The 52,244-nt window shown below is 67.3% G+C and carries 50 protein-coding genes and 1 pseudogene; 32 read left to right on the plus strand and 19 right to left on the minus strand.

Translation table 11 applies throughout. The features are described from left to right. Positions 1-64 precede the first annotated feature (64 nt). Positions 65-4,129 (plus strand): phosphoribosylformylglycinamidine synthase, encoded by a 4,065-nt coding sequence (purL, locus tag ABY44_RS10220; protein ID WP_060174322.1) that lies wholly within the window; start codon positions 65-67, stop codon positions 4,127-4,129. Positions 4,130-4,134: 5 nt separating this feature from the next. Continuing rightward, complete coding sequence (locus tag ABY44_RS10225; RefSeq protein ID WP_060174348.1) at positions 4,135-4,680, plus strand: GNAT family N-acetyltransferase; 546 nt, start codon at positions 4,135-4,137, stop codon at positions 4,678-4,680. Between the two features lie 175 nt (positions 4,681-4,855). Here ABY44_RS10225 and ABY44_RS10230 read toward each other — a convergent pair whose 3' ends face one another. The 5 genes from ABY44_RS10230 to ABY44_RS10250 all read right to left on the minus strand — a co-directional run bounded on the left by ABY44_RS10230 (position 4,856) and on the right by ABY44_RS10250 (position 8,665). Further along, on the minus strand, positions 4,856-5,638 hold the full coding sequence (locus ABY44_RS10230) for a peptidylprolyl isomerase (protein ID WP_027787166.1): 783 nt from the start codon (positions 5,636-5,638) through the stop codon (positions 4,856-4,858). Positions 5,639-5,656: 18 nt separating this feature from the next. Further along, positions 5,657-5,965, minus strand: coding sequence for a BolA family protein (locus tag ABY44_RS10235; RefSeq protein ID WP_027787167.1), 309 nt, complete (start codon positions 5,963-5,965; stop codon positions 5,657-5,659). 1 nt (position 5,966) lies between these two features. Continuing rightward, entirely contained in the window at positions 5,967-6,497 is a 531-nt protein-coding gene (locus tag ABY44_RS10240; protein ID WP_011352350.1) for a septation protein A, read from the minus strand. Positions 6,498-6,620: 123 nt separating this feature from the next. After that, the gene (gene msrB, locus ABY44_RS10245; protein ID WP_021163396.1) at positions 6,621-7,052 is read right to left on the minus strand and encodes a peptide-methionine (R)-S-oxide reductase MsrB; all 432 of its coding nucleotides are present in this window, start codon (positions 7,050-7,052) and stop codon (positions 6,621-6,623) included. A gap of 44 nt (positions 7,053-7,096) precedes the next feature. Next, complete coding sequence (locus ABY44_RS10250; RefSeq protein ID WP_060174321.1) at positions 7,097-8,665, minus strand: protein adenylyltransferase SelO; 1,569 nt, start codon at positions 8,663-8,665, stop codon at positions 7,097-7,099. Positions 8,666-8,816: 151 nt separating this feature from the next. On the opposite strand from ABY44_RS10250, the gene ABY44_RS10255 reads away from it, so the two are divergent. The 5 genes from ABY44_RS10255 to ABY44_RS10275 all read left to right on the plus strand — a co-directional run bounded on the left by ABY44_RS10255 (position 8,817) and on the right by ABY44_RS10275 (position 16,309). Beyond that, positions 8,817-10,460: a 3-(methylthio)propionyl-CoA ligase gene (locus ABY44_RS10255; protein ID WP_060174320.1), complete on the plus strand. Its 1,644-nt coding sequence runs from the start codon at positions 8,817-8,819 to the stop codon at positions 10,458-10,460. A gap of 201 nt (positions 10,461-10,661) precedes the next feature. Continuing rightward, positions 10,662-12,746: a 3-hydroxyacyl-CoA dehydrogenase NAD-binding domain-containing protein gene (locus ABY44_RS10260; protein ID WP_060174319.1), complete on the plus strand. Its 2,085-nt coding sequence runs from the start codon at positions 10,662-10,664 to the stop codon at positions 12,744-12,746. Between the two features lie 40 nt (positions 12,747-12,786). After that, complete coding sequence (gene pncA / locus ABY44_RS10265; protein WP_027787171.1) at positions 12,787-13,419, plus strand: bifunctional nicotinamidase/pyrazinamidase; 633 nt, start codon at positions 12,787-12,789, stop codon at positions 13,417-13,419. A 49-nt stretch (positions 13,420-13,468) separates the two neighbouring features. Then, positions 13,469-14,647: an acetyl-CoA C-acyltransferase gene (locus tag ABY44_RS10270; RefSeq protein ID WP_060174318.1), complete on the plus strand. Its 1,179-nt coding sequence runs from the start codon at positions 13,469-13,471 to the stop codon at positions 14,645-14,647. 261 nt (positions 14,648-14,908) lie between these two features. Further along, positions 14,909-16,309 carry a GGDEF domain-containing protein gene (locus ABY44_RS10275; protein ID WP_027787173.1) on the plus strand — a complete coding sequence of 467 codons (1,401 nt, stop codon included), beginning with the start codon at positions 14,909-14,911 and terminating at the stop codon, positions 16,307-16,309. 146 nt (positions 16,310-16,455) lie between these two features. Here the strand turns inward: ABY44_RS10275 and ABY44_RS10280 are convergent, their stop codons facing one another. Continuing rightward, the gene (locus tag ABY44_RS10280) at positions 16,456-18,597 is read right to left on the minus strand and encodes a hypothetical protein (protein WP_060174317.1); all 2,142 of its coding nucleotides are present in this window, start codon (positions 18,595-18,597) and stop codon (positions 16,456-16,458) included. A 629-nt stretch (positions 18,598-19,226) separates the two neighbouring features. Further along, positions 19,227-19,466 carry a hypothetical protein gene (locus tag ABY44_RS10285; RefSeq protein WP_124544599.1) on the minus strand — a complete coding sequence of 80 codons (240 nt, stop codon included), beginning with the start codon at positions 19,464-19,466 and terminating at the stop codon, positions 19,227-19,229. 5 nt (positions 19,467-19,471) lie between these two features. On the opposite strand from ABY44_RS10285, the gene ABY44_RS10290 reads away from it, so the two are divergent. From ABY44_RS10290 to ABY44_RS10305, 4 genes are all read left to right on the plus strand, one after another. Further along, on the plus strand, positions 19,472-19,786 hold the full coding sequence (locus ABY44_RS10290) for a Dabb family protein (protein WP_027787175.1): 315 nt from the start codon (positions 19,472-19,474) through the stop codon (positions 19,784-19,786). Next, entirely contained in the window at positions 19,783-20,262 is a 480-nt protein-coding gene (locus ABY44_RS10295) for a PaaI family thioesterase (protein WP_011352338.1), read from the plus strand. Before ABY44_RS10290 ends, ABY44_RS10295 begins: the two co-directional genes overlap by 4 nt. Positions 20,263-20,452: 190 nt before the next feature. Further along, complete coding sequence (locus tag ABY44_RS10300) at positions 20,453-21,412, plus strand: alpha/beta hydrolase (protein WP_060174316.1); 960 nt, start codon at positions 20,453-20,455, stop codon at positions 21,410-21,412. A gap of 38 nt (positions 21,413-21,450) precedes the next feature. Next, on the plus strand, positions 21,451-21,891 hold the full coding sequence (locus ABY44_RS10305; RefSeq protein ID WP_060084279.1) for a GNAT family N-acetyltransferase: 441 nt from the start codon (positions 21,451-21,453) through the stop codon (positions 21,889-21,891). Between the two features lie 20 nt (positions 21,892-21,911). On the opposite strand, the gene ABY44_RS10310 is transcribed toward ABY44_RS10305, so the two are convergent. Together ABY44_RS10310 and ABY44_RS10315 are read right to left on the minus strand one after the other, a co-directional pair. Continuing rightward, positions 21,912-22,757 (minus strand): NRDE family protein, encoded by an 846-nt coding sequence (locus ABY44_RS10310; RefSeq protein ID WP_060084278.1) that lies wholly within the window; start codon positions 22,755-22,757, stop codon positions 21,912-21,914. A gap of 76 nt (positions 22,758-22,833) precedes the next feature. After that, positions 22,834-23,868, minus strand: a complete 1,035-nt coding sequence (locus ABY44_RS10315) for a YgfZ/GcvT domain-containing protein (RefSeq protein ID WP_060084277.1) — start codon at positions 23,866-23,868, stop codon at positions 22,834-22,836. Positions 23,869-23,945: 77 nt separating this feature from the next. Between ABY44_RS10315 and mltG the strand changes: the two genes are divergently transcribed. From mltG to ABY44_RS10360, 9 genes are all read left to right on the plus strand, one after another. Then, positions 23,946-24,965 (plus strand): endolytic transglycosylase MltG, encoded by a 1,020-nt coding sequence (gene mltG, locus ABY44_RS10320; RefSeq protein ID WP_431641168.1) that lies wholly within the window; start codon positions 23,946-23,948, stop codon positions 24,963-24,965. Then, positions 24,965-25,585, plus strand: a complete 621-nt coding sequence (gene tmk / locus ABY44_RS10325; protein ID WP_027787179.1) for a dTMP kinase — start codon at positions 24,965-24,967, stop codon at positions 25,583-25,585. The genes mltG and tmk overlap by 1 nt, the downstream gene beginning before the upstream one ends. Before the next feature lie 18 nt (positions 25,586-25,603). Further along, on the plus strand, positions 25,604-26,632 hold the full coding sequence (locus tag ABY44_RS10330; RefSeq protein ID WP_021162646.1) for a DNA polymerase III subunit delta': 1,029 nt from the start codon (positions 25,604-25,606) through the stop codon (positions 26,630-26,632). 141 nt (positions 26,633-26,773) lie between these two features. Next, entirely contained in the window at positions 26,774-27,553 is a 780-nt protein-coding gene (locus ABY44_RS10335; RefSeq protein ID WP_059687384.1) for a TatD family hydrolase, read from the plus strand. Between the two features lie 43 nt (positions 27,554-27,596). Continuing rightward, a complete protein-coding gene (locus ABY44_RS10340; RefSeq protein WP_027787182.1) occupies positions 27,597-28,307 on the plus strand; it encodes an ankyrin repeat domain-containing protein in 711 nt (236 codons plus the stop codon). 119 nt (positions 28,308-28,426) lie between these two features. Then, positions 28,427-28,783 (plus strand): Rap1a/Tai family immunity protein, encoded by a 357-nt coding sequence (locus tag ABY44_RS10345; RefSeq protein ID WP_006485939.1) that lies wholly within the window; start codon positions 28,427-28,429, stop codon positions 28,781-28,783. Positions 28,784-28,872: 89 nt separating this feature from the next. Continuing rightward, positions 28,873-30,045: a mechanosensitive ion channel family protein gene (locus ABY44_RS10350; RefSeq protein WP_060174314.1), complete on the plus strand. Its 1,173-nt coding sequence runs from the start codon at positions 28,873-28,875 to the stop codon at positions 30,043-30,045. Positions 30,046-30,067: 22 nt separating this feature from the next. After that, positions 30,068-31,243: an AAA family ATPase gene (locus tag ABY44_RS10355; RefSeq protein ID WP_060174313.1), complete on the plus strand. Its 1,176-nt coding sequence runs from the start codon at positions 30,068-30,070 to the stop codon at positions 31,241-31,243. Positions 31,244-31,492: 249 nt separating this feature from the next. Further along, entirely contained in the window at positions 31,493-32,557 is a 1,065-nt protein-coding gene (locus ABY44_RS10360; protein ID WP_021162641.1) for a glycosyltransferase family 4 protein, read from the plus strand. A gap of 96 nt (positions 32,558-32,653) precedes the next feature. On the opposite strand, the gene ABY44_RS10365 is transcribed toward ABY44_RS10360, so the two are convergent. From ABY44_RS10365 to ABY44_RS10375, 3 genes are all read right to left on the minus strand, one after another. Further along, positions 32,654-33,241 carry a BPSL1445 family SYLF domain-containing lipoprotein gene (locus ABY44_RS10365; RefSeq protein ID WP_011352325.1) on the minus strand — a complete coding sequence of 196 codons (588 nt, stop codon included), beginning with the start codon at positions 33,239-33,241 and terminating at the stop codon, positions 32,654-32,656. A 231-nt stretch (positions 33,242-33,472) separates the two neighbouring features. Next, on the minus strand, positions 33,473-33,931 hold the full coding sequence (locus ABY44_RS10370) for a hypothetical protein (RefSeq protein WP_060174312.1): 459 nt from the start codon (positions 33,929-33,931) through the stop codon (positions 33,473-33,475). A 259-nt stretch (positions 33,932-34,190) separates the two neighbouring features. Continuing rightward, positions 34,191-34,481 (minus strand): PsiF family protein, encoded by a 291-nt coding sequence (locus ABY44_RS10375; protein ID WP_011549641.1) that lies wholly within the window; start codon positions 34,479-34,481, stop codon positions 34,191-34,193. Between the two features lie 271 nt (positions 34,482-34,752). Here ABY44_RS10375 and ABY44_RS10380 point away from each other — a divergent pair, with 271 nt between their 5' ends. Next, positions 34,753-35,775, plus strand: coding sequence for an asparaginase (locus ABY44_RS10380; RefSeq protein ID WP_060084273.1), 1,023 nt, complete (start codon positions 34,753-34,755; stop codon positions 35,773-35,775). Between the two features lie 105 nt (positions 35,776-35,880). Here ABY44_RS10380 and lysM read toward each other — a convergent pair whose 3' ends face one another. The 4 genes from lysM to gcl form a co-directional block, all read right to left on the minus strand. Continuing rightward, a complete protein-coding gene (gene lysM / locus ABY44_RS10385) occupies positions 35,881-36,351 on the minus strand; it encodes a peptidoglycan-binding protein LysM (RefSeq protein WP_021162125.1) in 471 nt (156 codons plus the stop codon). A gap of 483 nt (positions 36,352-36,834) precedes the next feature. Next, on the minus strand, positions 36,835-37,740 hold the full coding sequence (locus tag ABY44_RS10390; protein ID WP_431641179.1) for a 2-hydroxy-3-oxopropionate reductase: 906 nt from the start codon (positions 37,738-37,740) through the stop codon (positions 36,835-36,837). 26 nt (positions 37,741-37,766) lie between these two features. Then, positions 37,767-38,576 carry a hydroxypyruvate isomerase gene (gene hyi, locus ABY44_RS10395; protein WP_021162122.1) on the minus strand — a complete coding sequence of 270 codons (810 nt, stop codon included), beginning with the start codon at positions 38,574-38,576 and terminating at the stop codon, positions 37,767-37,769. A 43-nt stretch (positions 38,577-38,619) separates the two neighbouring features. Beyond that, the gene (gene gcl, locus ABY44_RS10400) at positions 38,620-40,395 is read right to left on the minus strand and encodes a glyoxylate carboligase (RefSeq protein ID WP_060174311.1); all 1,776 of its coding nucleotides are present in this window, start codon (positions 40,393-40,395) and stop codon (positions 38,620-38,622) included. Between the two features lie 172 nt (positions 40,396-40,567). On the opposite strand from gcl, the gene ABY44_RS10405 reads away from it, so the two are divergent. From ABY44_RS10405 to ABY44_RS10450, 10 genes are all read left to right on the plus strand, one after another. After that, entirely contained in the window at positions 40,568-41,479 is a 912-nt protein-coding gene (locus ABY44_RS10405; protein WP_021162120.1) for a substrate binding domain-containing protein, read from the plus strand. Between the two features lie 163 nt (positions 41,480-41,642). Next, positions 41,643-42,284 carry an RNA polymerase sigma factor gene (locus tag ABY44_RS10410; protein ID WP_060084271.1) on the plus strand — a complete coding sequence of 214 codons (642 nt, stop codon included), beginning with the start codon at positions 41,643-41,645 and terminating at the stop codon, positions 42,282-42,284. Next, positions 42,274-43,170 (plus strand): anti-sigma factor family protein, encoded by an 897-nt coding sequence (locus tag ABY44_RS10415; protein WP_060084270.1) that lies wholly within the window; start codon positions 42,274-42,276, stop codon positions 43,168-43,170. Before ABY44_RS10410 ends, ABY44_RS10415 begins: the two co-directional genes overlap by 11 nt. 242 nt (positions 43,171-43,412) lie before the next feature. Beyond that, positions 43,413-43,787, plus strand: coding sequence for a 30S ribosomal protein S6 (rpsF, locus tag ABY44_RS10420; RefSeq protein WP_006402295.1), 375 nt, complete (start codon positions 43,413-43,415; stop codon positions 43,785-43,787). Between the two features lie 40 nt (positions 43,788-43,827). Then, a complete protein-coding gene (gene priB, locus ABY44_RS10425; RefSeq protein ID WP_011657069.1) occupies positions 43,828-44,127 on the plus strand; it encodes a primosomal replication protein N in 300 nt (99 codons plus the stop codon). Positions 44,128-44,131: 4 nt separating this feature from the next. Beyond that, positions 44,132-44,407, plus strand: a complete 276-nt coding sequence (gene rpsR / locus ABY44_RS10430) for a 30S ribosomal protein S18 (RefSeq protein ID WP_006486248.1) — start codon at positions 44,132-44,134, stop codon at positions 44,405-44,407. Positions 44,408-44,434: 27 nt separating this feature from the next. Continuing rightward, positions 44,435-44,887, plus strand: coding sequence for a 50S ribosomal protein L9 (rplI, locus tag ABY44_RS10435; protein WP_021156519.1), 453 nt, complete (start codon positions 44,435-44,437; stop codon positions 44,885-44,887). A gap of 135 nt (positions 44,888-45,022) precedes the next feature. Then, positions 45,023-46,405: a replicative DNA helicase gene (locus ABY44_RS10440; RefSeq protein WP_006486249.1), complete on the plus strand. Its 1,383-nt coding sequence runs from the start codon at positions 45,023-45,025 to the stop codon at positions 46,403-46,405. 138 nt (positions 46,406-46,543) lie between these two features. Then, complete coding sequence (locus ABY44_RS10445) at positions 46,544-47,170, plus strand: DUF47 domain-containing protein (protein WP_006478627.1); 627 nt, start codon at positions 46,544-46,546, stop codon at positions 47,168-47,170. A gap of 10 nt (positions 47,171-47,180) precedes the next feature. Further along, positions 47,181-48,191: an inorganic phosphate transporter gene (locus ABY44_RS10450; protein ID WP_059687391.1), complete on the plus strand. Its 1,011-nt coding sequence runs from the start codon at positions 47,181-47,183 to the stop codon at positions 48,189-48,191. Between the two features lie 137 nt (positions 48,192-48,328). On the opposite strand, the gene ABY44_RS10455 is transcribed toward ABY44_RS10450, so the two are convergent. Both ABY44_RS10455 and ABY44_RS10460 read right to left on the minus strand, forming a co-directional pair. Then, positions 48,329-49,429 carry an NlpC/P60 family protein gene (locus ABY44_RS10455; RefSeq protein ID WP_060174310.1) on the minus strand — a complete coding sequence of 367 codons (1,101 nt, stop codon included), beginning with the start codon at positions 49,427-49,429 and terminating at the stop codon, positions 48,329-48,331. Between the two features lie 239 nt (positions 49,430-49,668). Next, on the minus strand, positions 49,669-51,471 hold the full coding sequence (locus tag ABY44_RS10460) for a PhoH family protein (protein ID WP_059694576.1): 1,803 nt from the start codon (positions 51,469-51,471) through the stop codon (positions 49,669-49,671). Here ABY44_RS10460 and ABY44_RS10465 point away from each other — a divergent pair. Then, a pseudogene (locus ABY44_RS10465) lies at positions 51,367-51,611 on the plus strand (hypothetical protein); the annotation flags it as partial. The gene ABY44_RS10460 and the pseudogene ABY44_RS10465 overlap by 105 nt on opposite strands. Before the next feature lie 192 nt (positions 51,612-51,803). Here the strand turns inward: ABY44_RS10465 and ABY44_RS10470 are convergent. After that, positions 51,804-52,244 (minus strand): peroxiredoxin (locus tag ABY44_RS10470; RefSeq protein ID WP_431641178.1); only part of this gene is annotated, 441 nt, incomplete at its 5' end.

Consider the following 52,244-nt stretch of genomic DNA (forward strand, 5'->3'; position numbering starts at 1 on the left):
AATTACGGCCTTCCTTTCGCCCCACGTCGCCACCTCGCGCGACTCATCGACGTCAGTCCAGCCCATGGCTCACTTCTCGTGTTTTCCCGGCGCTTCGGCCCTCTCCGATTTCCGTCAAACCCGTCTGCTCGACACGCTCAGGCAAATCGACGCCAACATCGTCGCGGTGCGCGGGCAGTTCCTGCACTTCGTCAATGCGGCCGAGCCGCTGTCGGCCGACGACAGCGCGCGCATCGACGCGCTGATGCACTACGGCGCGCCGTTCGAGCCGGCGGCCGAGAAGGGCACGACCGAGACCTTCGTCGTGCTGCCGCGTTTCGGCACGGTTTCGCCCTGGGCGAGCAAGGCGACCGACATCGCCCAGCACTGCGGCCTCACGCACGTGCGCCGCATCGAGCGCGGCGTCGAATTCACGGTCACGCTGAAGTCGGGCCTGCTCGGCGGCAAGAAGGCGCTGTCGGACGACGCGCGCGCGGCCGTCGCGGCCGCGCTGCATGACCGGATGACCGAAAGCGTGGTCGCGGCGCGCGACGACGCGCAGCACCTGTTCGACGAACTGCCGGCCAAGCCGCTCTCGACCGTCGACGTGCTGGGTATCGGCCGCGGCGCGCTCGAGCGCGCGAACGTCGAGCTGGGCCTCGCGCTCGCCGACGACGAGATCGACTACCTGGTCGACGCGTTCCGCAAGCTCGAACGCAACCCGACCGACGTGGAACTGATGATGTTCGCGCAGGCGAACAGCGAACACTGCCGCCACAAGATCTTCAACGCGCAGTGGACCATCGACGGCGAAGCGCAGGACATGTCGCTGTTCGCGATGATCCGCAACACCGAGAAGCTGAGCCCGCAGGGCACGATCGTCGCCTATTCGGACAACTCGTCGATCATGGTCGGCGCCGAAGCCGAACGCTGGTTCCCGCGCAACGCAGGCGCGGCCGGCGAGCCGGGCGAGCGCTACGGCCGCCACACCGAGCTCACGCACACGCTGATGAAGGTCGAGACGCACAACCACCCGACGGCGATTTCGCCGTTCCCGGGTGCGGCGACCGGCGCGGGCGGCGAGATCCGCGATGAAGGCGCGACGGGCCGCGGCGCGCGTCCGAAGGCCGGCCTGACGGGCTTCACCGTGTCGAACCTCGACCTGCCGGACGCCCGCCGGTCGTGGGAAAACGATCGCGACGCCGCGCAGCCGGTGGCCGAGCGCAACCCGAGCGAGCAGCACGGCCCGTACGGCCGTCCGGATCGCATCGCGTCGCCGCTGCAGATCATGATCGACGGCCCGCTCGGCGGCGCCGCGTTCAACAACGAATTCGGCCGCCCGAACCTCGGCGGCTACTTCCGCGTGTACGAGCAGAACGTTGGCGGGAAGGTGCATGGTTATCACAAGCCGATCATGATCGCGGGCGGCCTCGGCAACATCGCGGATCAGCATACGCACAAGCACGACGTGCCGGCCGGCTCGCTGCTGATCCAGATCGGCGGCCCCGGCATGCGGATCGGGATGGGCGGCGGCGCCGCGAGCTCGATGGCGACCGGCGCGAACACGGCCGAGCTCGACTTCGACTCGGTGCAGCGCGGCAACCCGGAAATCGAACGTCGCGCACAGGAAGTGATCAACGGCTGCTGGCAGCTCGGCGCGGAAAACCCGATCCTGAGCATCCACGACGTCGGCGCGGGCGGCCTGTCGAACGCGTTCCCCGAGATCGTCGACGGCGCGGGCAAGGGCGCGCGCTTCGAGCTGCGCAAGGTCGCGCTCGAGGAATCGGGCCTGTCGCCGCGCGAAATCTGGTCGAACGAAGCGCAGGAGCGCTACGTGCTGGCGATCGCGCCGGCCGACCTGCCGCGTTTCGAGGCGATCTGCGCGCGTGAACGCTGCCCGTTCGCGGTGGTCGGTGTCGCGACCGACGAACGCCAGCTGAAGCTCGTCGACGACGAAGCGACGGGCGCCGACGAATACCCGGTCGACATGCCGATGGAAGTGCTGCTCGGCAAGCCGCCGCGCATGCATCGCGACGTCACGCGCGTGACGACCGAACGTGCGCCGGTCGACGTGACGGGCATCGCGCTGTCGGAAGTCGCGATCGACGTGCTGAAGCACCCGACGGTCGGCAGCAAGTCGTTCCTGATCACGATCGGCGACCGCTCGGTCGGCGGCACGTCGGTGCGCGACCAGATGGTCGGCCCGTGGCAGGTGCCGGTGGCCGACTGCGCGGTCACCGCGCTCGACTACGCGGGCTTCAAGGGCGAGGCGATGACGATGGCCGAGCGCACGCCGCTCGCGGTGATCGACGCGCCGGCATCGGGCCGCATGGCGGTCGGCGAGGCGATCACGAACATCGCGAGCGCGCCGATCGCGTCGCTCGACAAGCTGAAGCTGTCGGCGAACTGGATGGCCGCGTGCGGCACGGCCGGCGAGGACGCCGCGCTGTTCGACACGGTCAAGGCGATCGGCATGGAGCTGTGCCCGGCACTCGGGATCGGCATCCCGGTCGGCAAGGACTCGCTGTCGATGAAGACGAAGTGGGACGAGCAGGGCGTCGCGAAGGAAGTGGTGTCGCCGGTGTCGCTGATCATCTCCGCGTTCGCGCCGGTCGAGGACGTGCGCCGTCACCTGACGCCGCAACTGCGCCGCATCGCCGATGCGGGCGACAGCGTGCTGATCGCGATCGATCTCGGCCGCGGCAAGAACCGGATGGGCGGCAGCATCTTCGCGCAGGTCACGCAGCAGGTCGGCGACACGACGCCGGACGTCGACGATGCGGAAGACCTGAAGCGTTTCTTCAACGCGATCCAGTCGCTCAATGCGCAAGACAAGCTGCTCGCGTACCACGATCGCTCGGATGGCGGCCTGTGGGCGACGGTGTGCGAAATGGCGTTCGCGGGGCACGCGGGCGTGTCGCTGAACGTCGACATGCTGACGCTCGACCCGAATCACGAATCCGACTACGGCGACGCGAAGGACTGGGCGAAGCAGACGAGCGGCCGCCGCGAGGATCGCACGCTGCGCGCGCTGTTCTCCGAGGAACTGGGCGCCGTCGTGCAGGTGCGCGCGACCGACCGCGACGCGGTGCTGGGCGCGCTGCGCGAGTTCGGCCTGTCGGCGTGCTCGCACGTGATCGGCTCGGTCAGCGATCGCGACGTGATCGAGGTGTACCGCGACGCGAAGAAGATTTTCGACGCACCGCGCGCCGAACTCCATCGTGCGTGGAGCGAAGTGAGCTGGCGCATCGCGCGCCTGCGCGACAACCCCGCGTGCGCGGATGCCGAATACGACGCGCTGCTGGACGTGGCCGACCCGGGCATCTCGCCGGTGCTGAGCTTCGATCCGGCCGACGACATCGCGGCGCCGTTCATCGCGACGGGCGCACGGCCGCGCGTCGCGATCCTGCGCGAGCAGGGCGTGAACTCGCATCTCGAAACGGCCTACGCGTTCGACCGCGCGGGCTTCGATGCGCACGACGTGCACATGAGCGACCTGCTGGCCGGCCGCGCAAATCTCGCCGATTTCGCGGGTGCGGTCGCATGCGGCGGCTTCTCGTACGGCGACGTGCTGGGCGCGGGCGAAGGCTGGGCGAAGACGATCCGCTTCAACGCGAATCTCGCCGACATGTTCTCGGCGTTCTTCGCGCGTCCCGACACGTTCGCGCTCGGCATCTGCAACGGCTGCCAGATGCTGTCGAGCATCTCGTCGATGATCCCGGGTGCGGAAGCCTGGCCGAAGTTCACGCGCAACAAGTCCGAGCAGTTCGAGGCGCGTTTCTCGTTCGTCGAAGTCGAGAAATCGCCGTCGATCTTCTTCGCGGGGATGGAAGGCTCGCGGATTCCGGTCGCGGTCGCGCACGGCGAAGGTTATGCGGACTTCTCGCAACAGGGCGACATCGATCGCGTCGCGGTCGCGATGCGCTTCGTCGACCACCGCGGCGAAGCAACCGAGCGTTATCCGTTCAACCCGAACGGCTCGCCGGCCGGCATCACGTCGGTCACGACGGCCGACGGCCGCTTCTCGGTGCTGATGCCGCACATGGAGCGCGTGCATCGTACGGTCGCGATGAGCTGGCACCCGGAAAGCTGGGGTGAAGCGAGCCCGTGGATGCGCGTGTTCCGCAACGCGCGCCGCTGGATCGGCTGATCGGGATGATGTTCGATCCGAACGCGCCGGTCGAGGTCGTCACGCTGCGCGACGAGCGCGCGAGCGAGGCCGACGCGATCGGCCGCGTGATCGTCGCCGCGTTCGCAGGCGAGCCGGAAGGCGGGCAGTTCGAACGACGGATCGTCGACACGTTGCGTGCGGACGGTGCGTTGAGCGTCTCGCTCGTCGCGGAACGCGACGGCCGCCTGATCGGGCACGTCGCGTTCTCGCCGGTGTCGATCGGCGGCGAGGCGCCCGGCAGCCAGGGCTGGTACGGGCTCGCGCCGCTCGCGGTGCTGCCCGACTGCCAGCGGCAGAGCATCGGTGCGGGGCTGGTGCGCACGGGGCTCGACGCGTTGCGCCGCCTCGGCGCGCGTGGCTGCGTCCTGCTCGGGGAGCCCGCGTACTACACGCGTTTCGGCTTTGCGCCGTCCGGCGACATTGTGTTCCCGGGCGTACCGCCCGAGTATTTCCTTGCGCTGTCGCTCGACGACTCGGCGCCGCGGCCGTCAGGCAACGTTCGCTATCACGACGTGTTCCATCCCGCGTAAGTCTGCGGCGCGAGCCGATCAGGCATATGGCAAAGGCCGCTCTTCGGAGCGGCCTTTTCTTTGGTGGGAACGCCGCACATCGCGATGCGCTGGCGGCCGGCCTGCGGGCACTGCGGGCAACAAAAAAGCCGCTCCAGGGAGCGGCTTTTCGATGCGCGAGCGGCGAGCGCCTGCGTTACTGGATCTTTGCCTGCTGGCGCAGACCTTCCTCGAACGCCTGCAGCTTCTGCTGCACGAGCTGCTGCGCGATCTGCGCCTTCACCTGATCGAGCGGCGGCGGCGCGATGTCGCGGATGTCGTCGACGCGGATGATGTGCCAGCCGAACTGCGTCTTCACCGGCGTGTCGGTCATCTGGCCTTTCTGCAGCTTCTGTGCGGCCGCCGCGAATTCCGGCACGTACGCCTTCGGGTCGGACCAGTCGAGATCGCCGCCGTTCTTGCCCGAGCCCGGATCCTTCGAGAACTGCTTCGCGAGATCCTCGAACTTCGCGCCGGCCTTGATCTTCGCGATCAGGTCCTTCGCCTGCTGCTCGTCGCTGACGAGGATGTGGTGCAGGTGGTATTCGCGGTTGCCGCCGGCGCCCTTGACGAGGTCGTCGTAGCGCGCCTTCACTTCGGCGTCGGTCGGCTGGTTCTTCTTCAGGAAACTCTCGATCATCGAACGCAGCACGACGGTCTGCTGCGCGACGGCGACCTGCGCCTTCACGTCCGGACGGTTCGGGATGCCTTCACGGATTGCTTCCTGCATCAGGATTTCGCGGTTCACGAGTTCCTGGCGCACGGCCTGCTGCAGCTGCGGGCTGTCGGTCTGGCCTTGCTGCACGAGCTGGGCGACCATCGCGTCCGCGCGCGACTTCGGAATCGGCGTGCCGTTGACGACGGCGATGTTCTGGGCAAATGCCGGTGCCGCTGCGAAAGCAGCCGCCGCGACCCACAGGCGGGGGGATTTCAGGATCATCGGGAATTCCTAATGAGACTAGATTGAAGATTCGTTGAATTCTTCGGGCGTGTAAGCCACGATCGCGAGCGCGTGAATGCCGCGCTGCATCGCATCAGCGAGCGCATCATACACCAGCCGGTGCCGCGCGACGCGCGGCTTGCCCGCGAACGCGGCCGACACGATCGTGACCGTGAAGTGGCCGCCGGCGGCCGCGCCGGCGTGGCCCGCGTGCTGCGCGCTGTCGTCGCGCACGGTGAGCGACAGCGGGGCGAGCGCTGCCGTGAGGCGCGCCTCGATCAGCGCGATGCGTTCGTCGGGCGACGCGTGGAGAAAGGCGTCCGTCATGTCACTCGTCCTTCAGGTATTTCGTGAGCCACAGGCTCTGCAGGATGATGAATACGACCATCGCGCCCGTCGTGCCGAACAGCTTGAAGTTCACCCATTGCGACTCGGTGAAGTTGTGCACCACGTACAGGTTCGCGACGCCGAGCACCGCGAAGAACAGCGCCCACGCGACGTTCAGTTTGTCCCACACGGGGTGCGGCAGCGTGAGCTGCTTGCCCATCATCTTCTCGATCAGGTTGTTGCCGAACGCATAGCGCGCGGCGAGCAGCCCGATCGCAAACAGCCAGTACAGCACAGTCGGTTTCCATTGAATGAATTTCTCGTCATGCAGGACGAGGGTGGCACCACCGAAAACGACGATCACGCCCAGGCTGACCCACAGCATCGTGTCGACCTTCCGGTGCCGGAAGGCGACCCACGCGACCTGGGCCAGCGTCGCGACGATCGCGACGGCGGTGGCGGTAAAGATGCCCCAGACCTTGAAGGCGGCAAAAAACAGGATGATCGGAAACAGATCGAACAGGAATTTCATGGCGCTCGCAGCTGCGTGAAAGGCCGCTTGCGCGGCCTTTCACCGTTGTAGGGACCCGCCAGGCACCGCCGGAGCGGATCGGGGCGGCGGCGCGGGATGCCCCGCCGATCCGCCCGGCGCCGCTCATTCGTTTTCGGGTCGGGACTCGAAGTTTAACGCAGCCGAATTGATGCAGTAGCGCAAACCGGTCTTGTCGCGCGGGCCGTCCTCGAAGACGTGGCCGAGATGCGCGCCGCAGTGGTTGCAGCGGACCTCGACGCGCACCATCCCGTGCGAGTAGTCGACCTTCTCGTCGATCACCTCGCCGTTGAGCGGCTTGAAGTAGCTGGGCCAGCCGCAGCCCGAGTGGAACTTGGAGCCGGATTCGAACAGCGGCGTGCTGCAGACGACGCACTTGTAGATGCCGGCGTCTTCGGTATCGGTGTATTCGCCGGTGAACGCACGCTCGGTTGCCGCGTGCTGCGTGACTTCGTACTGCATCGGCGTGAGCCGCCGGCGCAGCTCGGCGTCGTCCTTCTGGTACGGGAAGGTCTTGTCGTCGGAATCGTGGGACATGGGGTTCTCCTGATCGGTCGGTCGATACGCGCGGGTTGCGGGCTTCAGGACGAGCAGCTCACTTCGAGCGAGCCGGCCCAGTCGGGCGGCAACGCCGCATACGTTTCATGCTCCGGTTGTTCGTCGAACGGCCGGCGCAGGATCTGCGCGAGCCGCTCGACTTCCGAAAAATCCTTTTCCTTCGCGCGCCGGATCGCGACTTCGGCCAGATGGTTGCGCAACACGTATTTCGGGTTCGCGCGATTCATCGCGGCCGCGCGTGTCGCGTCGTCGCGCGTTTCCTCGGACAGCCGCGCGCGGTAGAGGTTCGCCCACGCATCGAACGCGTCGCGGTCGATGAACAGGTCGCGCACGGGTGCGTCGCGGCTCGCGTCGTGCTTCGAGACCTGTGCGAGCCGGCGGAACGTCAGCGTGAAATCCGCGTGGCTCGCATGCATCGTCTCGAGCAGCTTGTTCGCGAGGTCGGCATCGTTCTCGCGCTCGAGCTCGAGGCCGAGCTTCGCGCGCATCGCGCGCTCGAGCGCGGGGCCGAAACGTTCCGGGAACTTCGCGAGCACGGCCTGCGCGTCGTCCACCGCGCGCTCGGCGCGCGCATCGTCGTCGGCGATGCCGTGCTGCAGCCCGATCAGCGGCAGCAGCGCCTGCGCGAGGCAGTAGCAGTTCCAGTGCGCGATGCGAGGCTGCATCCGGTACGCGTAGCGGCCGTTCGTATCCGAGTGGTTGCAGATGTGGTTCGCATCGAACGCATCGACGAAACCGAACGGGCCGTAGTCGATCGTCACGCCGAGGATCGACATGTTGTCGGTGTTCATCACGCCGTGGCAGAAGCCGACGGCCTGCCACTGCGCGACGAGATCCGCCGTGCGCAGCGTCGCCGCTTCGAGCAGCGCGAGGTACGGATCGTCGGCGTGGCGGCAATCCGGATAGAAGCGGTCGATCACGTGATCGGCGAGCTGGCGCAGCAGGTCGGGGCGATCGTTCGAGAAGAAGTGTTCGAAGTGGCCGAAGCGCACGAAGCTCTCCGACACGCGCGTGACGACGGCCGACGTCTCGATTTCCTCGCGCACCACCGGCTGGTCGGAACCGATCACCGTCAGGGCGCGCGTGGTCGGGATGCCGAGGTGATGCATCGCTTCCGAGCACAGGAATTCGCGGATCGACGAGCGCAGCACCGCGCGGCCGTCGCCCATCCGCGAATACGGCGTGCGGCCGCTGCCTTTCAGCTGCAATTCGTAGCGGCGGCCGTCGGTGCCGGTGCGCTCGCCGATCGTCAGCGCGCGGCCGTCGCCGAGCTGGCCCGCCCACACGCCGAACTGGTGGCCGGAATACACCGATGCGTACGGCATCGCGTGCGCGGGCCAGTCGCGCGTCGGGTTGCCGGCGAACAGCTCGGCGAAGCCGGGCTGCGCGGCGAGCGACGGCGGCAGGTCGAGCAGGTGCGCGACTTCGCCGGAAAAGCCGACGACGTACGGCGCGGCAAGCGGCGCCGCCGGCAGCCGCGTATGAAACGCGTCGCCGAGCGCGACGAACGCGCCGGCGGCGGGCGCGCCGAGCGTGGCGGCGAGGTCGGGGAGGGTGTCAGCCGTATCGGCTGCGCTTCGGGAAAACGACATGTTGAGCGCCTCTGGGTAAGCCGATATTGTAAGGCGGCGCCGCGCCGCCCGCATGGCGGCCCGCGCGCCATGCGCGACGCCCGTCCGGGGCCGCTGACGGGCGCCCCGCAGAGGCTGGTCACCGATTCGCATCCTCACGGAGAACAAGACGATGGGTAAGCCGTTGCTGGGCCAGATGATGGACATGCCGTTGCTGGTGTCCTCGCTGATTTCTCATGCCGCGCGACATGCCGGCGACACGGAGATCGTATCGAGGCGCGTGGAAGGCGATCTGCATCGCTACACGTACCGCGATTGCGAACGCCGCGCGAAGCAACTGGCGCAGGCGCTCGCGCGGCTCGGCGTCGAAACCGGCGATCGCGTCGGCACGCTGGCGTGGAACGGCTACCGGCATCTGGAAGCGTATTACGGGATCGGCGGCATGGGGGCCGTGTGCCACACGATCAACCCGCGTCTGTTCCCCGAGCAGATCGCGTACATCGTCAATCACGCGGAAGACCGCTACGTCTTCTTCGACCTCAATTTCGCCCCGCTCGTCGATGCGATCGCGCCGCAGTGCCCGCACGTGAAGGGCTGGGTCGCGATGACGGACGCCGCGCATCTGCCGTCCGGCACGACACCGTTCCTGTGCTACGAAACGCTTGTCGAAGCGGAGGACGGCCGCTACGACTGGCCGCGCCTCGACGAGCAGCAGGCGTCGGGGCTCTGCTACACGTCGGGCACGACCGGCAACCCGAAGGGCGTGCTGTATTCGCACCGCTCGACCGTGCTGCACGCGTACGGCGCCGCGTTGCCGGACGCGATGAACCTGTCCGCGATGGACGCGGTGCTGCCCGTCGTGCCGATGTTCCACGTCAACGCGTGGGGGCTGCCGTACGCGGTGCCGCTCACGGGCGGCAAGCTCGTGCTGCCCGGCAAGGATCTCGACGGGAAATCGCTGTACGAGCTGATGGAAGCCGAGCGCGTGACGTTCTCCGCGGGCGTGCCGACCGTGTGGCTCGGCCTGCTCAACTACATGCGCGAGGCCGGTGTGCGCTTCTCGACGCTGAACCGCACGGTGATCGGCGGCTCCGCGTGCCCGCCCGCGATGCTGCGCACCTTCGAGGACGAATACGGCGTGCGCGTGATCCATGCCTGGGGGATGACCGAACTGTCGCCGCTCGGCACGCTCGCGAAGCTCAACTGGGCGCAGTCGCAGCGGCCGCTCGATGCGCAGCGCAAGCTGCTCGAGAAGCAGGGGCGCGTGATTTGCGGCGTCGACATGCGCATCGTCGGCGAGGACGGCCACGAGCTGCCGTGGGACGGCGTCGCGTTCGGCGAGCTGCAGGTGCGCGGCCCGTGGGTGATCGACCACTACTTTCGCGGCGATACGTCGCCGCTGTCGGACGGCTGGTTTCCGACCGGCGACGTCGCGACGATCGACCCCGACGGCTTCCTGCAGATCACCGACCGCAGCAAGGACGTGATCAAGTCGGGCGGCGAGTGGATCAGCTCGATCGACATCGAGAACGTCGCGATCGCGCACCCGGGCGTGGCCGAGGCCGCCTGCATCGCCTGTGCGCACCCGAAATGGACCGAGCGCCCGCTGCTCGTCGTGGTGCCGCGCGAAGGGGCGAACCTGAACCGTGACGCGCTGCTCGCGTTCTACGAAGGCAAGGTCGCGAAATGGTGGATTCCCGACGACGTCGTGTTCGTCGACTCGCTGCCGCACACCGCGACCGGCAAGCTGCAGAAGCTGAAGCTGCGCGAGATATTCCGCGATTACGTGTTGCCGACGGCGGCCGGCGAGTCGTAACGCGAGCCGTAATGTCTGCGCCCGGGCCGCAAGCGGCTCGCGAAACGGTCGCCCGATCCGTCCCCGGATCGGGAACAAAATTCAAATTGAACGACCGTGCTTTTTCGTTGTATGCTGCCTGCGTTCAACCGGACATGCGGCTGTTCGACCGCGCACAATGAAGCGCAGCCACCCCGGCGCGCGATGCATGGAGGCAGGCAGATGGCAGTGGATTACTCGACTCGCGACGGCGTGGCCGTCCTTACGCTCAACAATCCGCCCGTCAACGGGCTCGGCCTGTCGACCCGTCAGGGCGTCATGGACGCGCTCGATCGCGCCGCGCAGGACCCGTCGGTCACGGCCATCGTGCTGACCGGCGCAGGACGCGCATTCTCGGGCGGCGCCGACATCACCGAATTCAATACGCCGAAGGCGCTGCAGGAGCCGACGCTGCACACCGTGATCCGCGCGGTGGAGGCGAGCGCGAAGCCCGTCGTCGCGGCGCTGCACAGCGTCGTGATGGGCGGCGGCCTCGAGCTCGCGCTCGGCGCGCATTACCGTGTCGCGGCACCCGGCGCGCAGGTCGCGCTGCCCGAGGTGAAGCTCGGCCTGCTGCCGGGCGCGGGCGGCACGCAGCGCCTGCCGCGCGCGGTGGGGCTCGAAACCGCGCTGAACATGATCGTGTCGGGCGCGCCCGTGCCGTCGGAGCAACTCGCGAAGAGCGGGCTGTTCGACGAGATGGCCGACGGCGACCTGCTCGACGCGGCCGTCGCGTTCGCGCGCAAGGCCGGTGCGCAGAAGGGGCCGCATCCGCGCGTGCGCGATCGCAAGATCGTCCACGCGAACGCCGCGGGCTTCATCCAGTTCGCGCGCAACTCGGCCCGGGCCGCCGCACCGAATTTCCCCGCGCCGCACAAGTGCATCGACGCGATCGAGGCCGGCGTGCTGCACGGCTTCGACAAGGGCAGCATCGCCGAGCGCGAGGGTTTCGTCGCGCTGATGATGACGCCGGAAAGCCGCGCGCTGCGGCATGCGTTTTTCGGTGAGCGCGCGGCGAGCAAGATTCCCGACGTGCCGTCCGATACGCCGCTGCGCGAGATTTGCCGTGTCGGCGTGATCGGCGCGGGCACGATGGGCGGCGGCATCGCGATGAACTTCGTGAACGCAGGGCTGCCCGTCACGCTGCTCGAAACGAAACAGGAAGCGCTCGAGCGCGGCGTCGCGACGATCCGCAAGAACTACGACGCGCAGGTGAAGAAGGGCAAGCTCACGCAGGAGAAGCTCGACGCGCGCATGGCGCTGATCACGCCGACGCTGTCCTACGACGACCTGAAGGATGCCGACCTGATCGTCGAGGCCGTGTTCGAGGAACTCGGCGTGAAGGAGCAGGTGTTCAGGAAGCTCGACGAAGTCGCGAAGGCGGGCGCGATCCTCGCGTCGAACACGTCGACGCTCGACGTCGACAAGATCGCGGCATTCACGAAGCGTCCGCAGGACGTCGTCGGCATGCACTTCTTCAGCCCGGCGAACGTGATGAAGCTGCTCGAGGTCGTGCGCGGCGCGCAGACCGCGAAAGACGTGCTCGCCACCGTGATGGCCGTGGCGAAGAAGATCCGCAAGACGGCGGTCGTGTCGGGCGTGTGCGACGGCTTCATCGGCAACCGGATGATCGAGCAGTACATCCGCCAGGCGCTCTTCATGCTCGAGGAAGGCGCGCTGCCCGCGCAGGTCGATCGCGCGATCGAGAAATTCGGTTTCGCGATGGGTCCGTTCCGGATGAGCGACCTCGCCGGCAACGACATCGGCTGGGCGATCCGCAAGCGCCGCTATGTCGAGCAGCCCGGCCTGCAGTACTCGAAGATCGCCGACCGCCTGTGCGAGCAGGGCCGCTTCGGCCAGAAGACGGGCGCCGGCTGGTACGACTACGTGCCGGGCGAGCGCAAGGCAAAGCCGTCGTCGCTCGTCGACGAGATGGTCGTCGCGTATTCGAAGGAGCGCGGCGTCGAGCGGCGCAAGATCGGCGACGACGAGATCGTCGAACGGCTCGTGTTCGCGCTGGTGAACGAAGGCGCGAAGATCCTCGAGGAGAAGATCGCGTCGAAGGCGTCCGACATCGACATGGTCTACCTGACCGGTTATGGCTTCCCGCTGTGGCGGGGCGGCCCGATGCTGTACGCGGACGTGGTCGGCCTCTACAACGTCGAGCGCGCGATTCGCCGCTACGCGGCCGCGCCGAACGGCGACGCATGGCAGCTCGCGCCGTCGATCGCCGAGCTCGCGAAGGCCGGCCGCGGGTTCAACGGCTGACGCGCCGGATCGCGGCGCGACGAACACCCGGAGAAATGCAATGAGACACACCGACGACGTACTGCTCGTGATCGACGTGCAATACGACTTCATGCCGGGCGGCGCGCTCGCGGTGCCCGACGGCGACGCGGTCGTGCCGGTGATCAACGCGCTGGCGCGGCGCTTCGACCAGGTCGTGCTGACGCAGGACTGGCACCCGCGCGAGCACGTGTCGTTCGCGGCGAACCATCCGGGCCGCGAACCGTTCTCCACGCTCGCGCTGCCGTACGGCGAGCAGGTGCTGTGGCCCGTGCATTGCGTGCAGGACACCGACGGCGCGGCGCTGCATCGCGACCTCGACATCCCGCATGCGCGGCTCGTCATCCGCAAGGGCGGCGACGCGCAGGTCGACAGCTATTCCGCGTTCGTCGAAGCGGATCGCACGACGCGCACGGGGCTCGCGGGCTATCTGCGCGAGCTCGGTGCGAAGCGCGTGTGGTGCTGCGGACTCGCGACCGACTATTGCGTCGCGTGGTCGGCGCTCGACGCGCGTGCGGCCGGTTTCGACGCCGCGGTGATCAACGATGCGTGCCGCGCGATCGACCTGAACGGGTCGCTCGCCCACGCATGGCAGCAGATGCAGGCAGCGGGCGTCGCGCATGTGACGTCCGCGGGCGCGCGCCCGGCGGCGTAGCGCATTCCCATTCGATGCAGGACATGAAGCAGGACCGAAGGAGACTCGCATGACCGAAGCCGTAATCGTATCGACCGCCCGCACGCCGCTGGCGAAATCCTGGCGCGGTGCTTTCAACATGACGCACGGCGCGACGCTCGGCGGCCACGTGGTCGCGGCCGCGCTCGAACGCGCGAAGCTCGACCCCGCGCGCGTCGAGGACGTGATCATGGGGTGCGCGAACCCCGAAGGCGCGACCGGCGCGAACATCGCGCGGCAGATCGCCTTGCGCGCCGGGCTGCCCGTGAGCGTGCCGGGGATGACGGTGAACCGCTTCTGCTCGTCGGGGCTGCAGACCATCGCGCTGGCCGCGCAGCGGATCATCGCGGGCGAAGGCGAGGTGTACGTCGCGGGCGGCGTCGAATCGATCTCGTGCGTGCAGAACGAGATGAACCACCACATGATCCAGGAAGGCTGGCTCGCGCAGCACAAGCCCGAGATCTACTGGAACATGCTGCAGACGGCCGAGAACGTCGCGAGGCGCTACGGCATCTCGAAGGAGCGGCAGGACGAGTACGGCGTGCAGTCGCAACTGCGTGCCGCGGCCGCGCAGGAAGCCGGACGCTTTCGCGACGAGATCGTGCCGATCACGGTGCTCGCGGGCATCGCCGACAAGGCCACGGGCCGTCTGTTCACGAAGGAAGTGACGGTATCGGCCGACGAAGGGATCCGCCCGGACACGACGCTCGAAGGCGTGTCGAAGATCCGGTCGGCCGTACCGGGCGGCGTGATCACCGCCGGCAACGCCAGCCAGTTCTCGGACGGCGCGTCGGCCTGCGTCGTCATGAGCGCCGACGCCGCGCAGCGCGAAGGGCTGCAGCCGCTCGGCGCATTCCGCGGTTTCGCGGTGGCGGGCTGCGAGCCGGACGAGATGGGTATCGGCCCCGTGTTCGCGGTGCCCAAGCTGCTGAAGCAGGCGGGGCTGAAGGTCGACGATATCGGCCTGTGGGAACTGAACGAAGCGTTCGCGGTGCAGGTGCTGTACTGCCGCGACACACTCGGGATTCCTGAGGATCGCCTGAACGTGAATGGCGGCGCGATCGCGGTCGGCCATCCGTACGGCGTGTCGGGCGCGCGCCTGACGGGCCACGCGCTGATCGAAGGCAAGCGGCGCGGCGTGAAGTACGTGGTCGTCACGATGTGCATCGGCGGCGGGCAGGGCGCGGCCGGCCTGTTCGAAATCCTCTGATCTTTGGCGGGTGGCGGCCGCGGCTTCGCTTCGGCGAGGCAGGCGGCCGCGATGCGAATCGGCGCGACTGAACCGCCATTCGAAACAATCGGGAAGCAAAAGGCGTGCGCCGGGCAATGCCGTTTCCCCTTACTTGTCAAACAATTTGCCCCACCTATACTTGCTCTGACATTTGCCTTTCGGCACGATGGGCCGGATCGTGCGTCGCACGATCCGTGCCGCGAAGGTTCGAACCAACGCAGCAGACCGACCGGGGACCGAATGAGTACGACCTATGCAGCCGGGGAACCGCCGCGCGTCGTCAGCGCGGCCGCGAGGCTCTACGCGAAATGCCTGCTGGTCGGATTCGCGTTGCTGCCCGCCTATCTGATCGCCTATCTGTGGTTCTTCAGCGACCCGCACGCGGTGTTCGAGAACCACGCGTTCCATGAAATCGCGATCGCGGCCGCGACCCTCGAGGGCGGGTTCGTTACCTACGTGACGTGGGTGTGCTACCGGTCGTCCGGCGAACCGTTGCTGCGCTGGCTGACACTCGGCTTTCTCGGCTTCGCGATGATCTACGCGCTGCACGGTGCGTTCACCGGGATGGCGCATCACAATATCTGGCTGTTCCTGCTGTACGGGCCCGCGTCGCGGCTCGTGATGTCGATCCTGCTGCTCACGGGCCTGCTGTCCTATGCCCGTCCGCCCGATCGCTTCGACAAGCGCACGAGCGTGCGCACGTGGCTGCCGTGGATCGTGTTCTTCGTGATCGTCAACGTCGTCGTGGCGTACATCGCGTATTCGCCGGTCGCGGGCGCGCCGGGCACGCGGCTGTCGATGGAAGGCGGCGCGCTCGTGTTCTCGCTGCTGAACGTCGCCGTGCTGCTCGCGCGGCGGATCCGCTCGCCGCTGATGGTGATCTACGGCGTGTCGATCATGGCGTTTGCGCTGTCGTCGCTGGCGTTCATTCTCGGCAAGCCGTGGAATCACATGTGGTGGCTCGCGCACGCGATTTTCGCGGGCGGCTTCTTCCTGCTCAGCTACGGTGTCGTGCAGGCGCTGCAGACGACGCGCTCGTTCTCGGCGATCTATAGCCAGGAAGACCTGATGAGCCGGCTGTCGGAATCGATGGCGCGCACCGAGAGCGCGCTGCAGGAACTGCGGCGCACGAACCAGAAGCTCGAATACATGGCCGCGACCGATCCGATGACGGGCGCGTCGAACCGCCGGCAGTTCATCGCGCAGGTCGAGCGCGAGATGGTGCGGGCCGAGCGCGATGGCACGCCGTTCTGCCTGCTCGCACTCGATCTCGACAATTTCAAGAACATCAACGATGCGTACGGGCACCAGATCGGCGACGAGGTGCTGCGCGGCGTCGTGCGTCAGTGCCTCGACGCGATCCGGCCGGCCGGCGGGCTCGCGCGGGTCGGCGGCGAGGAGTTCATGGCGCTGCTGCCCGAGATGCCGCTCGAAGGCGCGCGGATGACGGCCGAGCGCGTGCGCTCGTCGATCGCGAGCTCGCCGTTCGGGCTCGATTTCAAGCGCGTGCAGGTGACGGTCAGTGTCGGCGTCGCGCAATACGGGGTCGACGGCAGCACGGTCGACGCGTTGCTGCGCGTGGTCGACGAACGGTTGTACCAGGCGAAGCGGGAAGGGCGAAACCGCGTCGTGTCGCGGTGACGCGGGGTGGCGCGGCACGCGGGACGTTCGGCAACGCGGCCGTGCCGAAGGCGTGTCGATCGTTTCGGTTTCTGCCCAAGCCCCGGGCGAGGTAACGTACCCGGGGCTTCGGCATGCCCGGTCGGCATGCGACGGGCGATACGCAGCTAGCGCGATGCCAGGGCCGCCGCGTTTTCCGGCTGCGCGTCCTGCATCTGCCGCGACGCCTGCCACCAGTACTTGCCCGCGCGCTGCTGCGAATCGCGGATCGCGAGATACGTCGTACTCCAGAGCTGTGCCGCGTTGGCTTCGGTCGCATCGGCGCTGCGCGTGCCGAACGCGTCGGTCTGGTACTTGCCGTTCACGTAGGACCACGTCCACATCTCCGACGTCCGCATGTCGCGTCCGTTCGAGATCACCTGCCAGATCGTCTGCCGCGCCTGCGCGAGCAGCGTGCGGGTCGCGGCCGACAGGTCCTGGCGCGCGAGCTGGCGATCGAGCCCGGCCACCCACATCGCCTGCTGCCACGACCAGATCACCGTGCCGTGATACGCGGAACTCGTGAATTTCGGCCACAGTGCCTGGCTCGCATACGCAGGGTTCGCGATCAGCATGCCGGCATCGGTCACGAGCCCGGTCGGGAACGGCCGCGTGACGTCGGCGACGATCCGCTGGAGCTGGTCGTCCGGCGGTGTGCCGAACAGCAACGCGAAGCCGCCATCGGAGTTCATCACCGGAATCGGGTTGCCCTGCTGATCGAGCGACAGCGCGTAAAAGGCCAGCGGTGCGCCAGGCGCGGCACCGGCCGGCACGCCGGCGGACGGCGCATAGGCCGACACGTCGGCGGTCGCCTGCGCGGCCGGCACGCTGACCTGGAACAGTGGCGGCGCCTGCGTTTCCCATGTGGCCGCCTGGTTTGCCGTGTTGGCGAGCGTCGCGCGCTGTCCGGCATCCAGGTACGGATCGAGCAGGCCGCGCGTGAGGAACGCGTTCGCCGCGCGCAACGCGGCCGGCACGAGCACCGCGTTCACGTCGTACGGGTAGACGCCGCCGCCGAGCCCGTCGGTGCTGTCGCGCCAGTTGCCGACGATCTCGCCGGGCCGCAGGTGGATCAGGTTCGCGACCGACGGCTGCTGCGCGAACGGCTGCGCGGTGGTCGCGACGTGCAGCAGGTTGACGACCAGGCGGGCGCCGTTGGTCTGCCCGTCGCTGCCGCGCTGGGCCAGATACGCAGCCGCACGCGCCTGGCCGCGCGTATCGTCGATCAGCCACGCGGCCGCGATCGGCGCGAGCAGGTAGTCGCTGTCGATCATCTTGTAGTCGTAGGTCGGCGTCGGATCGTTCGGCTTCCCGTTCTTCTGGTTGTCGACGAGTGCGAACTCGCCGATGCCTTCCTCGTGCGCGACCTTGCCGTCGGCCGACAGCCGGCTCAGCACCGACGACAGGCCGGCCTCGATCGCCGCGGGTTCGAGCACGGGCATCAGCATGCGAACCGAGATCAGCGTGTCGCGGCCGAAGTAGGTGTCGTACTGCCACGAGCCCGCCAGCAGCTTGTCGTGGAAGCTCAGGAATTCGAGCACGTTCTGGCTCACGGGGTCGGGGTTCACCGACGGCGCGAGCAGATCGTCGCGCGTGATCGGCGACAACGGCGTCTCGCCCGACAGCGCATCGACATGCAGCCGCAGCGTGTGCGAGCCCGCCGGTGCGCTCAGGACGAGCTTGCCGCCCGCAGCCGGCACGATGCTGCCGCCGTCGCGCAACGTGATGCGCAGCGAATAGCCGGGCGCGCCGTCGATCCGGTCGCGTTGCCATTTTGCGGCGCTGCCCTGGACCGTCGGCGCGGCGAGAATCTGTTGCGGAATCGTTGCGCCGCCGTTGAAGTCGCGCAGGAAGCGCACGTTGCTGAGCACGGCCTGGCGGATCGTCAGCGTGCCGGTGTCCACCGACACGTCGGCGCCGATGCCGTACAGCGGGCGGCCGTGCGCGTCGGGTGCCGACAGCGCGGACGGCGGCGTGTCGAGGCTCCAGTTCACCGGCTGCGCGGTGTCGTCGAACCACAGCCCTGTGCCGCTGTTGCCGGCGGGGAAGACCACGAGCAGGCGCGGTTTCGTCGACGAGCGCACCAGCAGGTGCGCGGCGACCTTGTCCTGCCGGTAGAACGCGTTGATCTGGCCGCCGGCGTCCATACGGAACGACAGCGCGGCGTTGTTCGACGGCGGGCTGTTCGATTCGACGTTGTCGTCGTTGCAGGCCGCGAGCAGGCCGGCGCAGATGAATCCGAGGCACAGCGACTTCACAAGGCGATGCATGTTGATGTCCCTCCTGATGACTGGCGATTTTTTATCGGGATGGTCGAATGAACGGATCTGTTGTCCGTTTGGTACCGTGTCGCGGGCATTCGAGTGAATGCCGGGTGTTAATCAGGATGTGATGCTGTTGCGGTGAGTGAATCGAGCAGGAAATTGGCAAACAGGCGATAAATGCCGAAAGCTGAAACGGCAAGGGACGCCGCCCCGACGTGAAGCGAGAAAAGGCAAGGCGGACGGCGTTCGTACAGATGCGTGCCGGCTTGTGTGCGGCGGGAGAAAATCAATCGTAAGCCGCTGTAGGGGATTCTAAATTTTCGGAAGAATCGAAGTCAATGACGTTTTCCTGATTTCAGGCGGTTTTGCGAAAAGGCGATCGTAACTATTACTCATTGAGTCGGTAAATTATGCGATTTAATGAAGGCGGGTATTGGAATCCGGATATTCGGTGAATAAATAATCGGCAATGACGTTTCATTTTGCCGATTGCTGTCGTGCCGGAATTGAATCGTCGAGTTTGCGCGGGCGATTGCCGAGGCGCGTAGGCCTGCGCCGAAGCGGCGCGCGCGAAGCCGGGCAAGCCGCGTTCCCGCGATTCAATGGAAGGCTGCGCGATCGTTCCATCGGAGCCTTCAAGTTTGGTAGGCTTGGCGATTGCCGCCGCTTGCGCGGATCGCGCCGTCGGTGAGCGACACGGTGAAAATGCGCGTATCGTCGCCGGAAAGGCCGGACGACAGCCGATTCGATACGCGTTTTTTCCCCCGTTGCCGCGACCGCGTGCAAGCGAAGCGGGCAGACGACCGGCCGGGCATCACCCGGCCGGCCACGAAGCGGGCCGAGCCCGCATCGTGAACACCAACGAACAGGAGCAACCGAAGTGATCCGACATATCGTCATGTGGAAGTTGAAAGAATCGGCCGAAGGCGCGACGCGCGCGCAGAACGCGCTGAAGCTGAAGGAAAAGCTCGAAGGCTGCCGCGACCTCGTGCCGGGCACGCTGCAGATCGACGTCGGCGTGGCAACGCCCGGCCTCGACGCGACCGCCGACATCGTGCTCGTGTCCGATTTCGCGGACAAGGCCGCGCTCGACGCCTACCAGGTGCACCCGGTTCACCAGGAAGTGAAGAAATTCGTCGTCGCGGTGGCCGAGTCGCGCGAATGCGTCGACTACATCGTCGACAGCGCACGATGAGCGACGCGGCAACCCCGACGGACGGCCCGTCGATCGAAAGCCCGTTCGTCGACCTCCTCGGCGTGCAGCTCGTGTCCGCGAAGGACGGGGCGAGCGAGCTCGTGCTGCCGCTCGAAGAGCGGCACATGAACACGTGGAGCATCGCGCACGGCGGCGTGACGATGACGCTCGCGGACATCGCACTCGCGATGGCCGCGCGCAGCCTGACCGACGACGGTGTCGGCGTCGTGACGGTCGAGATGAAGGTGAACTTCATGCAGCCGGGACGCGGCGAGTTGCGCGCTTACGGGCGCGTGATGCATCGTTCGACGACGATGGCCTACTGCGAAGGCGAAGTGCGCGACAGCGACGGCAATTTCGTCGCGAAGGCGCTCGGCACGTTCAAGTACATGCGGCGGCTCGCGGTGGGTCGCGACATCAAGCGGCAACGCTCGCGCACGGCGCCGGACGCCCAGCCCGGCCCGAGCGACGCGTAAGCGCCGGAACGCACGGCCCTGCCGCTTTGCCGGCAGGGCCGTTTTGTTTTTCACGGCGCAGGTGTGCCGTCGAACGCGTTCACGGCAGGCCGAGAGAGGGCCGGGATTGCGCACCGCGCCTGCGCGACGAGGGCGTGGCATCATGTGACGCTTGTCCGTTCACGGCGTCGCACCGGCGCCGTCCTTATCGATGCCGCTGAATCCGAAGATCGCCCAGGTGCTCGACATGATCGAGCGCGCGAAACGTCCGTCCTACCATCACCAGACGCCGCGGCAGGCGCGCGCCGCGTACGAGAAGAGCGCGCCGATCCTCGACGTCGCACCGGCGCCGATGCATTCGGTCGAGGAGTGCGTGGTCCCGACGCGCGATGGCCGCACGATCGGCGCGCGGCTGTTCCTGCCGGTCGCGCCGAGCCTCGCGGAGCCGCTGCCTGCGCTCGTGTACTACCACGGCGGCGGTTTCACGGTCGGCAGCGTCGATACGCACGACGCGTTGTGCCGGATGTTCGCGCACGACGCGCAGTGTGCGGTGCTGTCGGTCGGCTACCGGCTCGCGCCGGAGCACCGGTTCCCGACCGCGGTGAACGACGCCGACGACGCGTTGCAATGGCTGCATCGCGAGGCCGCCACGTTCGGCATTGATGCCGAACGGCTGGCCGTCGGCGGCGACAGCGCGGGCGGCACGCTCGCGACCGTCTGCGCGGTGCTCGCACGCGATGCGGGCATTCGCCTCGCGCTGCAGATGCTGATCTATCCGGGCGTGACGGGCTACCAGGACACCGGATCGCACGCACGGCTCGCGAACGGCTACTTGCTGACGCAGGACACGATCCAGTGGTTCTTCACGCAATACGTGCGCGATCGGTCGGACCGCGACGACTGGCGTTTCGCACCGCTCGACGGCACGCGCGATGCGCCGTCGTTCGCGGGCGTCGCGCCGGCGTGGATCGCGACGGCCGAATACGATCCGCTGAGCGATGAGGGTGCCGCGTATGCAGAGAAGTTGCGTGCGGCGGGCAATGCGGTCACGCTGGTCTGCTATCCGGGGATGATCCACGAATTCTTCAAGATGGGCGGCTACATCCCCGAGGTGCGGGCCGCGCATGCCGATGTGGTCGCGGCACTGAAGGCCGCATTCGACGACGTTTGACGGCATTTGACGGCGCGCGCGCCGCGTGGAGGGCTGCGATGACGGACGGCGTGGTGGAAACGGGCGACTGGACGGTGCTGGGCGGCGACGCCGCGCGGATCCGCGACGCGGTGTTCGTGCGCGAGCAGCAGATTCCGCCGGAATGGGAGCTCGACGACGACGATCCGCTGTCGCTCCACGCGGTGGCGTACCGGGTCGATGCGGCGACCGGCGTGCGCCGCGCGGTCGCGACGGGGCGGCTGCTGCCGTCGGGCACGATCGGCCGCGTCGCGGTGCTGGCCGATGCACGCGGCCAGGGCGTCGGGTCGGCCGTATTGGACGCGCTGCTGGACGCGGCGCGGCGCCGCGGCGAAATCGTCGTGCGGCTCTATGCGCAGGATTCGGCTGTGTCGTTCTACTTGCGGCACGGCTTCACGGCGGTCGGTGAACCGTTCGTCGAAGCCGGCGTGCCGCACGTCGAGATGGCGCGGGCGCCGTAGCACGGCGCCCGCACGCGTGCTCAGCGCGGCGGGGTCGCGTCGAGGTCGAACGTGAACGCGCGCTCGAACGAACCCGGCCGCACGGTACGGTGCGAACCGTCGTCGTCGCAGCGCTCCTTGATCTCGACCGTGAGCCGCACGCCTTCCTTCATCGTGACGCGCAGCGCGGTCGTGCCGCGCGTGCCGTATTCGGGCGTCTCGATGAACGCGGCCGACAGCGCACGCTCGCGCTCGATCGGAATGCCGGTGTGCGGCAGCGCGTCGTCGGCCGCGACATGCGGGTCGCGCATCAACGCGATCAGGTCGTCGAGCGACGGGGTCGGATTGTCGGTGAGCAGCGTGCCGAGCTCCGCGCGTTTGCGCACCACTTTCGGCCAGGGCGTATCGAGCCGCGCATTCGACAGCGCATGCACGCCGGGCGCGATCGCGACGGGGGCGGCGACACCGCTTTCGCCTTCGGGCGCACGATTGCAGAACCACGCGAGTTCGCGCCGCCTCCAGTCGCCGACGAGCAGGTTGAAGCCGTTGTAGACGGCCGCATGCTCGGCCAGCCGCCCGAGATAGTCGAGCGGCGCAACGGACGGGCCGCCGAGGAAATCGGACACGAGCTTGCCGCGGGTCGGCGCGCCGGCGCGGATGTCGAACGGCGCGCGGTAGTTCGTCAGCGCGGCGAACCGGCCGTCGCGCGAGACGCCGAGCCACGTGCCGCCCGCTTCGAGATCGCGGCCGGCCAGTACGCCCGGGACATCTTCCCACCACGAAACCGGCGCGCTCGTCCGGCGAAAGAACTCGTCGCGGTTGGCGGTGAGGGTAAAGACGGGACCGGCGGCGGCATCGGGCTGCCAGTCGAAGGCAATCAGACACATCGGGCGAATCTCTCGCAGGAAACATCGGGCGCCGGCTGCGACTCGCGAGCCGGCGCGCGAACGGGTTGTCAGTGCGTCACGCTTCCGTCGGCCATGCGTACGGCAGCGCGTCGAACGCGAGCACCGGGCCGTCGGCCGAACCGAGGTGCACCGTGCCGTTGTCGAGCGCGGCGAGCTTGATCTCGACGAGCGCGTCGACGCCGCCCGCGGGCGCGGCCGCCGCGTTGACGATCATCCCGCACGGCTGGCCGGGATCGTCGCTGTGGAACAGCTCGACGCCGGCATGCACGGTATCGGTCTCGCCGGCGACGTGCGCGAGCGCCGTGCGGCGCTTGATCGTGCCGCGGTACTGGCTGCGTGCGACGATTTCCTGGCCCGGGTAGCATCCCTTGCGAAAGTTAACGGCGCCGATCACGTCGAAGTTGACCATCTGCGGCACGAACTGTTCGACGGCAGGCTGCGTGATGCGCGGTTCGCCCGCGCGGATGTCGAGCCAGTCCCATACGGCCGGCGACACGACCGGCAGCGTACCGCCGAGCGCGGCGACGCGCGCGTCGACTTCCGCACGCGGGCCGATCCACAGATAGCGCTTGCGGCCGGCTGCATCGGGCACGCGGATCAGCGTGCCGGCCGGGCCGTCGACCTTCACGTGCACGCCGTCCGGCAGCGCGTCGAAGATGCCCGACAGCACGTCGCGCACGTCGCCCGCGAAGCCGACCACCGCGAGCGTGTCGCTCGCGTCCGTCAGTTTCGCCTTCGCGCGCAGCACGAACATCGACAGCCGCTTCTGCACGGCGGGCTGCACGTCCTTCGACACCAGCAGGCGCACGCCGTGGCCGGCGCGCCACGCGAGGAACGACCCGAGGAGGCGCCCCTTCGGCGAGCAATAGCCGGACAGCCGCGCGCTCGCGGCGTCGAGATGCTCGATGTCGTTGGTGAGCTGGCTGTGCAGGAACGTCGCGGCGTCGTCGCCGGCCACGTCGATCACGCCGAACTGCGGCAGCGGCATGCAGGCGCCCGGCGCGTCGAAATCGGCGGCGGACGGGCGGGGAAAAACGGGGAGCGAGGCAGATGCGGCCTGGGCAGCCGGTGAAGCGAACGGTGTGCTCATGGAATGAGGGAACAGTCAACCCTGACTTTGACGAAGGCGAGCAAGTATTATATGGGTCTTACCTGAGTCACGTTTCCATGTCCCTACTGAAGAAATGCGCCGCGACGATCGTGGCGCTGGCCGTCGTTGTGGCCGCTGCCGGCGCGGGCGGCGGGTATTACTGGGCGACCCGGCCACTGCTGCTGGGTTCCGCATCGCTCGACGTCACGATCAAGCCGCGCAGCAGCGTGAAGAGCGTCGCGCTGCAGCTCAGGCGCGGCGGCGTGCCGGTCGAGCCGCTCGGCTTCGTCGCGATGACGCGCGTGCTCGGGCTGTCGAGCCGGCTCAAGTCCGGCAACTACGAATTCAAGACCGGCATCACGCCGTACGAGGTACTCCAGAAGATCGCGCGCGGCGACGTGAACGAATACGTCGCGACGGTCATCGAAGGCTGGACCTTCAAGCGGATGCGCGCGGAACTCGATGCGAACCCCGATCTTGCCCACTCGACGGCCGGCATGAGCGATGCCGAGCTGCTGCGCGCGATCGGCGCGCCGGACAACGCGGTGCAACGCGGCAGCGGCGAGGGGCTGTTCTTCCCCGATACCTACCTGTTCGACAAGGGCACGAGCGACCTGAACATCTATCGGCGCGCATACCATCTGATGCAGACGCGTCTCGACGAGGCCTGGGCCGCGCGCGTGCCGGGCCTGCCGTACAAGACGCCTTACGAAGCGCTGACGATCGCGTCGATCGTCGAGAAGGAAACGGGCCATGCGGCCGATCGCGCATTCGTCGCGGCCGTGTTCGCGAACCGGCTGCGCATCGGCATGCCGCTGCAGACCGATCCGTCGGTGATCTACGGGCTCGGCGACGCGTACGACGGCCGCCTGCGCAAGCGCGACCTGCTGGCCGACACTCCTTACAATACCTACACCCGACGCGGGCTGCCGCCGACGCCGATCGCGTTGCCGGGCGTCGCCGCGCTGCAGGCGGCGATCAATCCGGCCCAGACGAGCGCGCTCTATTTCGTCGCGAAAGGCGATGGCACGAGCGTGTTCTCGGACACGCTCGGCGACCACAACAAGGCCGTGGACAAGTACATACGAGGTCAATAATGGCGAGCGGTAAATTCATCACGTTCGAAGGCATCGACGGGGCGGGGAAGACCACCCACCTGCAATGGTTCTGCGAACGCCTCCAGGGCAAGCTGGCCGCGGCCGGCCGGCAGGTCGTCGTCACTCGCGAGCCGGGCGGCACGCAGCTCGGCGAGAAACTGCGCGAGATCCTGCTGAACCAGCCGATGGATCTCGAGACGGAAGCGCTGCTGATGTTCGCCGCGCGTCGCGAGCATCTCGCGCTCGTGATCGAGCCGGCGCTCGCACGCGGCGACTGGGTCGTGTCCGATCGCTTCACCGATGCGACGTTCGCGTACCAGGGCGGCGGCCGCGGGCTGCCGCGCGACAAGCTCGAGACGCTCGAGCGCTGGGTGCAGGGCGGCTTCCAGCCCGACCTGACGGTGCTGTTCGACGTCGCGCCCCAGGTCGCGAGCGAGCGGCGCGGCGCCGCGCGCATGCCCGACAAGTTCGAAAGCGAGTCCGACGCGTTCTTCGCGCGCACGCGCGGCGAATACCTGCGGCGTGCGGAAGAGGCGCCGCACCGTTTCGCGATCGTCGACGCGACGCGGACGATTCCCGAGATTCGCCAGCAGCTCGAGCGCGTGCTCGCCGCGCTGTAATTGCAAGGAACGCACCACATGATCTATCCGTGGCAGACCGACGACTGGAACCGCCTGCAGCAACTGCGTGCGCAATGGCCGCACGCGCTGCTGCTGCACGGCCAGGCCGGGATCGGCAAGCTGCAGTTCGCGCAGCATCTCGCGCAGGGCTTCCTGTGCGAATCGCCGCAGCCGAACGGCGAGCCGTGCGGCGCCTGCGCGGCCTGCACGTGGTTCTCGCAGGGCAACCATCCGGACTACCGGATCGTGCTGCCCGAGGCGCTGGCGGGCGAGGCGCCGGGCGCCGCGGACGACCCGAAAGCGGCCGACGCGGACGAAGGCGGCAAGAAGACCCGTGCGCCGAGCAAGGAAATCAAGATCGAGCAGGTGCGCGCGCTGCTCGATTTCTGCGGGGTCGGTTCGCACCGCGGCGGCGCGCGCGTCGTCGTGCTGTATCCGGCCGAGGCGCTCAACGTCGCCGCGTCGAACGCGCTGCTGAAAACGCTGGAGGAGCCGCCGTCCGGCGTCGTGTTCCTGCTCGTGTCGGCGCGTATCGACCGCCTGTTGCCGACGATCATCAGCCGCTGCCGGCAGTGGCCGATGACCGTGCCGGCGCCCGACGCGGCCGCGGCGTGGCTCGCGGCGCAGGGCGTCGAGCATGCGGATGCGCTGCTCGCCGAGGCCGGCGGCGCGCCGCTCGCCGCGCTGGCGCTCGCGAGCGACGAGAACCGCCCGCTGCGCGACTACACGCTCGGGCAGCTCGCGGCCGGTGCGGCATGCGACCCGTTCGCGTGCGGCGAGACGCTGCAGAAACTGCCGGTGCCGCTGGTGCTCGGCTGGCTGCAGCGCTGGCTGTACGACCTGCTCGCGCAGCGGATGGCGGGCGCGCCGCGCTACTTCCCGATGCATGCGGCGGCGCTCGCGCGGTGCGCGGAAGCGGTCGATGCGAACGCGTTCGCGCGTTTCATGAAGGCCGTGACGCGGCAGCGGACGGTCGAGAACCATCCGCTCAACGCGCGGCTCGTATTCGAGGAATTGTTTCTCGGGTACCGGGAAATCTTCGCGTGATCCGGCATTGTTTCCCGTGGGTTGCGAAACGATGACCGGCTCACGCCGCGACGCGACCGTGGCCGGCCGGCCCGCGAACGCCGCCCGTTGCCGCATGCCGGCGCGCGCATGAGCGCGCGCCTTACGAATTCAGGAAACACGATGTTCGTCGACTCTCACTGCCATATCAATTTCAAGGGCCTGGCCGACCGCCTGCCGGCCGTGCTCGAGAACATGCGCGAGCACGACGTCACGCACGCACTGTGCGTGTCCGTCGATTTCGAGACGCTGCCGGAGGTCCTTGCGATCGCGGACGCGCACGACAACGTCTATGCGTCAGTCGGCGTGCATCCCGATCACGAGGACGCGCGCGAGCCGACACTCGCGGAGCTCGTCGAGCTGGCCGCGCACCCGAAGGTCGTCGCGATCGGCGAAACGGGCCTCGACTACTACCGCCTCGAAGGCCGCTCGATCGCCGACATGGAGTGGCAGCGCGAACGCTTTCGCACGCACATCCGCGCGGCGACCGCGACGATGAAGCCGCTGATCATCCACACGCGCTCGTCGTCGGAGGACACGCTGCGGATCATGGCCGAGGAGCGCGCGGACGTGCCGGGCGGCGTGATGCACTGCTTCACCGAGCCGTGGCCGGTGGCCGAGCAGGCGCTCGCGCAGAACTTCCATATCTCGCTGTCGGGCATCGTCACGTTCAAGAACGCGACCGACGTGCAGGACGTCGCGCGGCGCGTGCCGCTCGACCGTCTGCTGATCGAGACCGACTCGCCGTACCTCGCGCCGGTGCCGTATCGCGGCAAGCCGAATGAACCTGCGTACGTCAGCCATGTCGGACGCTTTATCGCGTCCGAGCGCGGGATCGCCGTCGAGGCACTGGCCGACGCGACGACGCAGAACTTTTTCCGGCTGTTCAAGATCGCCCGCTAACGACGTGCGCGCAGCCGACAACCCAGGGAAGGAGCCCACAACAATGACGAAGCCGACCAACCATCTGCCGAAACGTGCACTCGTTGCCGCCGCGCTCGTCGCGAGCGGCCTGTTCGCGGCAGCCGGCGCGCATGCCGAATCGCTCGACGCGATCGTCAAGGCCGTCAAGTTCGACGACATCGCCGACATCGGCAAGCAGCTCAAGAGCGGCAAGCTCGACCCGAACACGATCGCGCCGAATGGCGACCCGCTGATCGTGATCGCCGCGCGCGAGAAGTCCGACAAGGTCGCGGCGGCGCTCGCCACGACGCCGAACGTCGACCTCGAGAAGGAAGACAAGGCTGGCGAAACCGCGCTGATGCTTGCCTCGCTGAACGGCGACCTCGGCCTTGCGAAGCTGCTGGTCGACAAGGGCGCGGAAGTCAGCAAGAAGGGCTGGGCGCCGCTGCACTACGCGGCCACCAACGGCCAGGACGCGGTCGTGAAGCTGCTGCTCGACCACGACGCGTATATCGATACCGCATCGCCGAACGGCACGACGCCGCTGATGATGGCCGCACGCGGCAACCATGCGTCGACGGTGACGCTGCTGCTCGACCAGGGAGCCGATCCGCAGGTGAAGAACCAGCTCGGCATCACCGCGCTCGAATTCGCGAAGCACTACAACGCGCCGGACGCGATCGAGATCCTGAGCAAGCGGACGACGCGCATCGGGGCGTCGACGCCGGCAGACGCGCAAAAGAGTGCAAAATAACGGTTTTCGGTGCGGCAGACGGTGCCCGCCCGGCCGGATGCCGGCCGGAGCAGGGCATCCCGGCGCCGCGCCGGCCAGGGCAGCAGGCGGTCTCGGGCCGCATTGACATAAGGAACACCATGTTGCGCGCAATGTTTTGTGCCGCGGCGTTTGCCGTGCCGTTGTCGGCGGCGGCTTTCACGGGCGCGGATCTCGACCGGCTGTGCGCGAAGACGGACGTCAAGTCGCGGGCGTCGTGCGCGGCCTACATCGAAGGCGCCGCCGACGGCGTCTACAACACCATCGATGCGATCGGCGGCACGACGGGGCCGCGGGTCGGCCAGTATTTCTGCCTGCCGCCCGACATCCGGGCGCAGCAGATGACCGACGCGGTGCGCAAGTACATCGCGGAAAATCCGAAGCTGGCCGACTACAACGCGAGCACCGCGGTGTCGCTCGGTCTCGGCAAGGCGTTTCCCTGCAGGAGCGGCAACTGATCTGACGCCGTGTCCGGGCACGCGCGTGGCCCGGACGTCGCCGACGCATCCAGGACGAGGCGTGCACGTCTCATCACCCAAGGGCGCCGATGATTTCAATCGAGGAACTGCAGCGCATCACCGATGCGCCGCTGCATTCGTGGCTCGGCACGCTGGCCGTGTCGGTCATCGTCATGCTGGTCGTCACGGTCGTGCACCGCCTCGGCGCACGCATCGTCAAGCGCCTCGCGCAGCCGTATCCGCTGATGAGCGCGATCCTGCGCTACATCGACAAGCCGTCGCTCGTCGTGCTGGCGCTGCTGGCGCTCGAGTTCGTGTGGGTCCAGGCGGACGACGGCATGTCATTCGTGCGCGGCATGCGCACCGCGGCCGCGGTCGGCTCGATCGTGTCGCTCACGTGGCTGCTGGTGCGGCTCGCGGCCGGCGTCGGCGACGCGATCATCCAGGCGCATCCGATCGATACGGCAGACAACCTCCAGGCGCGGCGCATCCATACGCAGGCCAAGGTGCTCGTGCGGACCGTGATGGTGCTGATCGTGATCATCGGCACCGGCGCCGCGCTGATGACGTTCCCGAACGTGCGCCAGGTGGGCGCGAGCCTGCTGGCGTCGGCCGGCGTCGCGGGCCTGGTCGCGGGTATCGCCGCGCGGCCGGTGCTCGGCAACCTGATCGCCGGGCTGCAGATCGCGCTCACGCAGCCGATCCGGCTCGACGACGTGGTCGTGATCCAGGGCGAGTGGGGGCGTATCGAGGAAATCACCGGTTCGTTCGTGTCGGTGCGGCTGTGGGACCAGCGGCGCCTCGTCGTGCCGCTGCAATGGATCATCGAGAACCCGTTCACGAACTGGACGCGCAGCAGCTCGGAGATCATCGGCACGGTATACCTGTCGGTCGATTACCGTACGCCGCTCGCACCGCTGCGCGAGGAGCTCGCGCGGCTCGTCCATGCGGCGCCCGAGTGGGACGGCCGCGTGCAGGTGCTGCAGGTGACCGACGCGACGGAGCGCACGATGCAGTTGCGCGCGCTCGTCAGCGCGGCCGACTCGTCGTCGTGCTGGGACCTGCGTTGCCGCGTGCGCGAAGGGTTGATCGCCTATCTGCAGGACCGCTATCCGCAATGCCTGCCGCGCAGCCGGATGGAACTGTATCCGCACGATTCCGCGCCGGATGCGCCGAATCCCGAACGGCCGCACGCGCGCGCCCCTGCCGCCAGTACGGCGGCCAACACCGCGGCCGACCCGCAGGCCGTCGAAGGCCGCTGAACGCGGCTCGCCCGCCATCGTCATGACCGTGCTGAAAACGCTTGCCATCGCCAATTACCGCTCGCTGCGCGAGCTGATCGTGCCGCTCGCGGCGCTCAACGTCGTCACGGGGCCGAACGGCAGCGGCAAGTCGAGCGTGTACCGCGCGTTGCGGCTGCTCGCCGACACCGCGCAGGGGCGCGTGATCCCGTCCCTCGCGCGCGAAGGCGGGTTGCCGTCGACGCTGTGGGCCGGCCCCGAGCGTTTCTCGCGGGCGATGCTGGACGGCGACGCGCCGGTCACCGGCACGGTGCGCAAGGGGCCCGTGAGCCTGAAGCTCGGTTTCGCCTGCGACGATTTCGGTTATTCGATCGATCTCGGCATGCCGATTCCGAGCCGCTCGCAGTTCTCGCTCGATCCGGTCGTCAAGCGCGAGTGCATCTGGGGCGGCGCGGTGCTGCGCCCGTCGACGCTGCTGGTCGACCGGCAGGGCGCGCAGATCCGCGCGCGCACCGCGACCGGCGACTGGCAGACGATTCCGCAGCCGGTGGCGAGCTTCGACAGCATGATGACCGAGTTCGCCGACCCGACCGGTGCGCCGGAAATGATCGCGGTGCGCGAACGGATCCGCTCGTGGCGCTTCTACGACCATTTCCGCACCGATGCGCAGGCACCCGCGCGGCAGTCCCACGTCGGCACCCATACGCCGGTGCTCGCGGACGACGGCGCCGATCTGGCCGCCGCGCTGCAGACGATTCGCGAAATCGGCGACGGCGCGGCACTCGATGCGGCGATCGACGACGCATTTCCGGGCGCGTCGGTCGAGATCGACAATCCGGGCGGCCGTGGCCGCTTTGACGTGCTGATGCGCCAGCCGGGGCTGCTGCGGCCGCTCGCGGCGGCCGAGCTGTCGGACGGCACGCTGCGTTACCTGCTGCTCGCGGCGGCGCTGCTGACACCGCGGCCGCCGGCGCTGATGGTGCTGAACGAACCGGAAACCAGCCTGCACCCCGATCTGCTGCCGGCGCTCGGCCGCCTGATCGCGCAGGCGGCGCAGCGTTCGCAGGTGCTGGTCGTGTCGCACGCGGCGCGGCTCATCGCGACGCTCGAGCGCGAGGCCGGCTGCGAATCGCTGGTGCTCGACAAGCAGCTCGGCGCGACGGGGCTCGTCGACGCGGACACGCGCGACCTGCCGCCATGGAAGTGGCCGTCGCGCTGACGGGCGGCGCGGCGTGCGTTCGGGGGCGTTCGGGTGCGATCGTCGCGTCCGGGGGCCATATCGGCACGGCAGGCGGAATGTATCCTGCCTGTAACAACACCCATAAAATGAAAGACGGGCGGTTCCGGGCAACGGGATCGCGAATAATGAGGAGATATCCGGCGGGCGCTGCATCGGGGCGAGCCGCGCGCGAAAGCGCAAGGGCCCGCCGGCCGTGCCGCAACGGACAGGACACAGGAGACGTGGACCATGAGAATTGCCCAGATCGCGCCGCTGACCGAATCGGTGCCGCCGAAGCTGTACGGCGGCACGGAGCGCGTCGTGTCCTACATCACCGAGGCGCTCGTCGAGCTCGGTCATGACGTGACGCTGTTCGCCAGCGGCGATTCGACGACGCGGGCGAAGCTCGAGCCGGTCTGGCCGCGTGCACTGCGGCTCGACTCGTCGATCCGCGACCGGGTCGCGCCGCACATGCTGCTGATGGAGACGGTCGCGCGCCGCGCGAAGGACTTCGACGTGCTCCATTTCCACATGGATTACTACTCGTTCTCGGTCTTCAACCGGCAGGAAACGCCTTACGTGACGACGCTGCACGGCCGGCTCGACCTGCCCGAGCAGCAGCCGGTGTTCGACACGTTCAACACGGCGCCGGTGATCTCGATTTCGAACTCGCAGCGCCAGCCGCTGCCGCAGGCGAAATGGCTGACGACCGTCTACCACGGGCTGCCCGATACGCTGTACATGCCGCAGCCCGTCGAGCCGCGCTATCTCGCGTTCCTCGGCCGCATCTCGCCGGAGAAGCGCGTCGACACGGCGATCCGCATCGCCCGTCAGTGCGGGTTGCCGATCAGGATCGCCGCGAAGGTCGATGCGGCCGACCAGGAATACTTCGAGCGCGAGATCAAGCCGCTTTTCGCGTTGCCGCACGTCGAATACATCGGCGAGATCGCCGATCACCAGAAGGCCGAATTCCTGTCGGGCGCGCATGCGCTGCTGTTTCCGATCGACTGGCCGGAGCCGTTCGGCCTCGTGATGATCGAGGCGATGTCGTGCGGCACGCCGGTGATCGCGTTCAATCGCGGCGCGGTGCCCGAAGTGGTGGACGAGGGCGTGTCGGGTTTCATCGTCGAGGATGAAATCAGCGCGGTGGCCGCCGTGAACCGGCTGCACCTGCTGCCGCGCGCGCGCGTGCGGCAGCGCTTCGAGGCGCGCTTCACGTCGCGCCGCATGGCGCAGCAGTATGTCGACGTCTACCAGTCGGTGATCCGCGCACAGAAACGCTCGCGCTTCAAGGTCATCGACTCGACGACCTGACGCGCGTCGCGCGCGGATAAAAAAACGGCGATGCCCGCGAGGACATCGCCGTTTGTGCGTGGCCCGCGCGCGGTGCGCACGGGCGGCACGCCAGCGTCAGATCTTCAGCTTCGAGACCTTCGTGCCGTTGATCGACACGTCGCCCATCAGGCCCGCGTTCGTCAGCACGACGACCTGGACCGGTGCGGTGGCCGTGGTCGTGTCGACCGCGCCGTTCGCGCCCATCTTCACGAGCGCGACCGACGCGCCGGCGCCGGCGGCCCAGCCGTCCGAGCCGCGGAATTCGTCGAGCGCTTCCTGCGTCATGAACAGGAACACGATCGCCTTCGACTGCGCACCGGCCTGCAGGCCGACCGACAGCGACGACGTGTTGTAGTAGCCGACCGTGCTGCCGCCGACGCGCAGTGCGCCGTTGCCGGACTGGCCGCCGACGATGAAGCCGGCCTGGATCACGTCCGGGAAGACAAGCACGCCGCGCGACTTCGCGACGAGTTCCCGCGAACCCTTGACCGTGGAGTACATGCGCGACAGCGTGGCGTCGACGCTCGAGTCGATTGCCTGGCGCTTCGACGCGTTGGTCGCGGCGTTGTCCGGCTTGTCCGGGGTGGTGGTGCAACCGGTGAGCGCGAGGCTACCGACGATGAGCGCAGCGGCGGCTTTCAGCACAAGATTCCGTTTTTGCATCGTTCTTCTCCATCGGATGACGTTCGGAGTGAGTCTCGCTCAGGGAGCGGATCACGTCGGCAGTTATATCACAATGGATTACACCCCCTTTTCGTCCGCGCAACAAAAAGCGTCAAATCGCGCGAGGGTGTCGCGGCGTGCCAACGGACGATCCGGCGCCCGCTCGCCGGGGGCGGGGCGGCATGCGGGCGCAGCGGTCGATCGTGCGGTGGGTGGCGCCTGCGGCGCGCATCAGTGCGTGACGGGCGGAACGGGTGGAGCCGGCGGCTTGATCGGCGGGCGGCGCAGCATGCGGCGGATCAGCGCGATCACGACGCCGCACGCGAACAGGAACGCGGCCGGCACGACCCAGTAGCCGACGAACGCATGCCACAGGTAGCCCGCGAGCGTATTGCGGCGCAGCACGTATTCGTCGCGGGCCGCCTGCTGGCGCGGCGCGTTGGCGGCGAGCACGTCGGCCGGGCAGCCGGCCGCGCGCGCCTCGTCAGGATCCCCGTGGCACTTCGCGGCGGCGCCGGCGGCCTGCTGCGCATCGGTGAGCTGCCAGGTGGTCAGCGCGAGCTGCAGGTCCGCCTTGTTGTAGGCCATTTCCTCGCGGATCTCGCGGACGGCGACGATCGCGACGGGCACGGCCCAGAACACGATCACGATCAGCCAGCGGCGGAACCAGCGGTGTTGTCTCCATGCCATCCATGCCTCCGTTTGACGCGCGTGCGCGTCCGTCTCGAGGGCGGCCCGATGGCGCTTCTTGTACTTGGATGGGCCGCGTTGCAGCCATCATAGAAGAAATCGCGGCGAATTGCCGCACCATGTGGCGGCGCCGGCACGGCGGGCCGGGAAAGCGGAGCGGGAGAGGTCGGGGCTGGGCGCGTCGATGCGCGTGCAACGAAAACAAAAATGCCGCGCCCGCCGAAGCGGTGCGCGGCATTCGATACGGGAGCGCCGGAACTCAGGCTGCCGGCTGATTGCTCAGGCAGCTCTTCATGAACGCCTTGCGGTCGTCGCCCTTCTTGCCGGTGGCCTGCGTGTTGCATGCCTTCATCTTTTCCTGCTGCGTCATCGCCTTCGCGGGCTTCGCCGACAGGCAGTCCTTCATGAACGCCTTGCGTTCATCGCCCGTCTTGCCGGCTGCCTGGGTGTTGCAGGCCTTCATCTTGTCCTGCTGGCTGTTCGCCGCGAACGCGGGGGAAGCCAGCATGCCGCCGAGAAGCACTGCGGCTACGAGCGATTGGATTTTCATTTCGACACTCCCATGGGGTGAATTGCGTTTTATCGACGCCGTCACGACGCCCCGCACGATGAGCATGGGGCCGCATCGCGCGGGGCGATCCGATTATGGCCAATCAATGTGAAAACACCAAAACGGCACTTCCTATAACGTTGCAGATACCACGTCCGTTGACGGCGCACCCGGCCGGACGATCGGGGCAAACCATGATGTGCGGCGGCCGGCCCCGGCCGCCGTGCCGGAACCTGCCGGATACCGGCCGCAAGCCTTTACAATCGCGGCCATGAATACTCCGAATCCCGCATCCCCTTCGTCCGCGGCGGCCCTGCCGCGCATCGCCGTGCTCGCCACCGGCGGCACGATTGCCGGTGCCGCGCCCGACGCGGCCAGCACGGCCGGCTACCAGGCCGGCGCGCTCGGCGTCAATTTCCTGGTCGACGCGGTGCCGGCGCTCGCGTCCGTCGCGCGCATCGACGCCGAGCAAGTCGCCAGCATCGACAGCAAGGATCTCGCGCTGCCGCTGTGGAACACGCTCGCCGCGCGGATCGACGCGCTGATGGCCGACCCGGCGGTCGACGGTATCGTGATCACCCACGGCACCGACACGCTCGAGGAAACCGCATATGCGCTGCACCTGGTCGTCAGGGGCGACAAGCCGGTCGTGCTGACGGCCGCGATGCGGCCGGCGACCGCGCTGTCGTCCGACGGCCCGCTGAACCTGCTGAATGCGGTGACGGTGGCCGCGCATCCGTCCGCGCGCGGGCAGGGCGTGCTGGTCGCGTTCAACAACCGGATCCACGGCGCGCGCGACGTGGTGAAGACGAGCACCTATGCGGTCGACGCGTTCCAGTCGCCGGAACTCGGTGCGCTCGGCTGGGTGCAGGACGGCCGGGTCGAATTCGCACGCCGCGTCACGCGTTCGCGCGACGCGCAACTGGCGATCGCGGCGACCTGGCCGCCGGTCGAGGTCGTTGCGAGCTACGCGGGCGTGACGCGCACGGCCGTCGACGCGCTCGTCGCGGCCGGCGTGCGCGGTCTCGTCGTCGCCGGCACCGGCAACGGCTCGATCCATGCGACGCTGCAGGCGGCGCTGGCCGATGCGGTGAACGCAGGCGTGGCGGTGGTGCGCGCGTCGCGCGTCGGGTCGGGGCACGTGATGCGCAACGGCGCCGCGAGCGACGATGCGCTCGGTTTCGTGAGCGCGGGCTCGCTGCACCCGTTCAAGGCGCGCGTGCTGCTGATGCTCGCGCTCGCGAACGGCATTCACGATCGCGATGCATTGCAACGCGCGTTCGATACGCTGTGATTCGATGAGGGGATGACCGACACGCGCCGATTGCACGGCGCGCGTCGCCCATGAAAAAGGCAGGCCGAGCGGCCTGCCTTTTTTGCGTCAGTGCTGCACGAATGCTCAGGACTGCGGCGGAATCACGAGCTTCTGGCCCGGGTAGATCCGGTCCGGGCTCGACAGCATTGGCTTGTTCGCCTCGAAGATCGCCGGGTACTTGTTCGCGTCGCCATATACTTCCTTGGCGATCGCCGACAGCGTGTCGCCCGGCTTCACGTCGTGGTACTGCACTTCCGGATCGTCCGGTTGCAGATCGTCGTCGTTGACGCCCGCGACGCCCTGCACGTTGCCGGCCGCGACCTTGACCTTCGCCTTCGTGTCGAGGTCGGCGACGCTGCCCGACAGTGTCACGGTGCGCGATGCGCCGTCGAACGCCACGGTCAGGTTCGACGTATCGAGACCCTGCGTGTTGATGTAGTTCTTGATGGCATCGGCCGCGGTCTGGTTTGCGGCATTCGGATCTTCCGCTGCTTGCGCGTCGGCATGACCCAGCAGTTTTTCACCCGCCTCTTTGATAAACGAAAGAAGACCCATCGTTGCACTCCTTGGGTGGTTGAAAAGAAAACGCGCCGTGAAGTGGCGAAAAAAACACCGCGCTGGGCGCGGTCACCGGAAGTGACCGCAAGCGCGGCGGTTTTCTCGAAAGGCGTGGCGAAAGTGTAGGCGTTCATCGCGACGATTGCATGAAAAATCGCACGCTCGAACGTAAAGAAATGTAATACGCGAAATCCGACAGGCGGACACCCGACGACGACGTCTGACCGACCAAGGCTTCCCCGGCGTCGCCGGGTGCCGCTGCGGACCCCACCACGCCGCTCTCAGCCCAGAGCGGCGTTTTTCGCCCCGTCCCGCATGCCGTCGGCAGTGCAGGGCGGGGCGCCCCACCGTGATGCGCGCGTGTCCCGCGCATCGATGCGACCGGCCGTGCCGGTCGCGTGTGTCATTCGCGTGTCCGTCATCGCGACGGACCGCGCGTTACTGCATCATCGGAAGCAAGCCGCGCCAGGCGGCATGCGTTCAGCCCGCCGTCTTCTCGATCTCGAAGTTCGACATGATCTCGAGCGCACGCACGAGTGCCGAGTGATCCCACGCCTTGCCGCCGTGCGCTGCGCACACGCTGAACAGCTGCTGCGCGCTCGCCGTGTGCGGCAGGGCGAGGCCGAGCTTGCGTGCGCCGTCGAGCGCGAGGTTCAGGTCCTTCTGGTGCAGCTCGATGCGGAAGCCCGGATCGAACGTGCGCTTCGTCATCCGCGCGCCGTGCACTTCGAGGATGCGCGACGCGGCGAAGCCGCCCATCAGCGCCTGGCGCACGCGCTCCGGATTCGCGCCCGAGCGTGCGGCGAACAACAGCGCTTCGCCGACGGCTTCGATGTTCAGCGCGACGATGATCTGGTTCGCGACCTTGCAGGTCTGGCCCGCGCCGTTGTCGCCGACGAGCGTGATGTTCTTGCCCATCTTCTCGAACAGCGGCTTCGCGCGCTCGAATGCCGCCTCCGGGCCGCCGACCATGATCGTCAGCGTCGCTTCGCGGGCGCCGACTTCGCCGCCGGACACCGGCGCGTCGAGGTAGTCGCAACCGAGCGCGTTGATCTGCTTCGCGAATTCCTGCGTGTCGAGCGGCGAGATCGAGCTCATGTCGATCACGAGCTTGCCGGCCGTCAGGCCCTTCGCGACGCCGTCGTCGGCGAACAGCACGTTACGCACGTCCGGCGTATCCGGCACCATCGAGATGATGATGTCCGCGTTCCGTGCGACTTCGGTCGAATTCGCGACGACCTTCGCGCTCGTGCGCAGGTCGTCGGGAATCGGGAACGCGCCGTTCACGACGAGCTGGTGGTCACCCTTGAGCAGGTTGCGCGCCATGTGCGCGCCCATGATGCCGAGGCCGATGAAACCGATGGTTGCCATGTGAAAGTCTCCTATAGGGGCGTATGCGGAAAGGGCGGATCTCAGGCGGCGCGACGCGCCGAGCCCGGTGCGCAGCCGGCGACGCTGTGCAGCCAGCCGAGGCCTTCCGTCGTGGTGGTGCGGGGCTTGTATTCGCAGCCGACGTAGCCGGCATAGCCGAGCCGGTCGAGCAGCGCGAACAGGAATGCGTAGTTGATCTCGCCCGTGCCCGGCTCGTTGCGGCCCGGGTTGTCCGCAAGCTGGACGTGGCCGATCGATGCGAGGTTGCGTTCGATCGTCGCGGCCAGTTCGCCTTCCATGCGCTGCATGTGATAGATGTCGTACTGCAGGAACAGGTTGTCCGAGCCGACCGCGCGGATCACGTCGAGCCCTTCCGACGAGCGGTTCAGCGCGAAACCCGGGATGTCGAAGCTGTTGCACGGCTCGACGAGCAGGCGGATGCCTTCGCGCTTCAGCGCGTCGGCGGCAAAGCGCAGGTTGTCGACGATCGTGACGAAAGTCTTGTCGCGCGCTGTGCTCGCCGACGGAATCCCGACGAGGCAGTTCAATTGCGGTACCTTCAGCGCCTTCGCGTACTCGATCGCACGGCCGACACCTTCCTGGAACTCGCCGACGCGATCGGGCAGGCACGCGATGCCGCGCTCGCCCTGATCCCAGTTGCCGGCGGGCAGGTTGTGCAGCACGAGGCGCAGGCGATGCGTCTCGAGCCGTTCGGCGAGTTCCTCTTTCGCGTACGGGTACGGGAACAGGAACTCGACGGCGTCGAAGCCCGCATCGGCGGCCGCCTTGAAGCGGTCGAGGAACGGCACTTCGTTGAACAGCATGGTCAGGTTTGCAGCAAACTTCGGCATGAGCTAAGCCTCTTCGGTCGGTCAGTCAAAAATGGCGTGCGGTTCAGTCGAGCATCGAGATCGCGGTCGGTGCGTGCTCGGCCTTTTCGGCGAGATCCTCGAATTCGTTGATCGCGTCGATTTCGGTACCCATCGAGATGTTCGTCACGCGTTCGAGGATCACTTCGACGACCACCGGCACGCTGAATTCTTCCGCGAGCGTTTGCGCCTGGCGCAGCGCCGGCTCGATCTCTTCCGGCTTGAACACGCGCAGCGCCTTGCAGCCGAGGCCCTCCGCGACGGCCACGTGGTCGACGCCATAGCCGTTCAGTTCCGGCGCATTCACGTTGTCGAACGCGAGCTGCACGCAGTAGTCCATGTCGAACGCACGCTGCGCCTGGCGGATCAGGCCGAGGTACGAGTTGTTCACGACGACGTGCACGTACGGCAGCTTGAATTGCGCGCCGGCTGCGAGTTCCTCGATCATGAACTGGAAGTCGTAGTCGCCGGACAGCGCGACGATCGGGCGGCTCGGGTCGGCGGCACGCACGCCGAGCGCGGCGGGGATCGTCCAGCCGAGCGGGCCCGCCTGGCCGCAGTTGATCCAGTTGCGTGCCTTGAACACGTGCAGGAACTGCGCGGCGGCGATCTGCGACAGGCCGATCGTGCTGACGTAGCAGGTATCGCGGCCGAACACCTTGTTCATCTCTTCGTACACACGCTGCGGCTTGACCGGCACGTTGTCGAAGTGCGTCTTGCGCTGCAGCGTGCGCTTGCGTGCCTGGCAGTCGGCAACCCATGCGCTGCGATCCTTCAGCTTGCCGGCGGCCTTCCATTCCTGCGCGACGGCGACGAACAGTTCCAGCGCGGCCCAGGCGTCCGACACGATGCCGAGATCCGGGCCGAACACGCGACCGATCTGCGTCGGTTCGATGTCGACGTGCACGAACTTGCGGCCCTTCGTATAGACCTCGACGCTGCCCGTGTGACGGTTCGCCCAGCGGTTGCCGATGCCGAGCACGAAGTCCGATGCGAGCAGCGTCGCGTTGCCGTAGCGGTGCGACGTCTGCAGGCCGACCATGCCGGCCATCAGCGGGTGGTCGTCCGGAATCGCGCCCCACGACATCAGCGTCGGGATCACCGGCACGCCGATTGTTTCGGCGAACTGGACGAGCAGGTCTTCCGCCGCCGCGTTGAGCACGCCGCCGCCCGACACGATCAGCGGCTTGTCCGCGTCGTTGAGCATTGCGAGCGCCTTCTCGATCTGCGCGCGGGTGGCCGCGGGCTTGTAGACCGGCAGCGGTTCATAGGTGTCGATGTCGAACTCGATTTCGGCGAGCTGCACGTCGATCGGCAGGTCGACCAGCACCGGGCCCGGGCGGCCCGAGCGCATCAGGTGGAACGCCTGCTGGAACACGCGCGGCACCAGCGCCGGTTCGCGCACGGTGACGGCCCACTTGGTGACGGGCTTTGCGATCGATTCGATGTCGACGGCCTGGAAGTCTTCCTTGTACAGGCGGGCACGCGGTGCCTGGCCCGTGATCGCGAGGATCGGGATCGAGTCGGCGGATGCGGAGTAGAGACCGGTGATCATGTCGGTGCCGGCCGGGCCCGACGTGCCGATGCACACGCCGATGTTGCCCGGGGCCGCACGCGTGAAGCCTTCGGCCATGTGCGACGCGCCTTCGACGTGGCGGGCCAGCACGTGGCTGATGCCGCCGGACTTGCGCATCGCCGAGTAGAACGGATTGATCGCCGCACCCGGCACGCCGAACGCGGTCTGGATGCCTTCCTTCTCGAGCACGAGCACAGCTGCGTCGACGGCTCTCATCTTGGCCATGAATGTCTCCTTGAATGGGGTGGATCTTGCGAATGGGTCTGTTGGGGACACTTTAGGGATGCAGGAAAGGTTTGATAAGATCCGCCGAAGTCGCTTTTTTCGAAACTAAAAGTATGGAATGACGGCCGGGCGGGGCGTTCCGCCGGAGCCGGAACAGAGACGGAGACGGGAGATGGATCGCTTCAAGCAGATCGAGACGTTCGTGCGGGTGGCCGATGCCGGCAGCCTCGCGGCGGCGGCGCTCGAGGAGGGCGTGTCGCCGGTCGTGCTCGGGCGGCGCATCGACGCGCTCGAGAAGCGGCTCGGCGTGAAGCTGATGTACCGCTCGACGCGGCGGCTGGTGGTCAGCGAGGAGGGCGCGGCGTTCCTCGAGCGCTGCCGCGGGCTGCTGTCCGAATGGGACCAGGCCGAGAACGAACTGGCCGCCGGGCGGCGCGCGGTCAGCGGGCACCTGATCGTGTCGGCGCCGGCCGCGTTCGGGCGCAAGCATGTCGCGCCGCACGCGCCGGGTTTTCTGGCCGACAAGCCCGAGATGCAGCTGTCGTTCAACCTGACCGACCGCGTCGTCGATCTCGTGCGCGAGGGCTACGACCTGTCGATCCGGATTGGCGGTGCCGTCGATCCGAACTTTGTCGCGGTGAAGCTCGCGTCGAACCGGCGCGTCGTGTGCGGCACGCCCGAGTATTTCCGCCGGCACGGCCGGCCGAAGTCGCTCGACGACCTGCTCAGGCACAACTGCCTGGCGTTCAACCTGCAGGGCGGGCAGAACCGCGGCTGGTATTTCCAGCGCCACGGCAAGATCGCGACGATGCGCGTGGCCGGCAACCTCGACTGCAACGACGGCGAGCTGCTGCACCGCTGGGTGGCCGAGGGGCTCGGGCTCGGCTGGCGCTCGACGTGGGAAATCGCCGCGCAGCTCGAGACGGGTGAGCTCGAGACCGTGCTCGACGAATACGCGCTACCCGATTACGACATCCTCGCGGTCTATCCGCAGCAGCGCTACGTGCCGGCGCGCGTGCGCTATTTCATCGACTACCTGCGCGCCGCGTATGCGCGCCCCGGTTACTGGAGCACCACGCCGTAACGGCAGGCGGGCGGCCCGGCGATTTTTTTACGCTTCATGCGTCCGGCGCGGGAATAAACTCGACGCAGCAACGGTATGGTCATCGAGCGCGCACGTTGCCGGTCTGTCCGGGCGCCGTGCGCGGAACGGGCGCGGCATCGGCCGCCGGGACCAGGGAGGCCATGTGGGGCAAGCCGGACAGGCGGTCGAAGAACGGGTGGCAGACGACGCGGTCGCGCGCGGCGAGCGGTTTCGCGCGCTCGTGCTGCCGCATCTCGACGCCGCGTACAACCTCGCACGCTGGCTGAGCGGTAACGCCGGCGATGCGGACGACGTCGTCCAGGACGCGTGCATGCGTGCGTTGCGCTTCGTCGATTCGTGTCGCGGCGACAACGCGCGGCCGTGGCTGCTGACGATCGTGCGCCACACCTGGTACACGGAGTGGCGGCGCCGCACGCATGCGCACGAGGTCGCGCTGCCCGACTCGCTGGACGACACCGACGTGCCCGACGACTGGCAGCCCGCCACCGAGGACCCGCTCGCGCACCTGCTGCGCGGCGAGAACGTGCGGCTCGTGAACGCGGCGCTCGCGAAGCTGCCGCCCGAATACCGCGAGGTGCTGGTGCTGCGCGAGATGGAGGACCTGAGCTACCGCGAGATCGCGGCGATCGCGGACGTGCCGGTCGGCACGGTGATGTCGCGGCTCGCACGCGGCCGGCGCAAGCTCGCCGCGCTGCTGGGCGGCCCGCCGGCACCGGCGGCCGAAGGCAGGCCGGGCCGTACGCCGGCAGGCGGAACCGCATCGGAGGCTATCGATGGACTGTAACGAAGCGCGAGCGTTGCTGGACGCGGACGTCGACCGCGAGCTGTCGGCGCCCGACGCGTTGCGGGTCCAGCAGCATGTCGAAGGCTGCGACGTGTGTCGCCAGGAACGCGAACGGATCGTCACGCTGGTGCAGGCCGTGCGTCAGGCCGACTATCACCGTGCGCCGGATGCGTTGCGGGCGAGCATTCTTGCGAGCCTGCCTGCCGCGGCCGACGCGCCTGCCCGCGAGCAGGCGCGGGCGGAGCCGCAATCCGGATCCCGATCGCAGCCGCAGCGGCGGCCGCGCGGGCGTAACGGGTTGTCCTGGTTGCCGGGGCTTGGCGGAGCGGCACGCCCGGCCACGGCCGGCACCGGGCCGCGCTTCGCGGCATTGCCCGGCCTCGGTTGGGGCGTCGCGCTGCTGGTGGCGCTTGCCGCGGCTGGCGGGATGGTGGTGTCCGCGCGTCACGCCGACACCGACCGCACGATCGACGAACTCGTGTCGAGCCACGTGCGTGCCGACCTGTCGGCACGCGACATCGACGTGATCTCGACCGACCGGCACACGGTCAAGCCGTGGTTCAACGGCAGGCTCGACTATGCGCCGCCGGTCGAGGATCTCGCGGCGAACGGCTTCGCGCTGGTCGGCGGCCGGCTCGACTACGTCGGGCGCCGCCGTGTCGCGGTGCTGGTCTACCGTTACCGGCAGCACGTGATCGACGTCTATGTGCGGCCGGCCGGGGAAGGGCCGGGGGCGCCGTACTCGACCGTGTCGCAGGGTTATGCGCTCGACCGCTGGGATGCGGCCGGGATGACGTGGTGGGCCGTGACCGACGCCGAGCCGTCGGCACTTGCGGCGTTCAGGACCGCGCTCGACGCGCGGCTGGCCGGCACGCGCAGCGAATGACGCCACGACGGCGGGCTGCGGGCCCGCCGCACGCTTGCGTTCCGACCCTGACCGGGGAAAAGGCCGAAGAACGGTCCGGCTGTCCGGTCTCGCCTCTTCAAGTCTTTGAAAACATGGCCGAATCCGCGCGCCAATCGTCGATTGGTCTTGCATGCGCCCAGTATCCGGGTTAGAATCTTCGGCTTCTCACTTGCCACACCGGTTCAGACGCCCGGGTGGCTTTAATCCACAAGGAGTGTGTAATGCGTCATTACGAAATCGTATTCATCGTGCACCCCGATCAGAGCGAGCAAGTGCCCGCGATGATCGAGCGTTACAAGACCACGATCACGTCGCACGGCGGCCAGATCCACCGTGTCGAAGACTGGGGCCGTCGCCAACTGGCCTACATGATCGAGAAACTCGCGAAGGCTCACTACGTCTGCATGAACATCGAGTGCGACCAGACGACGCTCGACGAACTCGAACACGCGTTCAAGTTCAACGACGCCGTGCTGCGCCACCTCATCGTCAAGATGAAGAAGGCCGAAACCGGCCCGTCGCCGATGATGAAGGAAGTTCAGCGCGAAGAAGCCAAGAAGGCGGCTGCAGCTCAGCCGACCGAAGCGCAGGCTTAAGTTCGTCATTCATTAAGCCATCAAGGAGCGCGCCACTCACGTGAACAGGTTGCAATTGACGGCAAGCGTCGTCGAACGCGCACCGGTGCGATATACGCCGGCAGGTGTTCCGATCGCAAGCGCCACATTGCATCACCGCACGGAAGTCGTCGAAGCAGGCATTCCCCGTCAGGTCGAAATGACGATCGAGGCGGTGGCGGCCGGTGAGGCGAGCGGCAGGCTGGAAAGCCGTGAAATGGGCGTCGAAACGCTGTTCACGGGCTTCCTGGCAAAGAAAAGCCGCAACGCGAGAACCTTGGTGTTTCACATCACAGCATTGCAGGACATTGGAAAGGACTGAAATCATGCCCCGCCCGACTGGTAAGAAATTCGACAAGCGTCGTCAGCAACAAAACCCGCTCTTCAAGCGCAAGAAGTTCTGCCGTTTCACGGCCGCAGGCGTCGAGCAGATCGACTACAAGGACACGGAAACGCTGAAGGACTTCATCGGCGAAAACGGCAAGATTACGCCGGCGCGTCTGACGGGTACGAAGGCGCACTATCAGCGTCAGCTCGACACGGCAATCAAGCGTGCGCGTTTCCTCGCGCTGCTGCCGTACACCGATCAGCACAAGGCGTAACTCGGCGACGCCATAAGGAGAATTCGAATGCAAATCATTCTGTTGGAAAAAGTCGCCAATCTGGGCAACCTCGGCGACATCGTCAAGGTCAAGGACGGTTACGCTCGCAACTTCCTGATCCCGAACCGCAAGGCTCGCCGTGCAACGAAGGAAGCGATCGCCGAATTCGAAGTGCGCCGCGCTGAACTCGAAAAGATCGCCGCTGAAAAGCTGGCAGCATCGCAGGCAGTCGGCGAGAAGCTGAACGGCCAGTCGTTCGAAATCACGCAGAAGTCGGGCGTTGACGGCCGTCTGTTCGGCTCGGTCACGAACGGCGACGTCGCGGAACTGCTGAAGAAGGCAGGTTTCGAAGTCGAGAAGCTGCAAGTTCGCATGCCGGAAGGCCCGCTGAAGATGATCGGCGAGCACAACGTTCAGGTCGCGCTGCACACGGACGTCGTCGTCGACGTCACGATCAACGTGATCGGCGACCACGCGTAAGCGTATGCAAGCTTTCCGGGCGGCTTCCGTCGTCCGGACAAGGGCAGGCGCCCGGGCAACCGGGGCCTGCCTTTTTTATTGCCCGATCGCCGGAGCGGTAGCGCTGCTGCGATCTATTCGCGATAATCCCAACCCATGAACGCGCCGCAAGATCCCCAAATCGAATCGCTGAAAGTCCCGCCGCATTCGGTCGAAGCCGAACAGTCGGTGCTCGGCGGCCTGTTGCTCGACAACGCGGCATGGGACCGGATTGCCGACTTCCTGTCGCAGGGCGATTTCTATCGCTACGATCACCGGATCATCTACGAGCACATCGGCCGGCTGATCGCGTCGACGCGCCCGGCCGACGTCGTGACCGTGTACGAAGCGCTGACCACGTCCGGCAAGGCCGACGACGTCGGCGGCCTCGCGTACCTGAACGCCCTCGCGCAGAACACGCCGAGCGCCGCGAACATCCGCCGTTATGCGGAAATCGTGCGCGACCGTGCGGTGCTGCGCCGGCTCGTGTCGGTTGCCGACGAAATCTCGGCCGATGCGTTCAACCCGCAGGGCAAGGAAGTCCGCCAACTGCTCGACGAGGCCGAATCGAAGGTGTTCTCGATCGCCGAAGAGGGCGCGCGCGGCAACCAGGGCTTCCTCGAGATCGGCCCGCTGCTCACGCAGGTCGTCGAGCGCATCGATACGCTGTACCACACCGCGAACCCGAGCGACGTCACGGGCACGCCGACGGGCTTCGTCGACCTCGACCGGATGACTTCCGGGATGCACGGCGGCGAACTGATCATCGTCGCGGGACGACCGTCGATGGGTAAGACCGCCTTTTCGATGAACATCGGCGAATACGTCGCGGTCGAGTACGGCCTGCCGGTCGCGGTGTTCTCGATGGAAATGCCGGGCACCCAGCTCGTGATGCGTATGCTCGGCTCGATCGGCCGGCTCGACCAGCACCGGATGCGTACCGGCCGCCTGACGGACGAGGATTGGCCGAAGCTGACGCACGCGGTGCAGAAGATGAGCGAGGCGCAGCTCTTCATCGACGAGACGGGCGGCCTGAACCCGATGGAATTGCGCTCGCGCGCACGGCGTCTGGCGCGGCAGTGCGGCAAGCTCGGCCTGATCATCGTCGACTACCTGCAGCTGATGTCGGGTTCGTCGCAGGGCGAGAACCGCGCGACCGAAATCTCGGAAATCTCGCGATCGCTGAAGAGTCTCGCGAAGGAGCTCGACGTGCCGGTGATCGCGCTGTCGCAGTTGAACCGCGGCCTCGAACAGCGCCCGAACAAGCGTCCGGTGATGTCCGATTTGCGCGAATCGGGCGCAATCGAGCAGGATGCGGACGTGATCCTGTTCATTTACCGTGACGAAGTTTACAACCCGGACAGCCCCGACAAAGGCACGGCTGAAATCATCATCGGCAAGCAACGTAACGGCCCGATCGGCCCCGTTCGACTCACGTTCCTGGGGCAATACACGAAGTTCGACAATTTTGCGGGAGCGCAGACTTTCTACGGCGAGTAGCGCCGGTTGTAAAGCCCTAAATCGCCAAACGTTGTATCCAATCCCGGCGTGCGCATGTGCGCGCGTCGCGGCGCGACCGAAAACGGTACAATGTCGCCCGTTTTCGTGACAGTAGTTTGACAATCTCTCAGGAATCCCATGTTCGGTCGATTCATGCCCACCGAGGGCAAGTTCTTTGAACTCTTCAACGCGCACGCGAAGCACATCGTTTCCGGTGGCCGCGAGCTCGAACTGCTGATCGACAATCTCGCCGACGCCGAGATTCACAAGCAAAACGTGCAAATTGCCGAGAAGGCCGCTGACAAGCTCACGCACGAGGCGATCGATCTGCTGCACAAGACTTTCATCACGCCGCTCGATCGCGACGAGATCCACAAGCTGATCACGACGATGGACGACATCCTCGACCTGATGGAAGACGTCGCGACCGCCGTGTCGCTGTACGACGTGCAGTCCGTCACGTCCGAGGCGAGCCAGCTCGCGCACATCGTCACGCAGTCCGCCCAGCACGTGCAGCAGGCGGTCGGGTTGCTGTCCGACATGAAGCAGTCCGCGCAGATCCTCAAGCAGTGCGAGGAGATCGACCGCTGGGAATCGGAGGCCGATCGCGTGCTGCGCGCGGCGATGTCGAAGCTGTTCCGCGAGGAAGACGACGTGAAGACGCTCATCAAGCTGAAGGCGATCTACGAGCTGCTCGAAGAGATCACCGACAAGTGCGAGGACGTCGCGAACATCATCGAAGGCATCGTGCTGGAAAACGCCTGAGCGGACCACGATGCATTCGATACAACTCGCCCTCTGGATGGTCGCGACGCTGGTGCTCGTCGCGCTCGTATTCGACTTCATGAACGGCTTTCACGACGCGGCGAACTCGATCGCCACCGTCGTGTCCACCGGGGTGCTGAAGCCCCAGCAAGCCGTGGTGTTCGCGGCGGCGTTCAACGTCATCGCGTATTTCATCTTCCACCTGAAAGTCGCGCAGACCGTCGGTAAAGGCACCATCGATCCCGAGATCGTCGACCACTACGTCATATTCGGCGCGCTGGTCGGTGCGATCGGCTGGAACGTGATCACCTGGTACTACGGGATTCCGTCGAGCTCGTCGCACGCGCTGATCGGCGGCCTCGTCGGCGCGGCGCTCGCCAAGTCGGGCTGGGCTTCGCTGAACATCGACGGGTTGCTGAAGACCATCGCGTTCATCTTCATTTCGCCGCTGCTCGGTTTCATCCTCGGTTCGCTGTTCATGCTCGGCGTGTCGTGGCTGTACTTCCGAACCGCGCCCAGCAAGGTCGACCGGCGCTTCCGCCGGCTGCAGCTGCTGTCGGCCGGCTTGTACAGCCTCGGCCACGGCGGCAACGACGCGCAGAAGACGATCGGCATCATCTGGATGCTGCTGATCGCGAGCGGCTACGCATCGGCCACCGCCGATGCGCCGCCCGCGTGGGTGATCGGCGCGTGCTACCTGTCGATGGGCCTCGGCACGCTGTTCGGCGGCTGGCGCATCGTGCGCACGATGGGCCAGAAGATCACGAAGCTCAAGCCGGTCGGTGGTTTCTGCGCGGAAAGCGGCGGGGCGATCACGCTGTTCATCGCGTCGTTCCTCGGCATTCCCGTATCGACCACGCATACGATCACCGGCGCGATCGTCGGCGTCGGCGCGACGCAGAAGCTGTCGGCCGTGCGCTGGGGTGTGGCCGGCAACATCGTGTGGGCGTGGGTGCTCACGCTGCCGGCGGCCGCGCTGTTCGCGGCCGGTGGATGGTGGCTCGGCCATCAGATCTTCTGATCGCCAGCACTGTCGAACGGACATGAAATGCGCCGCAAGCCGAAAGGCTGCGGCGCATTTTCCTTTTGGGGCAGCGGAAATGTGCGGCGAATGACGGGTTTGTAGTCGCGCGTGGTCGCAGGCGAAGGCGAAGCGGGCTAGTAACTTCCGTTCGCGAACCGGGCAATCGGATCGTCTGCGGTGGCGGTGCGCGGGCTGACGGGGGCCGATTGCGTCGACGCGCGCAATACCTGCACGGGGGCTGGTTCGGTGCCGCGCGGTGACGTCGCCGCGACGGCGGGTGGCGGCTCCGCATCGAAGGCGGCAGCCTGGGCGGCCGTCAGTGCCGTCGTCGGAATCTGGGTGCCGACCTCGGCCGGACCGGCTGGCGCCGCATTCGCGGTCATGGTGGCGGCGGCTGTGCCCGTGCCGTCGCTCACGGAAGTTGCCTGCTGCTGAGCCGTCTGCATGCGCGGCGGCGGAGGTTCATACGGGTCGGCCGACGCGGCTGCGGGCGCGACCGCGGCGGTCGACACGGCCTGCGCGGCCGGCACGACCGGGGCAGGCGCCCGGGTCGCGGCGGCTTGCGACTGCGTATAGGCCGGCTGCCGCGGCGCGGCGGCAGTCACGACGACAGGGGCGGGCGCAACGACCGGCGCGCTGCGCGGCTCGTCGCGCTTCGCCTCGTAGGTCGGCGCATCGAACGGCGTAGGTGCCCCGCGCGGCGGCGCGACGCGGCGAATGCCGTCGAAACGCTTGGCCCAGTACGGGTTCGTCAGGTAGTCGAGCCGCACGGTGCCGCCCGTCGACGGTGCGTTGACGAAGCGCAGCTTGCCGACGTAGATGCCGACGTGCGAATGCGGCCGTCCGGTCGTGTTGAAGAAGATCAGGTCGCCCGGCGCGATCTGGTCGGGCTCGACCGATACACCGCGGCCGCTCATGTCGGCGGTCGTGCGCGGCAGGTTCACGTCGGCTGCGCGGCCGATCACGTAGCGCACGAGCCCGCTGCAGTCGAAGCCGCTCGTCGGCGTGTTGCCGCCCCAGCGATACGGGACGCCGACGAGGCTCATCGCCTGGATCGAAATTTCTTCCTGGCCGACGCTGTGATCGACGAACTTCGGGAAATTGGCGGGGGCGGGGAATGCGCGCGGCGTCGTGATCTTCATGCCCGACGCGGGGCGCGATGCCGACTGCGGCGGCACGCTGGAGCAGGCCGCAAGCAGTGAAACGACAGCAACGGGAACCCAGATTCGAAGCATGGCAAGGCGGGCGAGCGCGGGACGCTCGCGAATCGTATGACAACAGACAGACCCGATGGTAGACGTTCCGGCGGGGCTTAAGCAACCGTTCCTGAGAATTTACTTGAAGTTTCGCGCGTAAGTGCGGCTGTTGCGTAACGATGCATGACCAACGTTTCAGACCCCAAAAATAAAAACGGCGCTCCGGAAACGGAGCGCCGCGATGCGTCGACAGCCGGCCGACGGGCCGGCCTGTCGCGTTACAGGATGTCCGACGCGTAGTCGGCGAGTCGCGAGCGTTCGCCGCGCGCGAGCGTCACGTGGCCGCTGTGGCCCCAGCCCTTGAAGCGGTCGACGACATACGTGAGCCCCGAGCTGCCTTCGGTCAGGTACGGCGTGTCGATCTGCGCGATGTTGCCGAGGCACACGATCTTCGTGCCCGGGCCCGCGCGCGTGACGAGCGTCTTCATCTGCTTTGGCGTCAGGTTCTGTGCCTCGTCGATGATCAGGTACTTGTCGACGAACGTGCGGCCGCGCATGAAGTTCATGCTCTTCACCTTCAGGCGCGAACGGATCAGTTCCTGCGTCGCGGCACGCCCCCATTCGCCGGCGGCGTCGTCGGTCTTCTGCAGCACTTCGAGGTTGTCGTCGAATGCGCCCATCCACGGCTGCATCTTCTCTTCCTCGGTACCGGGCAGGAAGCCGATGTCCTCGCCGACGGGCACGGTCGCGCGCGTGACGATGATCTCGTTGTAGCGCTTGTCGTCGAGCACCTGCGCGAGGCCGGCCGCGAGCGCGACGAGCGTCTTGCCGGTACCGGCCTGGCCGAGCAGCGTGACGAAGTCGATCTCCGGGTTCATCAGCAGGTTCAGCGCGAAATTCTGCTCGCGGTTGCGCGCGGTGATGCCCCACACGTTGTTCTTGTGGTGGCTGTAGTCGCGCAGCGTCTGCAGCAGCGCCGTCTTGCCGTTCAGTTCGCGGACGATCGCATGGAACGTCGGCTCGCCGTTCTGCGGCTCGAGATAGACGAACTCGTTGACGAGCATCGACGCGACGAGCGGGCCCGTCACGCGGTAGTACGTGGTGCCCGTCTTCGTGTCCTGCCAGCTCTCCATGCCCTTCGCATGCTTGGTCCAGAAATCCTGCGGCAGCTCACGCACGCCGTTGTACAGGAGATCCGAATCCTCGAGCACCTGGTCGTTGAAGTAGTCTTCAGCGGGCAGGCCGAGCGCATGCGCCTTGATCCGCATGTTGATGTCTTTCGACACCAGCACGACCTGACGGTCCGGCCGGTCGCGCTGCAGCGCGCGCACGACGCCGAGGATCTGGTTGTCGGCCTTGCCTTCGGGCAAGCCTTCGACGGGCGCGATGTCGGTGAGCTTCGTCTGGAAGTACAGGCGGCCGACCGCCTCGCGGCTGCCGAGGCGCGACAGCGGAATGCCGGCCGTGATCGGGCCCGCGTCGGCGACCAGCGCGTCGAGCGTGCGGCTGACCTGGCGTGCGTTGCGCGCGACTTCGGACATCCCCTTCTTGTGGTTGTCGAGTTCCTCGAGCGTCATCATCGGCAGATAGACGTCGTGTTCCTCGAAGCGGAAGAGGCTGCTCGGGTCGTGCATCAGCACGTTGGTGTCGAGCACGAACAGTTTCTGCTGTTCGGCTTCGGCGGCCTTGCGGCTGCGCGATTTCGTCGCGGCGCCCGTGTCGCGCGCGGGAGCCGCGGCCGGTTTGCCGGCGGCCGGCTTGTCATTGCGCGCGACGACCGGCGCCGCGGGTTCGGCAGGTGCCGGCATCGGCTGCAACAGTGCGGCCGTCTGTTTGGTCTTGCGACCGCGCGCGGGTGCGCTCGCGGTTTCCTGCGCCGAAGACGCGACGGCGCGCAGCGGCGCGGCCGTGTTCGCGGCTTCGATCATCGGTTGGGCCACGCTCGCCGGACCGTAGTCACCGGCTGTGGATGCGTCCCCTTCGGCGGATTTCTTCGCGGCTTTCGCGGGCCGCGCTTTCACCTTGTATTCGTCGGGCGGCAGGAGGCTGCCGAGCTTGCTGGGGGGAGTAGGCAAAGGCATGGTGTCCCTCGGGAGGAATCGTGTCGCATGGCGTGCGCCGCTGATCGCATCCTGCGTGACGTAGACGCATGCAGTTTGCGCGCGGTGGCGCACAGGAAGTTCGTCTAGCCGGTTCGCCTAAGTGTCGATCAGCTCCTTGACGGGGTGAGGGCCGGACCGAGGGCCGGCGCGCAATCCATAAAAAAAGCCGCTGCCCCGTCGACAGGGACATGCGGCTCGGCTGATACGGTCGTGATGCGCGTCAAGTGCCGGAAAGCATCGCATCGAGCACCGGCGCAGCTACGAGAAATATGGGGCGAACTGGCATTCATTGCGGCCCAATATAACGCGCCTCAAAGCGCTTGTACAGCACTTAGCACGTCGTCCACATGGCCCGGTACCTTGATGCCGCGCCATGCCTGGCGAAGCACGCCGTCGGCGTCGATCAGGAACGTCGAGCGCTCGATTCCGCGCACTTCCTTGCCATACATTTTCTTCATCTTGATGACATCGAACAGCGCGCACAGCGCTTCGTCGGCATCGGAAATCAGCGGGAACGGCAGTTCGAGCTTTGCCTTGAAGTTGTCATGCGAGCGCAGGCTGTCGCGCGACACGCCGATGACTTCCGCACCGGCTTTCTTGAACTTCGGATAGAGATCGCGGAACTGCAGCCCTTCGGTCGTGCAGCCCGGCGTGTTGTCCTTCGGATAGAAGTACAGCACGAGTTTCTTGCCCTTCAGGTCGGACAGCGAAATGTCGCCGCCCGTGGCCGGTGCGGTGAAATCGGGAACTTG

It is taken from the genome of Burkholderia sp. ZZQ-2, assembly GCF_050768715.1.
GTDB lineage: Bacteria > Pseudomonadota > Gammaproteobacteria > Burkholderiales > Burkholderiaceae > Burkholderia > Burkholderia cepacia.

Excerpts from the sequence above, each read along its gene's own strand:
- ABY44_RS10440 (WP_006486249.1), top strand. The coding sequence starts at position 45,023 with ATGAACGCGCCGCAAGATCCCCAAATCGAATCGCTGAAAGTCCCGCCG.
- purL (WP_060174322.1), top strand. The coding sequence starts at position 65 with ATGGCTCACTTCTCGTGTTTTCCCGGCGCTTCGGCCCTCTCCGATTTC.
- ABY44_RS10380 (WP_060084273.1), top strand. The coding sequence starts at position 34,753 with ATGAATACTCCGAATCCCGCATCCCCTTCGTCCGCGGCGGCCCTGCCG.
- ABY44_RS10330 (WP_021162646.1), top strand. The coding sequence starts at position 25,604 with ATGATCTATCCGTGGCAGACCGACGACTGGAACCGCCTGCAGCAACTG.
- lysM (WP_021162125.1), bottom strand. The coding sequence starts at position 36,351 with ATGGGTCTTCTTTCGTTTATCAAAGAGGCGGGTGAAAAACTGCTGGGT.
- ABY44_RS10280 (WP_060174317.1), bottom strand. The coding sequence starts at position 18,597 with ATGCATCGCCTTGTGAAGTCGCTGTGCCTCGGATTCATCTGCGCCGGC.
- ABY44_RS10405 (WP_021162120.1), top strand. The coding sequence starts at position 40,568 with ATGGATCGCTTCAAGCAGATCGAGACGTTCGTGCGGGTGGCCGATGCC.
- ABY44_RS10260 (WP_060174319.1), top strand. The coding sequence starts at position 10,662 with ATGGCAGTGGATTACTCGACTCGCGACGGCGTGGCCGTCCTTACGCTC.
- ABY44_RS10225 (WP_060174348.1), top strand. The coding sequence starts at position 4,135 with ATGATGTTCGATCCGAACGCGCCGGTCGAGGTCGTCACGCTGCGCGAC.
- pncA (WP_027787171.1), top strand. The coding sequence starts at position 12,787 with ATGAGACACACCGACGACGTACTGCTCGTGATCGACGTGCAATACGAC.
- ABY44_RS10360 (WP_021162641.1), top strand. The coding sequence starts at position 31,493 with ATGAGAATTGCCCAGATCGCGCCGCTGACCGAATCGGTGCCGCCGAAG.
- tmk (WP_027787179.1), top strand. The coding sequence starts at position 24,965 with ATGGCGAGCGGTAAATTCATCACGTTCGAAGGCATCGACGGGGCGGGG.
- ABY44_RS10415 (WP_060084270.1), top strand. The coding sequence starts at position 42,274 with ATGGACTGTAACGAAGCGCGAGCGTTGCTGGACGCGGACGTCGACCGC.
- ABY44_RS10300 (WP_060174316.1), top strand. The coding sequence starts at position 20,453 with ATGCCGCTGAATCCGAAGATCGCCCAGGTGCTCGACATGATCGAGCGC.
- rpsR (WP_006486248.1), top strand. The coding sequence starts at position 44,132 with ATGCCCCGCCCGACTGGTAAGAAATTCGACAAGCGTCGTCAGCAACAA.
- gcl (WP_060174311.1), bottom strand. The coding sequence starts at position 40,395 with ATGGCCAAGATGAGAGCCGTCGACGCAGCTGTGCTCGTGCTCGAGAAG.
- ABY44_RS10345 (WP_006485939.1), top strand. The coding sequence starts at position 28,427 with ATGTTGCGCGCAATGTTTTGTGCCGCGGCGTTTGCCGTGCCGTTGTCG.
- ABY44_RS10335 (WP_059687384.1), top strand. The coding sequence starts at position 26,774 with ATGTTCGTCGACTCTCACTGCCATATCAATTTCAAGGGCCTGGCCGAC.
- ABY44_RS10255 (WP_060174320.1), top strand. The coding sequence starts at position 8,817 with ATGGGTAAGCCGTTGCTGGGCCAGATGATGGACATGCCGTTGCTGGTG.
- ABY44_RS10315 (WP_060084277.1), bottom strand. The coding sequence starts at position 23,868 with ATGAGCACACCGTTCGCTTCACCGGCTGCCCAGGCCGCATCTGCCTCG.
- ABY44_RS10455 (WP_060174310.1), bottom strand. The coding sequence starts at position 49,429 with ATGCTTCGAATCTGGGTTCCCGTTGCTGTCGTTTCACTGCTTGCGGCC.
- rplI (WP_021156519.1), top strand. The coding sequence starts at position 44,435 with ATGCAAATCATTCTGTTGGAAAAAGTCGCCAATCTGGGCAACCTCGGC.
- ABY44_RS10340 (WP_027787182.1), top strand. The coding sequence starts at position 27,597 with ATGACGAAGCCGACCAACCATCTGCCGAAACGTGCACTCGTTGCCGCC.
- ABY44_RS10230 (WP_027787166.1), bottom strand. The coding sequence starts at position 5,638 with ATGATCCTGAAATCCCCCCGCCTGTGGGTCGCGGCGGCTGCTTTCGCA.
- rpsF (WP_006402295.1), top strand. The coding sequence starts at position 43,413 with ATGCGTCATTACGAAATCGTATTCATCGTGCACCCCGATCAGAGCGAG.
- ABY44_RS10240 (WP_011352350.1), bottom strand. The coding sequence starts at position 6,497 with ATGAAATTCCTGTTCGATCTGTTTCCGATCATCCTGTTTTTTGCCGCC.
- ABY44_RS10375 (WP_011549641.1), bottom strand. The coding sequence starts at position 34,481 with ATGAAAATCCAATCGCTCGTAGCCGCAGTGCTTCTCGGCGGCATGCTG.
- ABY44_RS10310 (WP_060084278.1), bottom strand. The coding sequence starts at position 22,757 with ATGTGTCTGATTGCCTTCGACTGGCAGCCCGATGCCGCCGCCGGTCCC.
- ABY44_RS10270 (WP_060174318.1), top strand. The coding sequence starts at position 13,469 with ATGACCGAAGCCGTAATCGTATCGACCGCCCGCACGCCGCTGGCGAAA.
- msrB (WP_021163396.1), bottom strand. The coding sequence starts at position 7,052 with ATGTCCCACGATTCCGACGACAAGACCTTCCCGTACCAGAAGGACGAC.
- mltG (WP_431641168.1), top strand. The coding sequence starts at position 23,946 with ATGTCCCTACTGAAGAAATGCGCCGCGACGATCGTGGCGCTGGCCGTC.
- ABY44_RS10445 (WP_006478627.1), top strand. The coding sequence starts at position 46,544 with ATGTTCGGTCGATTCATGCCCACCGAGGGCAAGTTCTTTGAACTCTTC.
- ABY44_RS10450 (WP_059687391.1), top strand. The coding sequence starts at position 47,181 with ATGCATTCGATACAACTCGCCCTCTGGATGGTCGCGACGCTGGTGCTC.
- ABY44_RS10295 (WP_011352338.1), top strand. The coding sequence starts at position 19,783 with ATGAGCGACGCGGCAACCCCGACGGACGGCCCGTCGATCGAAAGCCCG.
- ABY44_RS10305 (WP_060084279.1), top strand. The coding sequence starts at position 21,451 with ATGACGGACGGCGTGGTGGAAACGGGCGACTGGACGGTGCTGGGCGGC.
- ABY44_RS10365 (WP_011352325.1), bottom strand. The coding sequence starts at position 33,241 with ATGCAAAAACGGAATCTTGTGCTGAAAGCCGCCGCTGCGCTCATCGTC.
- ABY44_RS10355 (WP_060174313.1), top strand. The coding sequence starts at position 30,068 with ATGACCGTGCTGAAAACGCTTGCCATCGCCAATTACCGCTCGCTGCGC.
- ABY44_RS10250 (WP_060174321.1), bottom strand. The coding sequence starts at position 8,665 with ATGTCGTTTTCCCGAAGCGCAGCCGATACGGCTGACACCCTCCCCGAC.
- ABY44_RS10460 (WP_059694576.1), bottom strand. The coding sequence starts at position 51,471 with ATGCCTTTGCCTACTCCCCCCAGCAAGCTCGGCAGCCTCCTGCCGCCC.
- hyi (WP_021162122.1), bottom strand. The coding sequence starts at position 38,576 with ATGCCGAAGTTTGCTGCAAACCTGACCATGCTGTTCAACGAAGTGCCG.
- ABY44_RS10370 (WP_060174312.1), bottom strand. The coding sequence starts at position 33,931 with ATGGCATGGAGACAACACCGCTGGTTCCGCCGCTGGCTGATCGTGATC.
- ABY44_RS10350 (WP_060174314.1), top strand. The coding sequence starts at position 28,873 with ATGATTTCAATCGAGGAACTGCAGCGCATCACCGATGCGCCGCTGCAT.
- ABY44_RS10275 (WP_027787173.1), top strand. The coding sequence starts at position 14,909 with ATGAGTACGACCTATGCAGCCGGGGAACCGCCGCGCGTCGTCAGCGCG.
- ABY44_RS10235 (WP_027787167.1), bottom strand. The coding sequence starts at position 5,965 with ATGACGGACGCCTTTCTCCACGCGTCGCCCGACGAACGCATCGCGCTG.